The organism is Polaromonas sp. (genome assembly GCF_010365105.1).
Taxonomy (GTDB): domain Bacteria; phylum Pseudomonadota; class Gammaproteobacteria; order Burkholderiales; family Burkholderiaceae_C; genus Polaromonas.
The window spans coordinates 1-49,900 of record NZ_JAAFGZ010000021.1 but is presented as its reverse complement, the minus strand read 5'-3'; the positions used below and the strand labels follow the sequence as shown (position 1 = coordinate 49,900).

Sequence of the window (49,900 nt, the reverse complement as noted above, 5' to 3'; positions counted from 1 at the left end):
TCTTCAGTTCGATCGCATCCAGCTTGGCTTTTACGAAAAACCAGTCTTCTGAACCTATGACGCAGAATTGTGCAATTGGCTCAAATAAATAGCTGCTTGCGTAGAACAGTCGCGCGGAAAAGGCCTATTTGATGCATAAATCCGAGACCAAAACGCAACCGGCTGGTCAAAACGAATGTACTCCCGCATTCAATAGGTCTCAAGATGCAACCGCCCCTGGGACTTGAGCGCAGCGCCTACGGCTTCCCAATCCAGCCCCGCCTGCTGCGCCACATCGCGCAGCGCCAGCACCACGCCCTCCTCCATGCTTTTGAGCCCGCATACATAAAAGAAGGTCGAATCATCCTGCAGCAGCAGCGCCAGGTCGGTCGCGCGCTCGCGCATCACGTCCTGCACATAACGCTTGGGCTCACCCGGTGTGCGCGAAAACGCAAAATTGATGTCGATGAAATCCTTGGGCAGGCTTTGCAGCGGGCCAAAATAAGGCAGCTCCTGCTGGGTGCGCGCGCCGAAGAACAGCATCAGCTTGCCCCCTTCGAACTTGCCTGACTTGCGCAGCCGCCGACGCCATTCGGTCATGGCCCGCATCGGTGCACTGCCCGTGCCAGTGCAGATCATCACGATGTTCGAGCGCGGATGATTGGGCATCAGGAAACTGGCGCCAAATGGGCCCATCACCTGGACCCTGTCGCCGACCTGCAAATCGCACATGTAGTTCGAGCTGACGCCGCGCACCGGATTGCCCTGGTGGTCTTCCAGCACCCGCTTGATGGTCAGCGACAGGTTGTTGTAGCCCGGCCGCTCACCGTTGCGCGGGCTGGCAATCGAATACTGGCGTGCATGGTGAGCCCGGCCGTTGGCGTCAACCCCAGGCGCCACAATGCCGACAGACTGGCCTTCGCGCACCGGAAACGGCAGCTTGCCAAAGTCCAGCACGATGTGGTGCGTGTCGTAATCGTCGCTGCCAATCTCGGTCACCCGCACATTGCCTGTCACGGTGGCAGTGATGGATTTTTCAGCCGCTTTCGGGCCGTACAGGTTGGTGTAGGCATGCACGGCCGACCAGGGAGGCAAGATGGCACCGTACTGGGCGCTGTAGAAAGCCGCCTCGCCAGTGACCGCCGCCGGCAGCGAAGGCGCCACCGGTTCGATGTCGGGAATGGCACCGGCAGCAACGCCTTCGGCCGCCAGTTCTTCCGGGGTAAGTTCAACCGGCAACTCATCCCAACCCAGTTGGGCTTCCAGGCTGTACGCCATGACGCGCGGCAGCGTGCGCCAGTTGTCGATCGAGCCCGTCGGGCACGGCGAAATGCAGTCCATGCAGAAATTGCATTTGTCGGCATCCACCACATAGTTCATCGAATCATGCGTTATGGCCTGCACCGGGCAGGTCGCTTCGCAGGTGTTGCAGCGGATGCAGATTTCAGGGTCAATCAAATGCTGCTTGATCACGTGAATTTCGGTCATGTCCATAGCGGTTTCCGATAAGGGCTTGAGGGCAGCTATGCGTTAACGATGATGGCAAAGCGGAATGCGGAGTTCAAAGCCAGCACTTTCAGGGAGCGCGTGTTTTCTCTGCCACCAGCAGGGGCCGCGGAACTGGCTTTGCCAGGCCGCAGGCGCAGCGGCCCCCTCGGGGGGGCAGCGCAGTACGCGAAGTGACAAGCGTGGGGGTCAGTTAAATCGGACATAGTCATAGTCAACCGGCTGGCGGTTGATGCCCATGACCGGCGGCGCAATCCAGTTGGCAAACTTGCCGGGCTCGATGCAGCGACCCATCAGGCTGGCAACATAGGCGCGGTCTTCGCTGCTGGGCAGCCACTGGTTCACGCAGGCATTCCATTCAGCATCCGACACCACGCGGCCATCGGGCGACACCTTGACCTTCGACAACGAACCGATATTGCGGTGAAACGCCTTGTGCGGCACCTTGAGCTGCACGGCAATGCCAGCCTTGGTCAGCACCTTGTTCCAGCGCTCGACGCCGGCCACAGAGTCACGGATGTAGTCGTCGCGCAGCACTTCATTGAGCGCGTTGAGCATCGGCACTTCCTTTTCGGCCAGCTGGCCGTCCTTGACCTCGATGACCTTGTAGGTCTGACCCTTGAGCACGTGGTCATCGACGCGCTTGCCTTCTTCATAGCGGCCCTTCAGGCCGGAGCTGTAGAAGGTGGCGGCATTGCTCGACTCGTCAGCGCCGAACAGGTCGATGGTGACGCTGTAGTGGAAATTGATGTAGCGCTGGATGGTGGGCAGGTCAATCACGCCAGCGGCTCTCAGCTTGCCGACATCGTCTGTTTTCAGCTCGTTCATCTTCTGCGCGGTGCGCTGGATAACGCGCGAAATGCCGCTTTCACCGACGAACATATGGTGCGCTTCCTCGGTCAGCATGAACTTGGTCGTGCGGGCCAGCGGATCAAAAGCGCTTTCGGCAAGCGCGGCCAGCTGGAATTTGCCGTCGCGGTCGGTGAAGTAGGTGAACATGAAAAAGCTCAGCCAGTCCGGTGTCTTCTCGTTGAAGGCGCCCAGGATGCGCGGGTTGTTCTCGTCGCCGCTGCGGCGCTCCAGCAGGCCTTCGGCTTCGTCGCGGCCGTCGCGGCCGAAATGCTTATGCAACAGATACACCATCGCCCAGAGGTGGCGGCCTTCCTCGACATTGATCTGGTAGAGGTTGCGCAGGTCGTACATGCTGGGCGCGGTCAGGCCGAGATGGCGCTGCTGCTCGACCGATGCCGGCTCGGTGTCGCCTTGCGTGACGATGATGCGGCGCAGGTTGGCACGGTGTTCGCCGGGCACGTCGGTCCAGGCTTTTTCGCCCTTGTGGTCGCCAAAATGAATGTCACGGTCGGCGCTGCCCGGGTTCAGGAAAATGCCCCAGCGGTAGTCGCGCATCTTGACGTGGCCGAACTGCGCCCAGCCTTGTGGATCGACGCTGACGGCGGTGCGCAGGTAGACGTCGGAATGGGTCGAGCCTTCGGGGCCGATTTCATCCCACCAGTTGAGGAAGTTCGGCTGCCATTGCTCCAGCGCGCGCTTGAGCGTGCGGTCTTCGCCGAGGTTGACGTTGTTGGGAATCGTTTCGCTGTAATTAATACTGGACATGAGGGGCTCCAAAAATAACTGACGGATTCGGGGGATGAATTTCGGTTGCGGCGCGCCACCCGGACCGCGCCGCACAACGAGAAAATACAGGCGTTTTTAGACGCGGTTCCAGTCAAACTGTGATTTTTCACCTTTGCCATAAACCTTGAGTGCGCCTTTATCACCGACAGCGTTGGGCCGCTGGAAAATCCAGTTCTGCCAGGCCGTCAAGCGGCCAAAGATGCGGGTGAACATGTTTTCCGGGCCGTTGAAACGCAGGTTGGCTTCCATGCCTGTCAGGGCATCAGGCGACATCGACACGCGCTCTTCGATGGCGATGCGCACTTCGTCGGTCCAGTCGATGTCGTCGGGGTTGGCAGTGACCAAGCCGACCGCGAATGCAGCATCGGCATCCAGCGGCTGGCCGGCCTTGGCGCGTACCGCTTCCAGTGCCGGCTGCTCGTCATAGAAGCGGCGGCCCAGACGGCTCTGGCCGGTGATCATCGGGTACAGGCCAAAGTTGATTTCGGCCACGGTAATCTTGGGCGCCTTGTCCTCATCATCCGGCAGTGCCAAATGGTAGCTGCGGTCACAAGCCAGTGCCAATTCCAGATAAGTGCCGACAAAGCACGAGCCCGGTTCAATCAGCGCAAACAGGCTGCGTGACGACAAGTCAAGGCGGCTCAGCGTGCGGCGCAGCAGTCCGATGGTTTCGCGAACCAGCCAGTGGTTCTGGTTCGCCAGCAACACATAGTCCATGGCCAGCACGGCGGCCGCATCGCCTTCAGTCTTGATCAGCCAGACACCGATGTCGAGTTCATTGGTGCGCATCATCAAAATCGCGTCTTCGAGTTCGCGCGCCAGCACCAGCGGGAACCAGTCAGCGCCCAGCGCTTCAATGCCGGCAATGCTTGAGGGCTGCTCGCCCGTGGGGGCCTTGACCGTCCACGTGGCGGTGCGCTTGGCGCGGTCGATCTCGATGGTCACGTTCGAATAATGCAGCGCGTCGGCTTCGACAGTGCGATTCAACGGCTTGAAGACAACGCCTTTGCCGTCGGCAGGACGGTCGCTTTGCTCGGCCAGCGCCAGTGCGCGGGTTTGTACTTTCTGGGCAAAATCGACGGCCTTGGCAATGTCATCGACCAGACGCCAGTCCTTGGCCTTCTGTCCGCGCACGCCTTCAACACTGGTGCAAAACAGGTCGGCCAGGTCGTGCCGAACATGGCGTTTGTCGGTCACGCGGGTCAGCCCGCCGGTGCCGGGCAGCACGCCGAGCAAGGGAACTTCGGGCAGACTGACGGAACTGGAGCGGTCGTCAATCAGGATGATCTCGTCGCACGCCAGCGCCAGCTCGTAACCGCCACCGGCACAGGCGCCATTGACGGCCGCCAGGAATTTCAGGCCGCTGTAGCGGGAGGAATCTTCCAGCCCGTTGCGGGTTTCGTTGGTGAACTTGCAGAAGTTCACTTTCCAGTAGTGGCTGCTCACGCCCAGCATGAAGATGTTGGCGCCCGAGCAAAACACTTTTTCCTTGGCGCTGGTGACCACCACGGTGCGCACTTCCGGATGCTCGAAGCGAATGCGGCTGACGGCATCGTTTAGTTCAATATCGACACCGAGGTCATAGCTGTTGAGTTTGAGCTTGTAGCCCGGACGCAGACCGGCGTTTTCATCAATGTCGACCGCCAGCGTGGCGACCGGGCCATTGAAGCTGAGCTTCCAGTGTTTGTACTGCGAAGGATCGGTCTGGTATTCGACGCGCGAAGCAATGGTCATGTTGTGATGCCTCCAGTTTTATGCATGAAACCTGCATTAATTGAAATTCAATACAAGCATGATAATGCAACATCCGCCAATCAAGCAAGCAAGCACTTTTATGCATGTACTGTTATTCCGTCAGGCTGGCAACTGCAGTGCCCCCCGAACTTTCTGGCGCAATATTTGAAAAGACAACTCCAGACTTTGAGCGCTGGTATCGACCTTGTGCTGCGCCTTCGAATAGAAAGCTGCACGACCAGAAAGAATGCCCTTGAGATCTTCCATTGCCTGCTTGCTGGCGGCCATGGGCCGCAAATCACCCTGCGCCAACACCCGCTTCATATGGTCTTCAGGGTCGGCCTGAAGCCAGACCGTGGTGCAGTGCGACAGCAACTGGTTGAAGGTAGCCGGGTCCGACACCAGGCCGCCGGGGGTGGCAATAACGGCTTCAGGGTAAATCTGGATCGTTTCCTCCAGTGCCCGGCGTTCATAGCGCCGGTAGGCATTCATGCCATAGAGCGCCTGGATTTCGGATACGCTGCAGCCCGCGAACTTTTCAATTTCACGGCTCAACTCGACAAATGGAAATCCCAGGTCTTCAGCCAGCAGCGCCCCCAGTGTTGATTTTCCAGCGCCGCGCAGCCCTATCAATGCGACCTGCGAACTGATGGCAGTGTTGGCGCTTCCGGTACCCAGCATTTCGCCAATGGCAATCCGCACCCGCCGCAGAGCCACATCGTCGCGGCCCTCAAGCAACTCCCGAATCAGCAGCCACTCGGGCGACAAGGTCGTGACATCGCCAATCAGTTCAGCCAGTGAGCAATGCAGCGCGCGGGCGACCTGCAGCAACACCAATATGGAGGCGTTTCCTTCGCCGTACTCCAGATTTGCCAAATGCCTTTCGGACACATCGGCGGCAATGGACACGGCTTTTCGCGTCATGCCGCGCCGCGCCCGCAGGGCCTTGACCCGCTCACCCAGAGCAACCAGGAAAGGATTTTTCTCGTCGGCTTCGGCAGCATGAAGAGATGAAAGATGCGCTCCTGTAAAGGCAGGCGTCTGCTCAGGCGAAACAGGTGTTAACCCTGATACATGCAATATATTGCTTGACATGTTATTTTTCAAGAATTATGGTTCATACAAGCACAATAATTCATATTAAGTGAATTGACAAGTTCAACACACTATACGGAGACCATGCATGCCGCTTGCAGAATTTCGGGAACAAATTACGCAAATGACGACCCGGCTGGCCGGCCGGCCGCTGGATGCCGTCCTGGATGCCTGGCTCAACGCCGAACATGGCGTCGAAAGCCCCACCTACCACCAGCTCAAGCAGTCATGCATGACAGGCGTTGCCGAAGGCTGGCTGTGCGACCGGGAGGGCGGCGGCATTCGTTACGGCCGTATTTTCAAACCGGCAGACGATCTGCACGGCTTTTCCGTCGATGTGGTGGATATGAAGGACATTGCCGGTCCGCATCACGTGCACCCGAATGGCGAGATCGACCTGATCATGCCGCTGGATGACGGCGCTCAATTTGACGGCCGCCCCGCCGGCTGGCTGGTCTGTCCGCCCGGCAGCGCGCACCAGCCCACCGTTTCAAGCGGACGCGCGCTGGTGCTCTACCTGCTGCCCCGGGGCAGCATCGAATTCACCCGTTCCTGACTGTTACGAAAAGATTTTCATGACCGAACTGCTTTCAAATTACCTTGGCGGCCAGTGGCAGCAAGGCACAGGTGCCGGTACGCCGTTGTTTGACCCGGTGCGGGGCCTAGAGCTCGTGCGCTTTGATGCAACCTGGCTGGATCTGGCCGCCGGTTTTGAATTTGCCAGAGAACAAGGCGGCGCGGCCCTGCGCACCCTCACCTACCGCCTGCGCGCCCCATGCTGCTGCCGAACGAAGTGGCGGGCAGGCCGGCATTTGATCTGCTGGTCAAGGAAGTGGTGCGTGAAATGACGGCCCTGTCGGGTCAGAAATCCACGGAGATTCGCCGTGTCTTTGTGGCTGAAGCTCTGTATGACGCAGCAGCAGATGCGCTTTTGGCGCGGCTGGCCAAAGCCACCGTGGACAATCCGCGCAATGAAAAGGTACGCATGGGCGCGCTGGTCAACCGCACTCAACTGGCAGCGTTGAAACAAGGCCTGGCGCACCTGAGCGCACAAGCCGAAGTGCTGCATGACGGCAGAGACGCCCTGATCGATGCCGATGCGGTTATCGCCTGCTGCGTCAGTCCCACGCTGCTGGGTAAGCGCGACGCGGCGGGCAGCGACAGCGCCGACCGTGGCCACGACACCGGAGTGTTCGGCCCTGTTGCCACGCTCGTGCCTTACCGCGAAACCAAACACGCATTGGCGCTGGTGCGCCGGGGTGAGGGCTCGCTGGTCACCTCTTTGTACGGCAGCGACGCAGGCACACTGATCGCCACCGCGCTGGAGCCGGCTGACAGCCATGACCGCGTGCATGTGATTTCGCCCGACATGGCTGCGCTGCAAACCAGGTACGCCAATGTCATGCCGCAGTCGTTGCATGGGGGGCCGGACCGCGCGGGCGGCGGCGAAGTCCCCGGCGGCCTGCACGCCCTGAACTTCTACCACCGCCGCAGTGCCGTGCAGGCCGATACCGAGGTGCTTGCGCATTTGCACCCATCGGCTGCGCTCTGAATAAAAAAGACCAGGAGACACAGCCCATGAGCATCCCTGCAAGCCCAGCACTCCGACTTCAGCCTCCCGGCATGCCATTCAACTTTGCCCAGCACCTGATCGCCTGCAACGCCGGGCGCCCGGACAAGACGGCATTCATCGACGATGCAGGCAGCCTGAGTTACGGGGAACTGGCCGAGCGTATCTGCCGCCTGGCCGCCGGACTACTCGCCAGCGGTGTGCGCCGTGAAGAGCGCGTGCTGATGCTGATGCACGACTGCAACGACTGGCCGGTGAGCTTTCTGGGCGCGATGTATGCGGGCATCGTGCCGGTCGCTGTCAACACCCTGCTGACCATTGACGACTACGCCTTTATGCTCGAACACAGCCGAGCGCAAGCCGTATTGGTGTCCGCAGCGTTGCTGCCCCTGCTGCACGAAGCCATGCGCAAGGCCACGCATGAAGTCAAGACTGTCATCGTCTCGCATCCCAACGCCGCTTTGCCTGCTGACATCGTGGCACTCGATGAACTGATTGCCCAGCACTCGCCGCTGGCCCGGGCTGCCGCTACCAGCCCCGATGACCCGGGTTTCTGGTTGTATTCCTCCGGCTCCACGGGCAAGCCCAAAGGCACGCTGCACACGCACGCCAATCCTTACTGGACGGCAGAGCTCTACGGCAAACCCATCCTGGGCATCACCGAGCGCGATGTGTGTTTTTCTGCCGCCAAACTGTTCTTTGCCTACGGACTTGGCAACGGCCTGAGTTTTCCGCTCAGTGTCGGCGCCACGGTGGTGCTGATGGCCGAGCGCCCGACGCCAGCGGCCACCTTCAAGCGCTGGATTGACCACCAACCCACAGTGTTTTTTGGCGCGCCGACCGGCTTTGCCGGCATGCTGGCCGCGCCCGGCCTGCCGGCGAAAAGCCAGGTGTCGCTGCGCATGGCGTCTTCGGCTGGCGAGGCCTTGCCGGCCGACCTGGGCGAACGCTTCACCCGGCATTTCGGCATCGAGATCATCGACGGCATCGGTTCGACCGAAATGCTGCACATCTACTTGTCCAACCTGCCCGGAAAAGTGCGCTACGGCACCACGGGCTGGCCGGTTCCCGGCTACGAGATCGAATTGCGCGGCGATGACGGCCACCCGGTGCCAGATGGCGACACCGGCGACCTCTACGTCAAGGGACCGAGCGCGGCGCTGCTGTACTGGGGCAACCGCGAGAAGTCACGCGAAACCTTTCAAGGCGCCTGGACCAAAACCGGTGACAAGTACGTTCGCAACGTCGACGGCACCTACACCTATTCGGGCCGCAGCGACGACATGGTCAAGGTCAGCGGTATTTACGTTTCGCCCTTCGAGGTCGAGGCCACGCTGTCGCAACACCCGGCCATCCTGGAAGCTGCCGTCATTGGCGTGACGGATGCTGAAGGCCTGACCAAGACCAAGGCCTATGTTGTGCTGAAGGCTGGCCAGCAGGTCAGCGAAGACGAGCTGAAGTCTTTCGTCAAGGAGCGGCTCGCGCCCTACAAGTACCCGCGCACCATCGAATTCATAACCGAGTTGCCAAAGACCGCCACGGGCAAGATCCAGCGCTTCAAGCTGCGCGATCGGCAGGCAGAAGCCCCATGACAGGCAATGTGGCGTTTATCGACATCGACTGGGACGGAAGTCTGATCCGCATTGAACACCAGTGGATTCAGCCTGACCGCACAGCGGCGCCGCTGATCGTGTTCCTGCACGAAGGGCTGGGATCGGTGGCGATGTGGAGGGATTTCCCGCGTTACCTGTGCGAGGCGACCGGTTGCCGTGGCCTGGTGTATTCGCGCCCCGGTTATGGTCGCTCTTCGCCTCGCCCGACAGACGAAGCCTGGGGTCTTGACTTCATGCACCGGCAGGCGCAGCAGGTGCTGCCGGCCCTGCTGAATGCGCTGGGCATTGATGCACGTCATGACAAACCCTGGTTGCTCGGCCACAGTGACGGCGGCTCCATTGCATTGCTGTATGCCGCTCACTTCTCTGAATACCTTGCCGGCGCCGTAGTGTTGGCGCCCCACATTATGGTGGAAGGCGTGTCGGTCAGCAGCATTGAAAAGGCGCGTACGGCGTACCTTCAAACCAACTTGCGCCAGCGCCTTGCGCGACACCATGACAGCCCCGATTCGGCTTTCTGGGGCTGGAATGACATCTGGCTGCATCCTGACTTCAGGCACTGGTCCATTGCGCAGGAAATCGGTGCCATTCGCTGCCCGCTACTGGCGGTGCAGGGGCAGGACGACGAATATGGCACGCTGGCGCAGATTCACGGCATTGCCCGCAGCGTACCGCAGACTGAATTGCTCGAATTGGCCGAATGTGGCCATTCGCCGCATCGCGATCAGCCCGAAAGGCTGATCACAGCCATTACCGCATTCATTCAGCAGCCATTCTCTGAAAACAGGCCATCGAGCTCGGTCTGATGTCTGCACTTCATATCAGTTGGGTGAAGGGACGCTGCAAAAATCCAGTTCAATTGGGTGTGATCCCATATCCAGGTCAACCAGATATCTTATTGCTTTGGCTGTCACATCACGGCCTGCGGCTTCGTGCCTGATTCCGGATTGATTTGGAAGCGGAATAAATTGGTGCGAGAGACGGGACTTGAACCCGTACGACATCACTGTCCCGGGATTTTAAGTCCCGTGCGGCTACCGATTACGCCACTCTCGCTGGTGAAAACTGATCTGCCAAACAGCATTGTCAAACAAAAAAGCCCCTTAACCGGGGCTGATGACAAAAACTTGATGGAGGCGCGGCCCGGAGTCGAACCGGGCTAGCCGGATTTGCAATCCGGTACATAACCGCTTTGTTACCGCGCCCTCTTTTTTTTCTTGTTTTTCGTACTTTCCAACCAAAAAGGGCAGCATTTTGAAGTGCTGCCCTTTGAATTGGAGCGGGAAAAGAGGCTCGAACTCTCGACCTCAACCTTGGCAAGGTTGCGCTCTACCAACTGAGCTACTCCCGCGAGTCTAGCTATAAATTATAGCTTGGTTTTTAACGATTATTTAAATAAAGGTAAAGCTTGCCGCTTAATGCTTGACCGTACCAACAACTTGCGAGGGTGCGGCAGCGCTGGCGGCCGCAATTATTGCAACTTCTTCATCGGTCAATGGCACCGGCTGTCGCTCCAGGGCAACCTGCAATACCTGATCAATCCATTTGACCGGAATGATTTCAAGACCGGCTTTGACATTGTCTGGAATTTCCTGAAGATCCTTGGCATTTTCCTGCGGGATCAGCACGGTCTTGATGCCTCCGCGCAAGGCAGCCAGCAGCTTTTCTTTCAGACCACCAATGGCAGTAACTTCTCCCCTCAGGGTTATTTCACCGGTCATTGCCACATCGCCGCGAACAGGAATGCCTGTCAATGCAGAAACAAACGCCGTAGTCATGGCAGCTCCGGCGCTTGGGCCGTCCTTGGGCGTCGCGCCGTCTGGGACGTGGATATGAATGTCACGCTTTTCAAACATTTCATCCTTGATGCCCAACCCCCTGGACCGACTCCGGACCACAGTACGCGCCGCCTCGACTGATTCCTTCATGACATCGCCCAATGACCCTGTGCGGGTGATGACGCCCTTGCCAGGCATGACGGCCGCTTCGATCGTGAGCAGGTCACCGCCCACTTCAGTCCAGGCAAGACCAACGACCTGACCGACCTGATTGTTCTTTTCCGCACGGCCATAATCGTATTTCCGGACACCCAGGAATTCATTCAGGTTGTCGGGCGTGACGAGCACTTTGGGCGTCATTTTCTTGAGCTGTATACCCTTGACGACCTTGCGGCAAATCTTTGACAACTCGCGCTCGAGTGAGCGAACACCGGCTTCACGCGTGTAGTAACGCACGATGTCACGCACCGCCTGTTCCTGTACTTCAAGTTCGTCGTCCTTCACGCCATTGTTCTTGACCTGCTTGGGCAGAAGGTAACGCATGGCGATGCTGGTTTTTTCGTCCTCGGTATAGCCCGACAAGCGGATCACTTCCATACGGTCAAGCAGGGCCGGCGGAATATTCATCGAATTCGACGTTGCCACAAACATCACGTCACTCAGGTCAAAGTCGACCTCGACATAGTGATCTCCAAAGGTATGGTTCTGTTCCGGGTCCAGCACTTCAAGCAAAGCACTTGAGGGATCGCCACGGAAATCAGTGCCAAGCTTGTCAATCTCGTCAAGCAGGAACAGCGGATTGCGCGTACCGGCTTTGCTCAGGTTCTGCAACACCTTGCCAGGCAGAGCACCGATATAAGTACGGCGATGTCCCCGGATTTCTGCTTCGTCGCGCATGCCACCCAAGGCCATGCGAACATACTTTCGACCAGTGGCTTTGGCAATCGACTGACCGAGCGATGTCTTGCCGACACCCGGAGGGCCCACCAGGCACAAAATCGGCGCCTTCAGTTTGTCAACCCGCTGCTGCACTGCGAGGTACTCGACAATGCGGTCCTTGACTTTTTCAAGACCGTAATGATCCTCATTGAGCACGGCTTCGGCATTGACCAGATCATGCTTGATCTTGGTTTTCTTGCTCCAAGGCAGCCCAAGCAGCACATCGATGTAACTTCGCACCACTGTGGCTTCCGCCGACATGGGTGACATCAGTTTCAGTTTCTTGAGTTCGCTTTCTGCCTTTTTGCGGGCTTCCAGCGGCATCTTGGCGCTCTTGATCTTCTTTTCGATTTCTTCAAGATCAGCGCCTTCTTCGCCTTCGCCCAATTCTTTCTGGATGGCCTTGACCTGCTCGTTCAGGTAGAAGTCGCGCTGGTTCTTTTCCATCTGCCGCTTGACGCGCCCACGGATCTTCTTGTCCACATTGAGAATGTCAACCTCGCGCTCAAGCTGCTCGTACAGGTTCTCAAGACGCGCCTTGACATTGTCCAGGTCCAGGATAACCTGCTTGGCATCCAGCTTGAGCGGCAAGTGCGCAGCGATGGTGTCCGCCAGCCGACCGGGGTCGTCGATACTGGAGATCGATGTCAGTATTTCGGGTGGTATTTTTTTATTCAGTTTGACGTAATGGTCAAACTGCTGTGTCACCGCGCGGCGCAAGGCCTCGATCTCGCTGCCCTTGTCACCCGCGACAACAGCCACAGGCTCGACAGGCGACACATTGGCAGTGAAGTGCTGCTCGCCTTCCTCGATCTTGTTCACCCTGGCGCGCTGCTGCCCTTCAACCAGGACCTTGACCGTTCCGTCCGGCAACTTGAGGAGTTGCAAAATGGTGGCAATGCAGCCCACCTCGAACATGTCATCAACAGACGGTTCGTCCTTGGCAGCGGTTTTCTGGGCCACCAACATGATTCGGCGCTCGGACTCCATGGCCAGTTCAAGCGCCTTGATGCTCTTGGGCCGGCCCACAAACAAGGGAATCACCATGTGCGGAAAGACCACGACGTCCCTCAACGGCAACAGAGGCAGTTCGACGGGAGTTGCAGGAAGAAAAGTTTGTGCAGACATATAAAACCCTAAACCTTCATAACAAGGCTGAACGCAACGCTCCCTTTCAGGATCGGGCGAAATTGTAGTGACCGGAGACGAGGGTTGCCATTGGCAGGCACCTGCATCGTCCGTTCCGGGACTCAGGCTTTCTTGGCAGCTTCGCGATAGACCAGCAGCGGCGGCTTGTTTTCCTCGATCGTCGCTTCGTCAACGACCACCTTGTCAACATTGCTGGTGGTCGGCAAATCAAACATGGTGTCAATCAGGGATTGCTCCAGAATCGAACGCAGGCCGCGTGCGCCGGTTTTACGGGCAAGCGCCTTGCGGGCAATGGCCTTCAGGGCCGATGGCCTGATTTCCAGGTCAACGCCTTCCATGGCGAGCAATTTGCTGAACTGCTTGACCACGGCATTTTTTGGCTCCGTCAGGATACGAACCAGCGCATCTTCGCTGAGTTCGGCCAGGGTTGCAATGACCGGCATTCGTCCGACCAATTCGGGAATCAAGCCAAACTTGATCAAGTCTTCAGGTTCGACATCCTTGAACGCTTCCGTCAGGCTCCGGGCTTTTTTGCTTTTGACGGCAGCACCAAAACCAATTCCAGATGCTTCGGTACGGCCTTCTATGACTTTTTCAAGTCCGGAAAAAGCGCCACCGCAAATAAACAGAATATTGGTGGTGTCAACCTGCAGAAAATCCTGATTCGGATGCTTGCGCCCGCCTTGCGGCGGCACCGAAGCCATTGTGCCTTCCATGAGTTTGAGCAGCGCCTGCTGCACGCCTTCGCCCGACACATCTCGGGTGATGGACGGGTTGTCGGATTTGCGCGAAATCTTGTCAATCTCGTCGATGTAGACAATTCCCTGCTGCGCGCGATCAACCTCGTAGTTGCAGCTTTGCAGCAGCTTCTGGATGATGTTTTCCACGTCTTCGCCGACATAGCCGGCTTCGGTCAGGGTGGTGGCATCAGCCATGACAAAAGGCACGTTGAGGGTGCGTGCCAGCGTCTGTGCCAGCAGCGTCTTACCGGACCCAGTAGGCCCGATCAGCAAGATGTTGCTCTTGGTCAGTTCGACGTCATCCTTTTTGGCCGATTCCTTGTGACGCAGCCGCTTGTAATGGTTGTATACGGCGACGGCCAGTGTTCGCTTGGCCGGTTCCTGGCCGATGACATAACCGTCCAGCGTCGCCTTGATTTCTGCTGGCGTTGGCAGGTCGCTGCGCGTCTCTGTGACCTCGCTGCCTGCGGGCAATTCGTCGCGAATGATCTCGTTACACAGATCAATGCATTCGTCACAGACAAAAACGGATGGACCAGCAATGAGTTTCTTGACTTCATGCTGGCTTTTGCCGCAAAAAGAACAATACAACGTCTTTTCGCTGGAGGAGCCTTTTTTATCGGCCATTATGGGGGACACCTTTAACGTGACATGGTGAAACTATGCGCTTCGCCAATGATAACCAATAAAAAAACGGCGCTTCTGTAACAGAAAAACGCCGTTGTTGCAAAGCAGTTTTAAGCTCTACAGGACAAATCAGGGTCGTTTAGAAATCACCTGATCGACAACGCCATAGGTTTGGGCTTCGTCGGCAAACATGAAATAGTCGCGTTCGGTGTCACGCTCGATTTTCTCAACCGTCTGGCCGGTGTTGTGCGCCAAAATCCGGTTTAACTGGTCGCGTGTCTTCAGGATGTCACGGGCATGAATTTCGATGTCTGAGGCCTGACCCTGCGCACCGCCCGATGGCTGGTGGATCATGACACGCGAATTGGGCAGCGAAAAGCGCTTGCCCTTGGTGCCGGCTGACAGCAGGAATGCCCCCATGCTGGCCGCCATGCCAACGCAAAGCGTGGACACGTCGGGCTTGATGAACTGCATCGTGTCGTAAATGGCCATGCCGGCCGTAACCGAACCGCCGGGCGAGTTGATGTAAAAGGAAATGTCCTTGTCAGGATTTTCGCTTTCCAGGAACAGCAGTTGCGCGACCACCAGATTGGCGGTCTGGTCATTGACCGGGCCGACCAGGAAGATCACGCGCTCTTTCAGCAGGCGCGAATAAATGTCGTAAGAACGCTCGCCACGGCCGGATTGCTCAATGACCATGGGAACCATGCCCAGGCCCTGGATTTCCTGGCTGGCGGATTGGGCGCTGTTGTAGCCGCCGTAAGTAATGTTTCTGACCATTGATTTTTCTCCAGAGATGTGTGTACTGTACCGAAAATGAGTTGGGGCCTGTACCGCAAAGCACAAGCCCCAGCGTCAGGAGAAGTCAGCTGCTCAGTTCTGGCCCATCAACTCGTCGAACGTGATGGCTTTTTCGTTGACCTTGGCTTTGCCGAGGACAAAGTCAGTGACATTGTTTTCAATCACCACGGCCTCGACTTCGGCCATGCGGCTGTTGTCGCTCAGGTACCAGCGAACGACTTCCTGCGGTTTTTCATAACTTGCAGCAAGTTCTTCAATATGCGCCTTGAGTTGTTCGGGCTTGGCCTGCAGTTCATTGGCGCGCACCAGTTCGGCCACCACCAGCCCCAGGCGGACACGCTTTTCAGCCTGCGGACGGAAAATATCGTCGGGGATTGGCGCCTTGTCGGCGTCCTTGATGCCGCGCTTTTTCAGGTCGGCCCGTGCGCCTTCCACCAGGCGCTCGAGCTCTGCCTGAACGCTGGCATTGGGCAGGTCCAGTTCTGCGTTGGCAACCAGCGCATCCATGACCGCATTCTTGTTGCGGGCCAGCAGGCGGAACTTGACTTCGCGCTCCAGGTTCTTCTTGATGTCCGAACGCAGGCCTTCGACCGTGGCGTCGGCAATGCCGAGCGACTTGGCCAGCGCCTCGTTGACTTCGGGCAGGTTCGCGGCTTCGATTTTCTTGACCGTCACCAGGAAATCGGCCTGTTTGCCGGCCACGTCCTTGCCGTGGTAATCGGCAGGGAAGTCCAGGGGAAAGGTCTTGCTGTCGCCGCTCTTCATGCCGCGCACGGCATCTTCGAATTCTTTCAGCATCTGGCCGTCGCCGACGATGAACTGGAAGTCTTCCGCCTTGCCGCCGGCGAAGGTCTCGCCGTCCATCTTGCCTTCAAAATCGATGGTGACGCGGTCGCCGTCCTGCGCGGGCGCATCGGCTGCGCGCTGGGCAAAGGTACGGCGCTGCTTGCGCAGGATGTCGAGCGTCTTGTCGATGGCAGCGTCGCTGACTTCGGCGCTGACCTTTTCGACTTCGGCATTGGCCAGGTCGGCAATCTTGACTTCAGGGTAAACCTCGAAAATCGCATCAAAGGCGAGTTCGCCTTCAGGCGCGTCTTCCTTTTCGCTGATGCGGGGCTGGCCGGCCACGCGCAGCTTGGCTTCGTTGGCAGCGACCGCAAAGGCCTCGCCGACCTTGTCATTCATGACTTCGTAATGCACCGAATAGGCATAACGCTGGCTGACGACGCTCATCGGCACCTTGCCGGGACGAAAACCATCCATCTTGACGGTTCGGGCCAGCTTCTTCAGACGGGTGTTGACCTCCGACTGAATGGTATTGAGGGGCAGCGTGAGCGTCATTTTGCGCTCGAGCTTTTCAAGATTTTCAACAGTCACGGCCATGATGGTTTCCTAAAAATCAAAGATATTCAAAACCGGGCTTTCGCCTGGTCAGCTGCAGTCAAGCAGCTTCCGAGGACCAGCGGCACAACTGCCACGGCAAAGCCTCAGGGATGGTGCGCGGGGCGGGACTCGAACCCGCACAGTATTGCTACCGTCAGGACCTAAACCTGGTGCGTCTACCAATTTCGCCACCCGCGCTCCTGAAAAAACAGCGGGAATCCGGATCACGCTCCAGATTCCCGCCTGAAATCGGTCAACTTTCTATTTTAGCCTGTATCTGGAAGCCTCTTTTTCGAGAATACATCAGGCGCGGCGGATTCAGGCCGAAGCGGGCGGGGCGTCCTCTTCCCGCCGGACACGAAACCAGGCCGCGTACATCGCCGGCAAGGCCAGCAAGGTCAGCACCGTGGCCACGATCAGCCCGCCCATGATGGCAACCGCCATCGGCCCCCAGAACACGCTGCGCGACAGTGGAATCATCGCCAGCACGGCCGCTGCCGCCGTCAGCACGATGGGCCGCAGACGGCGTACGGCCGACTCGACAATCGCGTCCCAGGCGGGTATGCCATTGGCCCGGTCCTGCTCGATCTGGTCAATCAGGATGACCGAGTTGCGCTGGATCATGCCCATGAGCGCAATCACGCCCAGCAGGGCCACGAAGCCAAACGGCCGGCCCAGCAAGATCAAGGCCCCGGCAACGCCCGCAATGCCCAGGGGTCCGGTCAGGAACACCAGCATGGCACGGCTGAAGCTGTGCAGTTGAAGCATCAAGAGCGTGAAGGTCAGGAACAGCATGACGGGAATCCCGGCGGCGATGGAGGCCGAACCCTTGCTGCTTTCTTCGACTGCGCCAGCCACGTCAATGCGGTAGCCCGCCATGCCGCTGGCATGCCATTGGACTTCCAGCGCCTTGAGCGCGGGCAGCAGTTGCGACGTGACGGTGGCGCCTTGCAGGCCTTCGGCGATGTCGCCCTGGACGGTGATGGCGTAGTCGCGATTTTCGCGCCACATCACACCCGGCTCCCAGGCAAACACCGGCTTGGCAACCTGCGTCAGCAAAACAGACTGGCCCGACGACGTCGGCAAATAAGCATTACCGATATCGGTGATGGCATTGCGTTCATCCAGCGGCTGGCGCAGCACGATGTCGATCAGTTTGTCGCCTTCGCGGAACTGGCCCACTGTCGATCCGCTGAGCAGCGTGCGTGCGCCCTGCGCAATCGACTGGCTGGTCACGCCCAGCGCGCGCGCCTTGGACTGGTCCACTTCCAGGCGCATCACCTTCACCGATTCGTTCCAGTTGTCATTGACGCCGCGCATGCTGGCGTTGTCGCGCATCAGCGCCTTGACCTCGTCGGCGCGCTCGCGCAGCACCAGGGGGTCACTGCCGACGACGCGGAACTGCACCGGGTACGGCACCGGCGGCCCATTGGGCAGGAGCTTGACGCGGCCGCGTACCTCGGGGAATTCGGTCGCCAGCAGCGCCGGCAGCTTGATGCGCAGCGATTCGCGCACCTTCAGGTCCTTGGCCAGCACAATCATTTGCGATACGTTGGTCTGAGGGAACACCTGGTCCATTGGTAAATAAAAACGCGGCACGCCCGAACCCAGCCAGGTGCTGACGGTGGCAACGCCCTCTTCCTTCATCAGGCGCTGCTCGACGCGCTTGGCAGTCATTTCGTTGGCCGCGAACGAGGTGCCTTCGGGAAACCAGATATCGACAATGATTTCAGGCCGGCTGGAGTCCGGAAAGAACTGCTGCTGCACCCGGCCCATGCCCACAATGCCCAGGGCAAAGATCAGCACCGTAGCGCCTATCGTGAGCCAGCGGTGCTCCACGCACCAGTTCACGGTGCGGCGAAAGGTGTTGTAAAACGGGCTGTTGAACATTTCATGCGGGCCGTCATGGCCGGCTTGACCTTGGTTCACGTCCTGCACATGCGGCGGTGGCTTGAGCAGCAGCGTGCCCAGGTAAGGCACGAAGTACACCGACACGATCCAGCTCAGTACCAGTGCAATCACCGTGACGGCAAAAATTGCGTAGGTGTATTCGCCGGTCACCGACTTGGCCAGGCCAATCGGCAGGAAACCGGCGGCGGTGATCAAGGTGCCCGTCAGCATGGGCATGGCGGTGATTTCGTAGGCAAAGGTGGCAGCGCGCACCTTGTCGTAGCCTTCCTCCATCTTGCGCACCATCATCTCGACGGCAATGATGGCGTCATCGACCAGCAACCCGAGCGCAATGATCAGCGAGCCGAGCGAAATCTTGTGCAGGCCGATACCCAGGTACCACATCGCCAGAAAGGTCAGGCTCAGCACCAGTGGAATCGTGATGCCCACGACCAGCCCGGGCCGGATGTCGATGTAGTAGCGCTTCCACAGCGGCAGTTGCCCCGGCCCCGTGTGCGGCCGCTTGTGCAGGCCCAGGCTGATGAAACTCACCGCCAGCACGATCAGCACCGCCTCGATCAGCACGCCGACAAACTCGTTCACCGAACTGGCCACGGCTTTGGGCTGGTCCTGCATATGGACCAGCTTGACGCCTGCCGGCAGGCTGCGCTCAAAGCTGGCCGAGAGTTTTTCCAGCGACTTGCCCAGCCGGATGATGTCGCCGCCCTTGGTCATGGCCACGCCCAGCGCAATCACTTCCCGGCCCTGGTGGTGCACCTTGACCACCGGTGGATCGACATAGCCGCGCCGGATCTCGGCAATGTCGCCAAGCTGGAACTGCTGGCCCGAGCTGCCGCGAATCGGCATGGCGCGCAACTGCGCAATCGCCTCGAACTGGCCGGCGACGCGCACCTGCACCACATCCAGCGGCGTCTGCACACTGCCTGCCGACTCGACCGCGTTTTGCTGGCCGAGTTGCGCCAGCACCTGGTTCAGGTCCAGCCCCAGCGTGGCCAGGCGCTTTTGCGAGACCTCGATGAAGACCTTTTCGTCCTGCACACCAAACAGCTCGACCTTGCTGACATCGGGCACGCGCAGCAGTTGCTGGCGCACGTCATCGGCAAAGGTCTTGAGCTCGGCGTAGTTGAAGCCGTCGGACTCCAGCGCATAGATCACGCCATAGACATCGCCGAAATCGTCGTTGAAAAACGGCCCCTGCACGCCAGCGGGCAATGTGCCGCGCATGTCGCCGACCTTCTTGCGCACCGAATACCAGACATTGGGCACTTCGCTGGCCTTGGACGAATCCTTGATCTGGAAAATGATCTGCGACTCGCCCGGCTTGGAATAGCTGCGGATGCGGTCGGCATACGGCACCTCCTGCAAGGTGCGCTCCAGCTTGTCGGTGACCTGTTCGGCCACCTGTTGCGCCGTCGCGCCCGGCCAGTAAGTGCGCACCACCATGGCGCGGAAGGTGAACGGCGGGTCTTCGTCCTGCCCCAGCTGGAAATAGGCCGAAAAGCCAAGCACCATCAGCACCAGCAGCAAATAGCGCGTCAGCGCCGGATGCTCCAGCGCCCAGCGCGAGAGGTTGAAACGCTCTGAAGGCTGGGGGTGCGCGTCATTGGCGTGGTCGTGAGTCGGTTGCGTCATGCCGGCCTCACTTCGTGCCGGAAGCAGACGCCGCCGGCACAGCCAATGCCGGTTTTGCTATTGAATCAGGAGCTGTTCGCGCCCGTCCTGCTTGCGCAGAAGGCAGTTTTGATTCATAAATAGTGACTTTCTGGCCGGGCGACAGCACATGCACGCCGGCACTCACCACCAGCATGCCCGGCGCCAGGCCAGCGCCCACCACCACTTCGTTGCCATCAGCCGTCGCCACTTGAATCGCCTGCGACCTGACCGTCATGGCCGCCGGGTCCAGCACCCAGACAGCAGTGGTTTGCCCTTCCTGGCGCAAGGCGCTGGTCGGCAGCTTGATGACCGGCGTGCCGGTGGCGGCACTGCTGCCCAGGATGGCATAGACCGTCGCGCCCAGCGGCGGTGCCTTGCCCTGGATTGACACCTTGACCGGATAGGTGCGCGTCACCGGGTCGCTGCTGGCGGCCACCTCGCGCACCGCACCTAGCAACTCGGTGTCCTGCGCCCAGACGCGAATGCGCACCGGCGCGCCCGTCTTGATGCCAGCCACCCTGTCCTCCGGCACCGAAAACACCATGTCGCGCACGCCATCGGCGGCAATCCGCACCACAGTCGCGCCGGCGGCGACGACCTGGCCCGGCTCGGCTTCCACCGCCGTCACGAGGCCGGACACATCGGCTGTCAGCACCGCATAGCCGGTCTGGTTGCCCTGCACCGCCGACTGCGACTGGGCTTGTTCCAGCTGCGCCTGAGCGGCCTTTAGAGTGGCTTCACGGCGCTCCAGCTCGGCGCCGCTGATGAAGTTCTGGTCCTTCAGCGTCTGGTAGCGTTTGAAATCGGCAGCGGCCAGGTTGCGGTTGGTGGCGGCAGCGGCCACCTGCGCGCGGCCTGCCTCGGCCGCCAGCCGGTAATCCTGCGGGTCAAGCTGCGCCAGCACCTGCCCGGCTTTGACCTGCTGGCCGAGTTCAGCCTGCCGCTTGATCAGCTTGCCGCCAATCCTGAAACCCAGCCGGGACTCGACCTGCGCCCGGACTTCACCGGCATATTCGCGGCTTGGAGCGTAGTCGCTGGTGCCGACGGTGATGACTTTCACGGCGCGAACCGGTTCCTCGGGCGGCGCGGGCCGTGAGCAGGCGGCCAGCAGCAAGGCGGCACCTGCCAGGGAGACAAGGGTTTTGTTCATGATGGACTGGTGGGAAAAGGGTCCGGGCGAATCCGGGCGACCAGGTTTGAAACGGCATCGGCCAATGGTTACTGACTGATCGGTTAGTAATCTATGAGAAATGCAAAATCTTGTCAAGCGACAATCCAGCGCATGAATCCAGGCCTTTCCCCGCATCCCGCCAGCCTGCAAGGCGTCAGCCACTACGAGAATTTTCCGGTAGCCACGGTGCTGTGTCCGCCGCATTTGCGCCCGGCCATTGCCGCCATCTACTGGTTTGCCCGCACCGCCGACGACATCGCCGACGAAGGCGATGCACCGCCGCAAACCCGGCTCGACGACCTGACGGCCTACCGCGCCGACCTGATGGCCACCTCCGCCGGCTTGTCGCCTTCGCCCCGCTGGGCCGAAGTGTTCGGGCAACTCGGCCCGATGATCCGGCAGTTCGATTTGCCGGTGCATCTGCTGGCCGACCTGCTGAGTGCTTTCGAGCAGGACGTGGTCAAGCAGCGCTATGCGAGCCAGGCCGAACTGCTCGACTACTGCCGCCGTTCGGCCAATCCGGTCGGCCGGCTGCTGCTGCACCTGTACGGCGTGAACGATGCCGAATCGCTGGCGCAAAGCGACTGCATCTGCAGCGCGCTGCAGCTGATCAACTTCTGGCAGGACTTGGGGGAGGACATTCCCCGCGGACGGATTTACCTGCCCGCCGACAGTTGGGCTGAACATGGTGTCGATGAGTCGCAACTGCTCAGGCTGGAAAGCCACCCGAACACTATTAATTTGATAGCTTCTCAGGCACGTCAGGCGAACGCCATGATGCTAAAAGGCTCAAAACTGGTGAAAAAGGTCCCCGGGCGCGGCGGCTGGGAGCTGCGGCTGGTGGTCCAGGGCGGCCTGCGGATTCTGGACAAGATTGAGGCACAGGGCTTTGACACGCTGCGACGGCGTCCCAAGCTGGGCGCCTGGGATGTGGTCGTGATGGGCTGGCGGGCGCTGTGGATGTGAATGTGGCCCCCACGCTTGCCACTTCGTGTGCTGCGCTGCCCCCCCGAAGGGGCCGCTGCGCCTGCGGCCCGGCAAAGCCGGTTCCGCGGCCCTGGCGGGTGTGGAATGTCTGCGCTCATTTTGTAGTCCTGCGCTGCTTGCTTTACGTCCTTTGCTGCCCGGCACCGAAAGTTGTCTGGTTTGGAATGGCCAGTCGCATCGCCCATGGCCTTGTGCTTTTCACGCCATCGACCGACCTGCCCAGCTGAATTTGCATATCTGCCTGCGACAATCGCCGTATGACGCCCGAGAACTATGTCCAGGAAAAGGCTGCCGCATCCGGCAGCAGTTTTTATTACGCCTTTTTGTTTTTGCCGACGGAAAAACGCGCCGCCATCACGGCGTTTTATGCTTTTTGCCGCGAAATCGACGATGTCGTCGACGAAGTCACCGACCCCGGCGTCGCGCATACCAAGCTGGGCTGGTGGCAGGGCGAGGTGGCCAAGTCATTTGCCGGCAATCCGACGCATCCGGTGATGAAAGCCTTGATGCCGATGACCGCCACCTACGGCATCGAAGCGCGGCATCTGCAGGCGGTCATCGACGGCTGCATGATGGACCTGTCGCAAAACCGCTACCTGGATTTTCCGGCGCTGCAGCGCTATTGCCACCTGGTGGCGGGCATCGTCGGCGAAGTGGCGGCGCGCATCTTTGGCCAGACCGACGACGCCACCACGGCGTATGCCCACAAGCTGGGCCTGGCATTCCAGCTCACCAACATCATCCGCGACGTCGGCGAAGACGCAATGCGCGGGCGCATCTACCTGCCGGTCAACGAACTGCAGCAGTTTGACGTGAAGGCGCACGAAGTTTTGAAGCGCGAGTATTCAGACCGTTTCACCGCGCTGATGAAGTTCCAGACCGAACGCGCACTGGCTTTGTACGACGAAGCACTGGCGCTGCTGCCGGATGCTGACCGCCGAGCCCAGAAGCCCGGCCTGATGATGGCCAGCATCTACCGCACGCTGCTGCGCGAAATTGCCGCCGACAACTTCCAGGTGCTGCACCAGCGCGTCAGCCTGACGCCGCTGCGCAAGTTCTGGCTGGCGTGGAAAACCCAGGCTTTCGGTAAAGTGGTGTGAACGTGGCCCCCACGGTCGCCCACTTCGTGTGGCGTCCTGCCCCCCAAGAGGGCCGCTGCGCCTGCGGCCCGGCGAAGCCGGTTCCGCGGCCCCTGCTGGTGCGGAACGGGGCAAACCTGTGGCATGTGGCTACGAGTTCGATCCCGTGAAAGTCGCCATCATCGGCGCAGGCTGGGCTGGTTGCGCCGCCGCTGTCGAAGCGACCCGGCTTGGCCACCAAGCGACGATTTTCGAGGCTTCGCGCACGCCCGGCGGCCGTGCCCGGCGTGTCATGGCGACCGTGGCAGGCCGGCAAATCGCCCTGGACAACGGCCAGCACATCCTGATCGGCGCCTATGCCGAAACGCTGCGACTGATGAAGCAGGTCGGTGTCGATGTGGCCGCCTCTTTTCTGCGCCTGCCGCTGACGATGCAGTTTCCCGACGGCAGCGGATTGCTACTCCCCGACTGGCCGGCGCCGCTGGACGCCGTGGCCGGCATCCTGAACGCACGCGGCTGGCCTTTAGCCGACAAGCTGTCGCTGCTGCGAGTGGCATTTGGCTGGCGGCTGCGCGGCTTCACCTGCCCGCCCGGGCAATCGGTCAGCGAGCTGTGCCGCAGCTTGGCGCCCGGCCCGATGGCCGCGCTGATCGAGCCGCTGTGTGTCTCGGCGCTGAACACGCCGCCCGAACGCGCTTGCGGGCAGGTGTTCCTGCGGGTGATGCGCGATGCGCTGTTTGCGCAAAGCGGCGGCTCGAACCTGCTGCTGCCACGCGCCGACCTGAGCGCCCTGCTGCCCGATGCGGCGCTGGCCTGGCTGGCGGCACACGGCGGCGAGCAGCGGCTGGGCGTGCGGGTTCAGTCCCTGTCGCCGGCCGGCCCGGGGTGGGCGGTGGACGGCGAAACCTTTGACCACGTCGTGCTCGCCTGCCCGCCGGCTGAAGCAGCGCGCCTGGTGCAGGGCAGCGGTGTTACCGCCGATGCGTGGATGGCGCAGGCGCGCGGCCTGGCGCATGAAGCGCTGACCACGGTCTATGTGTCTGGCGCCAGCGCGCGCCTGGCGAAACCGATGCTGGCCCTGCATGCCAGTGCAGGTGAACCCGCACAGTTCGTCTTTGACCGCGCGCAGCTCGGCGGCCCGGCCGGCCTGCTGGCTTTTGTCGTCAGCGCCAGCACCGGCGACAGCGCCACGCTGACACAGCAGGTATTGGCGCAGGCCGCGCGACAGCTGGGATTGGTTGATTTGCAGCCGGTGCAAACGATTGTCGAAAAACGCGCCACCTTCGCCTGCACGCCCGGCCTGCAGCGCCCGGCGCAGCAGGTCGCCGACGGCCTGCTGGCCTGCGGCGACTACCTGGCCGGCCCGTATCCGGCAACGCTGGAAGGCGCGGTGCGCTCCGGGCTGGAGGCAGCCCGCAGCCTGCACTGAGCCACTGGCAGCACGGCCAGACGCTCATCAATTGATAGCTATAAAAGCTTACAGAATAAGCGGATCAGGCACTTTCTGCCATTAAACGGACCTGCTGGAAAGCCGGACGTGCCAGGCAGCCCTGCAGCCAGTCGCGCACTTGCGGGCATTGCGCCATCAGCTCGCTGGCGCCTTCTACCCAGGCGATGACCGACGCCACGCAGATGTCGGCCACGGTGAAGCGGTCGCCGGCGAGCCACGGGCGGCCCTGCAAATGCTGGTCCAGGATGCGCAGGGGACCGGCCAGGTGCCTGAGCGAGTCCTCGGCCAGTTGCGGCTTGCGGCGCTCCGGCGGCATGACCATGGCGTGCATCAAAAAAATCAGCGCGTCCTTCTCGCACTCGGTCACGACCCAGAAAGTCCAGCGCAGGATCTCGGCGCGCTCGGCATGGGTGCGCGCCGCCAGCGACAGGCCGTTGCCGTCCAGAAAGCGCTCGGCCAGGTAGACCGTGCAGGCCATTGACTCCCAGACCAGCACGCCGTCGTCGTCCACCACCGGGATGCGCCCGTTCGGGTTGACCTTCAAAAACTCGGGCGTGCGCGTGGCACCGCCCACGTAGGGCAAGGCGATGTGCTCGTAGGCCAGACCCAGTTCCTGCGCAACCCACAGGGGACGCGCAGCGCGGGAGGCCGCAGTGCCATAGATTCTCAAGGTCATGTCAGCTTTCAGAGGGGCTCAAGGGGAAACAGGTCGCACAGTTCGGTCAGTGTGGTCACGGTTTCATGCGGCTGGGCGGGATGCGTCCAGGGATGGTCGGTGCGGTTCACCCAGACCGTCTGCATGCCGCAGTCGAGCGCCGCCAGCACATCGAGCGCGGCGTCGTCGCCCACATGCAGCACCTCGTGCGCCTGCAGACCGACGGCACTGGCTGCCGCATGAAAAATGCGCGGATCGGGCTTGCCGACGCCGAACTGCTGGGCGCTCAGGCTGGCCGTGAAATACGCACCAATGCCGATGCGGTGAACGTCGGCATTGCCGTTGGACAGCGCCACCAGCGGCAACCGGCGCGACAAAAACTGCAGCGCCTGCAGCGCATCGTCAAACAGGGTGACCTGATGGCGCGCGGCAAAAAAAATCTCGAACGCCGCTTCGGCCAGACCCGGATCATCGCCGCTGCGGCTCAGCGCCAGCCGGATTGATCGGGTGCGCAAGGTGCTCAGGTCGTGCCGGAGTTCGGGATACAGGCCGTTGACATGCTCGCGAATTTCGTGGCGCACCGCCGGCTGGGCCAGCAGCACCGCCGTCTGCGGCGCATGCAGGGCGAGCCAGTCATGAAGCGCAAGTTCGGCTTTTTCGATGGTCGGCCAGATCGGCCAGAGCGTGTCGTCCAGGTCTAGGGTGATGGCTTTGATGGGGGTCAGGTCGAGCATGGCTTAGGCGAGAATACCGCATGTCATTTGCAACCGAGCCTTCGTATGCCCACGGCGCACCGCCCAAGGCGCTAGCCACCACCGCCATCCTGCTGTGCAACCTGGGTACGCCCGATGCGCCCACCGCGCCGGCGCTGCGCCGCTACCTGGGCGAATTTTTGAGCGATGCGCGGGTGGTCGAGATTCCCAAACCCATCTGGTGGCTGATCCTGCACGGCATCATCCTGCGCACCCGGCCCAAAAAATCGGCGGCCAAGTACGCCAGCGTCTGGTTGCCCGAAGGCTCGCCGCTGAAGGTCTGGACCGAAAAACAGGCGGTGATGCTGCGCGGCTACCTGGGTCAGCGCGGCCATCCGGTCGAGGTGCGCTATGCGATGCGCTACGGCAACCCGTCGATTGCCTCGCAGCTCGACCAGCTGAAAGCCGACGGCGTGACGCGCATCCTGATTTTGCCGGCCTATCCGCAGTACAGCGGCACGACAACGGCCAGCGTGTTCGACGCGGTCTACACCTGGGCCGCCAAGGTGCGGCGCATTCCCGAGTTCCGCTTCATCAACAACTACCATGACGATGCGGGCTACATCGACGCGCTCGCCGACCGCATCCGCCAGCACTGGAAGCTGAACGGCCAGGCCGAAAAACTGGTCATGAGCTTTCATGGCGTTCCCGAACGCACCCTGGCGCTGGGCGACACCTACCACTGCGAATGCCACAAGACCGCGCGCCTGCTGGCCGAAAACCTGGGTCTGTCCAAAGACCGCTACCAGCTCACCTTCCAGTCGCGCTTTGGCAAGGCCAAATGGCTGGAACCCTACACCGAGCCGACGTTGATCAAGCTGGCGCAGTCGGGCTTGAGAAGCGTTGACCTGGTTTGCCCGGGCTTCACCGGCGACTGCCTGGAAACGCTGGAAGAAATCTCGATGGAAGCGCGCCATGCCTTTCTGGAAGCGGGCGGCCAGGCGTTCCACTACATCGACTGCCTGAACGACAGCCCCCGGTGGCTGGCCGCCCTGAGCGACATTGCCATCCGGCACATGGGCGGCTGGGACACGGCGAACCCGCCAGACCCGAAGGCTTTGTCCGACTCGCGGGAACGGGCGCTGGCGCTCGGGGCCAGGCAATAGCACCTGCCAGACGCGGGCGCAGCCAGCCGGCCACCCCGCGCTGAGCCATCCGGCCTATTTCAGCAGCTTGCCGGTACTGCCCACCACGGTCACCTCGACAAAACGCGACCCGATCCGGTTCGACGGCGAATAGCCGACCGTGATGCCGCCCGTGTCGTAGCTGTTCATCGACTCGAGCGCCTTCACCACCTTGGCGCGTGTCGGGTTGGGACCGGCGCGGCGCAAGGCCTCGACCAGCACCTTGGCGCCGACAAACTCCTCAAAACTGGTGTAGTTGACGACTTCGGCGGGCGCGTACTTTTTCAGCAGTTCCTGGTACTGGCGTACCACCGGCAAGCTGGTGCCGAAAGGATAGGGAACCACCTGGCTGATGCCCAGGCCGTGAACATTCTTCAGCCCGGCCAGCTTGACCAGTTCAGCCGGATCGACCACCGAAATGTTGTAGAGCTGGGCGCCGCCGCCGCTTTCGCGGTACTGCTTCACAAAGGCGGCCGATGGCTTGTTGACGGAAATCATGATGACGGCCTGCGCGTCAGAGGCCTTGATCTGCCTGACCGCCTCTTCCACCTTGTCGGTATTGCGCTCGTAACCTGCCGCAGCGGCCATCTTCAGCCCGCGCTTGGTCAGTGCGTTCTCGACGCCCTGCAGGCCGGCCTTGCCAAAGCCGTCGTCCTGGTACATCACGGCAATCCGTTTCATGCCCAGGGTGGTGACCTGCTGCACCATGTGCTCGGCTTCGGCGGCATAGCCGACACGCACATGAAATATCCACGGATTGAACGGGTTGCGCAGCGACTCGCCGCCGGTATAGGGCGCCACCAGCGCCGCGCCGCCGACGTCCAGCACGCCGTCGGTCAGCAGCTGCGTCACGTTGGCCGTTCCGGCAAAGCCGAAGAGCGCCACCACCTCGGGACGGGCCAGCATCTCGCGCGTCAGCCGGACAGTGTCGGCCACCTTGTAGCCATCGTCCACCACATCCTGGCGGATCAGCGCGCCATGCACGCCGCCCTGCGCATTGATGTGGTCAAAATAAATTTTTCCGCCGACCACCATCTGCTTGCCGGTGCTGGCCAGAACGCCCGACAGCGGGGCTACCTGGCCGATCACCAGTTCGGCGGCGTTGGCCAGGCTGACCGTGCCGCAAAGCGCCATCGCGGCCAGGGCAAACCGGCCCCAGCAAATGAGTGTTTTTTTCATGACTACTTCCATTAAAAAGATTGGAGATGGGGCAGCTTTCGGCCACCCCGCTGCTGCGGCAGGGCGTGCCGATTGGCAAGGGTTCATTACCTGCAGATACAGGCACGAAATGGAGAAAAGGCGCGATAACGCCGGAAGCGGCAGACGCAACCCATCCGCTCAGGACGGGCGCACCCGAAGGCTCAGGGGCAGGTGCCGATCACGTAGTAATTGGTGCCTGTCAGCTTCAGTGTCCGGCTGGTGTAGATGTTCCACAAGCCCATGTTCTGGGCCGAGCCGTTGGCATAGGTGTAGCCGCCAAACACATAGGCGCGTCCTGCCATGGTGTGCGCGTAGTTGGACGCGGTGGTGCAGGTCGCCGCAGGCGGCGGCGTTCCGGTGGTGGTACCAGCGGCAGCGGTGGACGCCACGCTTTCCAGGTTGTTGCCATCCACGGCCCTGACGGTCCAGCTGTAAGCGGTGGCAGCGGCCAGGCCGGTGTCGCTGTAGCTGGTGCCTGTTACCGGCAGGGCGTTGACCTTGCCGGCATTGCGGTAGACGTTGTAGCTGGCAGCGCCGCTCACGGCATTCCAGTTGACGGTCATGCTGCTGGCAGCGGCATTCGAGGTGGACACGCCGGTTGGCGCGGGCAGCGCGGCCGGGGGCGGCGTGGTGGTGCCGCCTGCCGACACCTGATCGACCATGGCCTTGATGGCCACCATCTGCGGGCCTGACTTCCTGGCATAGCTGGCGCTGTCGTAACCCCACCAGTCCCAGCAGCTGTTGGTGGCCTGGGTGCTGGTCTGCGGGTAGATCATCACCAGGTTGTTGCTGTCGGCCCAGCGGTTGTAGCCGGTGTTGCGCACATATTGCTGCTGCACCAGCGTGACGTTTTGCTGGCAGCCGTGCAGCACCACATGCACTCGGCACTGCGCGCCCGCCGTGCAGGCCTGCGGAATGTAGGCCCAGCCCGTGGGTGCCATGCCGTGCCCGGTGATGAACTGGCTCTGGTTGAATTCGACAAAATTGCCTGCTGGCAGCGTGCCACTGTTGCGCGGGTTCAAGGTGCCGTAGAAATGCGCCAGCATGGCGCCGGCCAGGTCAAAGTTGCAGTCGTTGATATAAGGCGAGCCCTTGGTCGAGCAGGCGCTGCCATAGTCGTCGGTGACCATGGCGTGCTCGGCGGCGATGTCCTTTTTATAGACCACATTGGCGGCCGGCACAAAGCTGTTGTAGTAGGTTTTCAGCGCATCCATCACGCCGGTCTTGACCGTGCTGTCGATGGAGCCCGAGAACAAATAAACCTTCGAGCCTTGCAGATTCACCACCGGGTCGATGATTCCCTGGCTGGCCCAACTGTTGGTGGTGCTCACCAGGCTGCTGGTCGGTATGCCGGCCGGGCTGGCCATGCAGCGACCGGTGGCGTTCACGATCGAGCCCTCGGCGCAATAAAAAGGCCCGCCGGCGACGATGCCGGCGCCTTTCCTGAAGGTCGCGGAATACGCCACATGCAGCTGCGCCGCCATGAAGCCGCCCGACGACAGCCCGGACACGGTGGTCTGCGTGGTGTCGATGTTCAGTTGCGGAAGGTTGACGGCCGCGTATGCCGCACCGCCCAGAAGCGCCACGATGGCGGCGAAGGTGGAAAGAAGCCTGGATTTCATGTCTTTGTCTCCGGTCGTCTGTCATTTTCAGGATGAAAACTTGAGCATCCCCTGTGTTTCCAGAGGTATTGCCGCCCTGAATGCTGCATTGCATCGCCAGTTCCAGGGCAATGCCGAGCGTAGGTGTTTCAAGTGCCCCCTGCCAAGGGGGTTTTCCTGCGATTTGACAGACCCCGTAGTACTACGTAATCAAATGCAACTTAGGGTTACAACCCTTGCAGCAAGACGCTTCGAGGCGCTTGCCCAAGCCGCCGGATCAGGCCGGACGTGCGCGCTTGACGCTGTATCGCACCAGGCGTGGCAACACCAGCACGGACACCACCACCACCATCAGGATGAGCGAAACGGGGCGCTGGAAAAATACCATCGCACTGCCCTCGCCAATCGACATGGCATTTCGCAGTTGCGCTTCAGCCAGGGGGCCCAGGATCATGCCGACCACGACCGGCGCGGTCGGAAAATCGAAACGCCGCATGACCACACCGAGCACACCAATGCCGTACAGCAGGAACAGGTCGAACGCGCTTTGCCGCATGCCGTACACGCCGACGGTGGCAAAAATCAGGATGCCGGCGTAAAGGTAGGGCTTGGGAATCTTCAGCAGCTTGACCCACAGGCCAACCATGGGCAGGTTGAGCACCAGCAGCATCACATTGCCGATGTAGAGCGAGGCAATCAGCGCCCAGACCAGCGACGACGAGGTGGTGAACAGCTGCGGGCCGGGCTGGATGCCGTAGTTCTGGAAGGCGCCCAGAAGGATCGCGGTGGTGTTCGAGGTCGGAATGCCCAGCGTCAGCAGCGGAATCATGGCCATGGTGACGGTGGCATTGTTGGCGGCTTCCGGGCCGGCCACGCCCTCAATAGCGCCCTGGGTGCCGAACTCGGCCTTGTCTTCGCCCTTGGCCAGCTTCTTTTCGACCGCATAGCTCAGAAAAGTCGGGATCTCGGTGCCGCCGGCCGGAATGCAGCCAAAAGGCGCACCGATGGCGGTGGCGCGCAGCCAGGCGGGCCAGGAACGCCGCCAGTCGCGCCGGGTCATGTGGACCCGGCTCAGCTTGTTCTGGGTGTCAACAATGCGGCCTTCGTAGAGCACGGCGTACATGGCCTCGGCCACGGCAAACAGGCCGACGGCCACCAGCACGATCTCGATGCCGTCGAGCAGTTCGGGAACGCCGCCGGTGTAGCGCGCCTGGGCTGAAATCTGGTCCAGCCCGACCAGGCCGGCAGCCAGGCCGATGAACAGCGCCGTCATGCCGCGCACCGTGCTTTTGCCGAGCACCGCGCTCACGGTGGTGAAGGCCAGCAGCATCAGCATGAAGTATTCGGGCGGGCCGAGCTTGACCGCCAGGTCGGCCACGATGGGCGCAAACAGGGTCACGAGCACTGTGGCAATCGTTCCGGCCACGAAAGAACCAATCGCCGCAGTCGCCAGCGCAGCGCCGGCCCGGCCGCTTTTGGCCATCCTGTTGCCTTCCATCGCCGTCACCATGCTGGCGGTTTCACCCGGCGTGTTCAGCAGGATGGACGTGGTCGATCCGCCGTACATGGCGCCGTAGTAGATGCCTGCAAAAAAGATCATCGACGCCGTGGCCTCGACCTTGACCGTGATCGGCAGCAGCATTGCCACCGCCACGGCGGGGCCAATGCCCGGCAGCACGCCAATGGCCGTGCCCAGGGCACAGCCGACAAAGCACCAAAGCAGGTTGATGGGGGTGGCGGCCGTGGCAAAGCCCTGCAGCAGCTGGTTGAAAATATCCATTTAGAGCCATCCCGTCGAAGTCAGGCCTGGCAGGTTGATCGCCAGGAATTGGGTGAACATCCAGAACACCGGAGCGGCAATCGCCATGCCGATCAGCGTGTCCTTCAACAGGGCCGCAGGCCCGCGGTCGTTGCGGCCTTCGGCGCCTTTGAGCCCCTGGACCGCCAGCACGAAGCACAGCGTGCAGCTGAAGATGAAACCGATGGTGGTGATCAGCGCGGCATTGGCCAGCAGCCCGGCCGACATCCAGGCAAAGCCCGGCCAGTAAGGCTGGGGGCCGTCAGCGGATTCGTCCATCGCCCGAAAGCCGCCAGAACGCGACTCCCAGATGATGAAGCCGCTGCACACCAGCAGCGACAAGGCCACCAGCCAGGGCAGAAAGTTGGGGCCGACGCCGCCGTAGCCGGCTGCCGACGGGATGGTGAGTGCGCCTGCGGCCAGGCCCAGGCCTATCAGCAGCACGCCGACGCCGACCAGCGTCTGGAGCGGGTATGTATTGTTGGGAGGGGTCATCACTTGTTACCTACTGGGACATCTTCGGGGGCACGAAGAGACGGCGGGAATGGCGTTGCTGCACAGGCAACCGGTTTGCTGCGGCTGCATCCGCGCGGCACGGTGCCGAAGCCTGCGACAGGGTGGAGGAAATGGAGGAAAGGGAGCGCAGCGCAGCAAGGCTGCATTCCCTTTTTTTCCTGAGAAAGCTACAGAAGCAAGCAGCCAGCGGCCTCAGATCATCCCGGACTTGACCATGGTCGCGCGCAGGGATGCAAAGTCGTCATCGACGAACTTGTCGAAAGCCGGACCGCTCAGCACGGCAGGCGTCCAGTTGTTTTTCTGGGAAGCTTCGATCCAGCTCTTGGACTTGACGGCCTTCAGGACCATGTCGGTCAATGTCTGGCGCTGGGCGGGCGTGATGCCGGGCGCGCCGTACACGCCGCGCCAGTTGCCGATCACCACATTGATGCCCTGCTCCTTGAGCGTCGGAATGTTCACGCCTGGCAGGCGCGTTTCGGACGTCACCGCCAGCGCACGCATCTTGCCGGTGTTGATGTACTCGGCAAATTCGCTGTAGCCGCTGCCGCCTATGGTCACGTTGCCGCCCAGGATGGCCGCCGTGGCTTCGCCGCCGCCCCGGAAGGCGACGTAGTTGATCTTGGCCGGATCGGCGCCCACTTCACGGGCAATCATGGCGGCGGCAATGTGCTCGGTGGCGCCGCGCGAACCGCCGCCCCACTTCACGCTGCCCGGGTCTTTCTTGAGCTGCTCGACCACTTCCTTGATGGACTTGAAGGGCGAGTCGGCCGGCACCACGAACACGTTGTATTCGCTGGACAGGCGCGCAATCGGCGTGGCCTGGTTCAGGCTGACCGGCGGCTTGCCGGTGATCTGTCCGCCCAGCATGACCGCGCCCATGACCATCAACGCGTTCGGGTCGCCCTTGCTGCCGTTGACAAACTGCGCCAGGCCCAGCGCTCCGGCTGCGCCGCCCTTGTTGTCATAGCTCACGGTAGAGGCCGCGCCCGAATCGACCAGCGCCTTGCCCAGCGCGCGGCCGGTGGTGTCCCAGCCGCCGCCGGGGTTGGCCGGCACCATCATCTTGACATTGGCAGCGGCAAAAGCCGACAGCGGAAAAGCACCCGCAGCCGCCAGGGCCGCCATGGATTTCAAAAAGGTGTCGCGACGCATCAGTGTCTCCTTGTAGTGTGGGTAACGCCTTGATGATGCCGCGTCTGGCTGTCAAGTGGCTGTCCGGATACCTAGGGGAAAGTGCTAATGTCCGGCCATGAGTTCCCTGCTGAAACTGTTGCTGATCGAAGACGACGACGCCATGCAGACCGCCTTGCAGCGCGCCCTGAGCCGGCGCGGCATGAACGTGTGCGCCTGCACCGACGGCCGGCTGGCGCTGGCGCAGTGGACGGCCGCCCAGCCCGACGTGGTGGTGCTCGACCTCAGCCTGCCCGGACTGGACGGCCTGGAGGTGCTGGCGCAGGCACGCCGCCAGGGGCTGCTCACGCCGGTTCTGATCCTGACGGCGCGCGGCACGGTGGGTGACCGCATCATCGGGCTGAACACAGGCGCAGACGACTACCTGCCCAAGCCGTTCGACCTGGACGAACTGGAGGCGCGGCTGCGCGCCCTGATCCGCCGCCGCCCGGCATCCAACACTGAATCAGGCTCCACCGCTTACCTGGCGGGCACACTTCGCTATGAAAAAGAGAGTGGCGCCATCTATAACCAAGGCTTGGTACTGGAACTCACGCCGCGCGAGCTGGCGCTGCTGCAGGCGCTCATCGTCAAGCCCGGCCATGCGGTGTTGAAGGAAAAGCTCTTCGAGCTGGTTTTTCCGGGGGAAGCCGAAGTGCAGTACGAAGCCGTCGAAGTGGTGGTTTACCGGCTGCGCAAAAAGCTGGCGGGCACCGGCGTCACGCTGGTCACGCTGCGCGGCCTGGGCTACTTGCTGAAGGTCGATGCGTGAGCCATGGAATGAACCACGCCAGAGCCGTCTTCAGAGCCGTCTCTCTTCGCAGATATCTGTTGCTTGGCATTTTGCTGCCCGTCGGCCTGCTGGTCATCGTGAACGCCGTGGGGCTGTACAGCCAGGCATTCAGCGCCATCAACACGGCTTATGACCGCACACTGCTGGCTTCAGCCAAGTCGATTGGCGAGCAGCTTGAGGTGACCGGCTACGACGAGCTGTCCGTGCTGCGCGTCGCCGTGCCCTATGCCGCGCTTGAAGCCTTCGAGGCCGACAACCAGAGCCGCCTGTTTTACCGGGTGTCGAGCCTGGACGGCGAGATGGTGTCGGGTTTTGCTGCGCTGCCTTTCTGGCGCGGCCGCATTCCGGCCAGGCCTCCGTATTCGGCACTGGTAGATTTTTACGACGATGTGTTTGGTGAAGATGCGGTGCGCGTCGCCGTGCTGCTGCAGCCGGTCGCCAGTTCCAAAGGCCGCGGCATGGCCGTCATCCAGGTGGCAGAAACGCTCGAACTGCGCACCACCCTGGCGCGCAAGATCCTGGTGGACACGCTGTGGCGCCAGGCGCTGCTGCTGGCGGTGATTGCGCTGGTGGTCGTGGTCGTGGTGCAACGCGCCACGCGGCCGGTGCGCCGTCTCAGCGCCGAGCTGCAGGCCCGGCCCGAAGGCGACCTGAGCGTCATTGACGCGCACGGTGCGCCGCGTGAACTGCTGCCGCTGGTCGATGCCACCAACCAGGTGATGGGCCGGCTGCAGCACCTGCTGGAAAACCAGAAGCGCTTCGTGCGCGACACTGCCCACCAGCTGCGCACGCCGCTGGCGGTGCTCAAGGTGCAGGTGCAGTCGGCGCTGCGCGGCGACCAGGACGCCACCGAGGCGTTAGCCGACATCAGCCAGACGGTAGACCGCGCCACGCAGCTGGCCAACCAGATGCTGGCGCTGGCCAAGGTCGAGCAACTGCGCCAGCAGCCCGACCCGCAGGCCATTGACCTGGCCCGGGTGGCGCGGCAGGTGGCGCTGGACCTGTCGCCGCTGATTGCCGAAAAAGACATCGACTTTGGCATTGAAACGCAGCCCGGCCGGGTGCAGGCGCATGAATGGATGCTGGGCGAACTGACGCGCAACCTGCTGCACAACGCCATCAAGCACACGCCGGCGGGCGGCACGCTGACGGTTCGCACCACTTGCGAGGAACACCACGTGATGTTGAGCGTCAGCGACAGCGGCACCGGTATTCCGGACGAACTGGCGGTGCGGCTCTACCAGCCCTTTTCCGCAGGCGACGTTCCCCACGGCTCCGGCCTGGGACTGGCCATCTGCCTGGAAATTGTGCAGGCGCTGGGCGGCGGCATTGCCCTGGAAAATCGGCTTGCGCATGGCAGGGTGATGGGCCTGGACGCCACGGTGCGACTGCCGCTGGTCCAGAATATGAATTCAGGAGGAAGATGAATGGAAAAATTGCGTATCGACAAATGGCTCTGGGCGGCCCGGTTCTACAAGACGCGCTCGCTGGCCGTCGAGGAAATCGACAAGGGACGCGTGCGCGTCAATGACCTGGAAGCCAAGCCTTCGCGCGAGGTCAAGGCGGGCGACACGGTGGCGCTGCGGCAGGGAACGCTCATCCGCACGCTGGTGGTGCGCGGCATCAGCAGCCAGCGCGGCCCGGCGCCGGTGGCCCAGCAGCTTTATGAAGAAACCGAAGAAAGCCTGGCGCTCAAGGCCCGGGCCACCGAACAGCGGCACCTGACCAGCGACCCGGCCAGCAGCCTGGAGCACGGCCGGCCCACCAAGCGCGACCGCCGCAGCCTGGACAAGGCGCAAGGCAAGGACTGGGACAACCGCTGGAGCGCTTCGGCGGACCGCTGACCGACCGCTGGCCGAGCGCAGGCCGACCGCCAGCAAATTGCTACGTTTTTAATAGCTGCTTGCGCCCATGGCTGTTGCGGAAGAAGGTTTTTTGTTTCGCAATCACAACGCAGGCGCGTCGCTCATGGCCTTCAGGTTGGCCTTGAGCTGCTCGCTCATCGGCAGGTTCAGGTTCACACCCTTGGGCGGAATTGGCGACATGAACCACTTGGTGTAAAGCTTCTCGAATTCGCCCGACTTCATCAGGCGGTTGATGGTGCCATCGACCAGCTTCTTGAATTCCGGGTCGTCCTTGCGCAGCATGCAGGCATAGGGCTCGACCTGTAGCGAGTCGCCCACTACTTCCAGCGCCGCCGGATTCTTGGAGTTGGCCATCAGGCCGAACAGCAAAATGTCGTCCATGGCAAACGCCAGGGCGCGGTCGTTTTCCACCAGCAGCAACGAGTCGTCATGGTCCTTGCCCAGGATCAACTGCATGTCAAGGTTCTTGTCGGCGCTGTACTTGCGAATCACCTGCGCATTGGTGGTGCCGGTGGTGCTGGCTACCGTCTTTTTGGCCAGGTCGGCATAGTTCTTGATGCCCGAACTTTTCTTGGTCAGCAAGCGCGTGCCGGTGTAGAAATGGTTGGTGGCAAAGGCAACGTCCTTGGCCCGGGTACTGTTGTTGGTGGTCGATCCGCATTCGAGATCGTAGGTGCCGTTGACCAGCAGCGGAATGCGGTTTTGCGACGTGACCGGCATGGTGGCGACTTGAAGGTTCGGCTTCTTGAGCTTTTTGCGCACGTCGTCCACGATGGCGTCGGTCAGTTCAACCGCAAAGCCGACCGACTTGGACGAGCCGATCAGGTAGCTGAAAGGCACCGACGCCTCGCGGTAGGACACGGTGATCTTGTTGCTGTCATTGATTTTTTGCAGGGTCTGCGCGCTGGCTGCGGTGGCCAGACCGGAGGTCAGCAAAACGGCGGTCATCAGAATCGAGAATTTCATGCTTTTTTCTTTCAAAAAAGTAAAGGCGCTTGCCTGTCAGGAAAAAATTTTCCACTGCAAACAACCCCGGTGCGTGAGGCTGATTTTCACCATAAACCGGGTATGCAAGCCTATGGTTTACCCAAGCCTTGAACGGGCCAGAAACCGGGCGCAGTTCCGCACAGGCCGGGGACTGCCATGCAATTTCTCTGCCAGCCCGATGTGTTCATGACCGCTTGGAGGCCGGGCCTTGCAACGCCAGGCAGCGCCTGGGGGCAGCGCTGGCTTATAGTGCCAATTCTTCTCCGTTCACCCTGCGCGCAAGCCCCCAACCCATTTTTATCCATGAAAACCAAAGCCGCCGTCGCCTGGAAATCAGGCCAGCCCCTGACCATTGAAACCGTTGACCTTGAAGGCCCGAAGTTCGGCGAGGTGCTGGTCGAGATCAAGGCCACCGGTATCTGCCACACCGACTACTACACGCTCTCGGGCGCCGACCCGGAAGGCATCTTCCCGGCCATCCTCGGCCACGAAGGCGCGGGCATCGTCGTCGATGTCGGCCCCGGCGTCACGTCGCTCAAAAAGGGCGACCATGTCATTCCGCTCTACACGCCCGAATGCCGACAGTGCAAGTTCTGCCTGTCGCGCAAGACCAATTTGTGCCAGCTGATTCGCGGCACCCAGGGCAAGGGCCTGATGCCCGATGCGACCAGCCGCTTCAGCCTGGACGGCCAGCCGATCTTTCACTACATGGGCACGTCAACCTTCAGCAACTACACGGTGGCGCCTGAAATCTCGCTGGCCAAGATCCGCAAGGACGCGCCCTTCGACAAGGTCTGCTACATCGGCTGCGGCGTCACCACCGGCATTGGCGCGGTGCTGTTCACCGCCAAGGTCGAGGCCGGCGCCAATGTGGTCGTGTTTGGCCTGGGCGGCATCGGCCTGAACGTGATCCAGGGCGCCAAAATGGTCGGCGCCGACAAGATCATCGGCGTCGATTTGAACCCGGCGCGCGAAGCCATGGCGCGCAAGTTTGGCATGACGCATTTTCTGAACACCAGGGACATCGAAGCGGCTGGCGGCAACATCGTCGACGCCATTGTCCAGCTCACCGACGGCGGCGCGGATTACAGTTTTGAGTGCATCGGCAACACCAAGGTGATGCGCCAGGCGCTCGAATGCACGCACAAGGGCTGGGGCCGCAGCATCATCATCGGCGTGGCCGAGGCCGGCGCGGAAATCTCGACCCGCCCGTTCCAGCTCGTCACCGGCCGCCACTGGGAAGGTTCGGCCTTCGGTGGCGCGCGCGGGCGCACCGACGTGCCGAAAATCGTTGACTGGTACATGGAAGGCAAGATCAACATCGACGACCTCATCACCCACACCATGCCGCTCGAAGACATCAACAAGGGCTTCGACTTGATGAAAAGCGGCGAATCGATTCGCGGCGTCGTTATTTATTAACCAAATAGGCCTTTTGCGCATACTGGACGTGCGCAGGCAGCTATCAAATCAGGAGTATCGATGAATTCCAGCCCCTTGGCACTGCTCAGCGAACATGCCTGCTTCAACGGCAGGCAGCGCTTTTACCAGCACGGGTCCAGCGAAATCGGCCTGCCGATGAAGTTCTCGGTTTTCCTGCCATCGCAGGCTTCAACAGGCCCGGTCCCCGCGCTGCTTTACCTGGCGGGCCTGACCTGCAACGAGGAAACCTTCATGGCCAAGGCAGGCGCCCAGCGCCTGGCCGCCGAGCTGGGCCTGGCCTTGATTGCGCCCGACACCAGCCCGCGCGGCGCCAAAGTGCCGGGCGAGTCTGAAAGCTGGGATTTCGGCGTGGGCGCCGGGTTTTACCTCGACGCTACGCAGGCGCCATGGGCGCAGCATTACCGCATGGAAAGCTGGATCACCGCCGAACTGCTGCCGCTGCTGACAGGCGCGCTGCCGATTGACGCCGAACGCATCGGCATCTTCGGCCATTCGATGGGCGGCCATGGCGCCCTGACGCTGGCGCTGCGGCATCCGGACTTGTTCAAGTCCGTGTCGGCCTTTGCGCCGATTTGCGCACCCAGCCAGTGCCCGTGGGGCCGCAAAGCCTTCACCGGCTACCTCGGCGCTGACGAATCGGACTGGCTGGCCCACGATGCCAGCGCGCTGATGCAGCAAAGCGCCAGCGCGCCCTACCCCGCCGGCATCCTGATCGACCAGGGCCTGGCCGACAAATTTTTGCCTGACCAGTTGCATCCGGACCTGTTCGAAGCCGCCTGCGCCGCAGTCGGCCAGCCCTTGAGCCTGCGCCAGCATGCCGGCTACGACCACGGCTACTACTTCATCGCCACCTTCATGGCCGACCACCTGAGGCACCACGTTAGGCAGTTGACACAAGCAGGAACATAAATCCAGTTGGAGCCGCAGTCTTGGTGGACGATTCGGGTGGAATGGGTTTGCAGCACAAAGTGCATCGACAACAATGGGTTGACCTTAGAATTAATGCATCTACAGTAAATGGATGGGAATCAAACTGATCTGGGACGAGGCCAAGCGCCGGTCAAACCTGGTCAAGCATGGGCTGGATTTTGGCGATGCGGGCGAAGTGCTCGAATCGCGCTTTCGCCTGGACATGGCAGTGGTGCGCGGCGGCGAGTCGCGGATGCAGTCGATTTCCTACGCACTGGGCTTTCTGGCGGTGTTGACGGTGGTTCACACCGAGCGCGAAGGTGCAACGCGCGTCATCAGCTTTCGCCCGGCAAGCCACAAGGAACGTGAGGTTTACGATGCCTGGCTTGAAAACGAATGCATTGAGCCGTAAGGAAGTGCTGGCCGCCGTGCGCGCGGTGCCGGCTGCCAAAAACTTCGTCTGGGATGGCGCGGATGAGGACGAACGCCCGGCCAGTGATGAGGAATTAAGCGCTGGCGTGACCGCCTATCGCAAGCGCGGGCGCCCGGCTGGCGGCGCCACCAAGGAGCAGGTGGCGATTCGCCTTGACCGCGAGGTGCTGGCCGCCTTCCGCGCCGCCGGGCCTGGGTGGCAAACGCGCATGAATGATGCGCTGAAGGACTGGCTGCACACACACTCACCCGGTTGAATGATGGAAAAAAGCCAAGCATGGCAAGGCTGGACTGACAATTTTTTGCTCAACCAGCAGCATCCAGAGCGATTTGAAGCCGTTTGGGCCCCGTCCAGCCCTTGAACCTGCGCCGCCATGCCGGCTACGACCACGGTTACTACTTCATCGCCACCTTCATGGCCGACCACCTGAGGCACCACGCCAGGCAGTTGCAGACTCAAGTTTTAAGGCGAGGCTAAGCTTGCGATCCTACAATGCCGCGCTATGCCGTTGCACTCGCCTACTCCTGCCCCACACGCTGCCCAGCCTGCCCTTGCGGCCTCAAGTTTGAAGGCCGGGCCACGCCTTGCCGGCATGCGGCCGCTCTGGGTGGTCGTGCTCGCCAGTTTCTGGATCGCCACCATTTGCAACGTGGCGCTGTGGCGCGCGCTGGCCCGGCTGCCCGACCTGACCAGCGGCCAGGCGGTCACGGTCAGTGTGGCGCTGGGGCTGGTGATCGGGCTGGCCACGGCCGGATTGCTCAGCCTGCTGGCCTGGCGCTGGACGCTCAAGCCGGTCATCATGCTGTTTTGCGTGTCGGCGGCTTTCGGCGCCTATTTCATGATGGCTTATGGCGTCGTCATCGACAAGGCCATGATGATCAACACGCTGCAGACCGATATGCGCGAAACGCGCGACCTGCTGAACTGGCGCCTGCTGGCCACCGTGCTGGTGCTGGCGGTACTGCCCTGCGTGCTGCTGTGGCGCCAGCATATCCGTCTGCAAAACCCGACACGCCAGGCGGTCTCCAACCTCGCCGCCCTGCTGGCGAGTTGCGCCCTGCTGGTCGTGGTGCTGGTGCTTTTCTTTCAAAGCATTGCCTCGGTGATGCGCAACTACCCCCAGGTGCGCTACCTGATCAACCCGCTCAATTCCTTTTATGCGCTGGGCTCGGTGGCGGCCAGGCCTTTTCAGCGCGACGAGTCGGCCATTCTGCCGCTGGGCGAAGACGCCACGCTGGGCGCCAGCTACACGGCGCAAACCAAGCCGCCCCTGTTGCTGCTGGTGCTGGGCGAAACCGGCCGCAGTGTCAATTTCGGGGTCAACGGCTACGACCGCCCGACCACGCCCGAACTGTCAAAGGAAAACATCGCCAGCCAGCGCAACGCCTGGTCGTGCGGCACCAGCACGGCGGCTTCGGTGCCGTGCATGTTTTCCCACTTCGGGCGGGCAAACTACGAATCGCGCCCGGCCAATTACGAGGGCCTGATGGACGTGCTGCAGCATGCCGGCCTGGCCGTGCTCTGGCTCGACAACCAGTCGGGCTGCAAGGGCGTTTGCGACCGCGTTCCCCATGTCGATACCAGCGCGCTGAAAGTGCCCGGCCTGTGCGACGGCGGTGAATGCTTCGACGAAGTCATGCTGCAAGGCCTGGATGCGCGCATTGCCGCCCTGCCCGCCGAGCGCCGGGCCAAAGGCGTGGTGGTGGTGATGCACCAGATGGGCAGCCACGGGCCGGCGTATTTCAAGCGGTCACCGGCAGCGTTCAAGAAATTCCTGCCCGAATGCACCGACAACGCCCTGCAAAGCTGCACGCAGCAGGGGCTGGTCAATGCCTACGACAACAGCATCGTTTATACCGACCATGTCTTGGGTTCTGCCATCCAGTGGCTCAAGGCGCAGGAGCCGCTTGCCTCGCCCGCCCTGCTCTACCTGGCCGACCACGGCGAGTCACTGGGCGAAAACAACCTCTACCTGCATGGCATGCCCTACAGCGTGGCGCCCGACGTGCAAAAGCATGTGCCGTGGATCACCTGGCTGTCGCCAGGATTCGAGCAGCGCAGCCAGATCACCACCGCTTGCCTTCAACAGCAGCTTGAAGCGCCGATCAGCCACGACAACTATTTTCATTCGGTGCTGGGCCTGATGAACGTGCAGACCCGCGTTTACCAGCCGGGGCTGGACATCTACGCCCACTGCAAGCCCGGCACGGCCGCGGGTCGCCCGGCCTCGCCGTAGCCAGCGGCCGGGCTCAGCACCCCGCCAGGGCGCAATAGGCCTTGCGGGTCTCGGGCGCCACGGCGTTCACGACTTGCTCATAGGATGTTTTTTGCCGGCCCAGCATGCGGGCGGACGCCACCGTTTTGGACTTGCAGAACCAGTGACAGGTGTGCTGCAGCAGGAACAGCTCGGCCGACACAGTAAACGCCTTGGCCTTGGGACTGCGGTTGCCGCCATTTCTTGCCGCCTGGGCAATGCCCTGCGCATGAATCGCCAGGGCCTTGCGCAAATCAAACGTGGCGGTGGGAAACAGCTTGTCGGCATAGGGAATAGCTAGCGGCAGCTTGCTGACCCGGGTCTCGGCTTCATCCACTTTTGAAAACTCGGCGCTGAAGCGATTGAGCTGGTCGCACAGCGAAGCCTCGGTACTGCCAAGCAGGTTGAAAATCTGTTCGCGGCGCTGAACATCGGATTCACCCAGCGCCCGCATGTAGCCTTCGCTCAGCGTTTCCATGAGTTTTTCAATCTGGTATTTCCCAAGGTGGCTGCCCAGCAAGGCAATGCGCCCGCGCTGGTATTTTGACTTGAGCATGTGCGCGGCGATGGCGACAAGCATCGCCAGCATAAAAATATCCATGGGTACGGTTTTTTCGGAAAGATTGGAAAACGAAAAAGCGGAAAAGTACAAAGGCGAAGCCCGAAGTGTAGTCACCCGGCATTTTCGGCCGTGAACAGCAGGACAACGAGGCTTACCAGGCTAGATGACCATGGTTTGCAGTCTGCCTGTGTGAATAAGGCCCGTAGAAAAAGGCATGATGCCTGCATGAACAGCCTTAGCAACCCATCTTCCGCCTCAGAACCCCTGTTCTACCGCAAAGTCAAAAGGATCCTTATCTCTGAAATCGCTTCAGGTGTTTTGACACCCGGCGTGAAGTTTCCCAATGAAAAAGCACTGGCCTTGCGATTCGGCGTATCCATTGGCACCTTGCGCCGCGCCGTTGAGGAACTGGTGGCCGAAAACATCCTGGTGCGTTACCAGGGACGCGGCACCTTTGTTCGCAACCTGGACCAGGAACGTTTCCTGTTCCAGTTTTTCAAGCTGGCTGATCGCAGCGGAAAATTTGAATACCCGTCGGTCACGCTCGTTTCCTTTGAATGCGCCGCCGCCACCAACGAGGAAGCCAAAGCGCTCGGCCTGTCGGGTGACGCCAAGGTTTTCCGGATAGAAAACGTACTGTCTCTCAACGGCCAGGCCACGGTTCACGACCGCATTACCATCGACGCCCAGCTTTTTGACGGCCTGACCCGCGAGCAACTGGAGATGCGCAGCGGAACGATTTATGAGCTATACCAGCGCGACTTCGGCATTACCGTGGCCGGCGCCAACGAACGCTTGCGCGCAGAAAATGCAGACAGCCGAAGCGCCGATCTGCTCGGCCTTGAAGCGGGCACTTCCGTGATGCGTATTGAACGCGTCGCCTACACGGTTGAAAACCTGCCCTGCGAATGGCGTATTTCCATGGTGGACACGCGTCAAGTGGAATACGTGTCGCGCTCGTCCAGGGAATGAGCGCCTGAACACCTGACGGCCGGGCTGGGCTGAGCGCCAAAAAAAAGCATTTGGACACTAATCCAGGGAAAACCCTGCATGGAAAAGTCATATAGATGATCTATATTTATCTGGCAAACAGAAGTTGTTGTGCTTTTTCAGGGTTACGGAACCCGTCCCACTTTCCTCATCCATCTCACGGAGAATTTCAATGATCCATTGCGTATTGCACGAAGAAAAAGACAGCGTGGCTGTCGTCGTTGTTGAAGGCATTCAGGCAGGCCAGGACATGACCGCCCTGATCCTGGATGACGACCGCACCATCACCATCAAGGCCAACGCAGCCATCCCGATTGGCCACAAGGTGGCGGTCAAGACGATGGCTGAAGGCGACACCGTGATCAAGTACGGCACCGACATCGGCAAGGTCGTGGCGCCGATTGCCATTGGCGACCATGCACACGTCCACAACATCAAGACCAAGCGCTGGTAAGCCGCGCCACTGCCCCACTGCCGCCAGTCCATCCACTTCAATCCAAGGTTTTTTCATCATGTCCATCATCGACAACAACACGACTTTCTGGGGCTATCGCCGCGAAAACGGCCGCGTCGGCGTGCGCAACCACGTCATCATCCTGCCGCTGGACGACTTGTCCAACGCCGCTGCTGAAGCGGTCGCCCATGCGGTCAAGGGCACGATGGCCATTCCTCATCCTTATGGCCGCCTGCAATTCGGCGCCGACCTGGAACTGCATTTCCGCACGCTGATCGGCGCGGGTTCCAACCCCAACGTCGCCGCCGTGGTGGTCATCGGCATTGAAGACAGCTGGACCAAAAACGTGGTCGATGGCATTGCCGCCACCGGCAAGCCGGTCATCGGCTTCGGCATTGAAGGCCATGGCGACCATGAAACCATCATGCGTGCGTCGCAGGCTGCGAAGAAAATGATCCAGCATGCCACTGCCATCCATCGCGTCGAATGCCCGATTTCCGACCTGTGGGTGTCCACCAAGTGCGGCGAATCCGACACCACCTCCGGCTGCGGCGCCAACCCGACGGTCGGCAATGCCTTCGACAAAATGTATGACCTGGGCACCACACTGGTGTTCGGTGAAACCTCCGAACTGACGGGCGGCGAACACCTGGTTGCAGCGCGCTGCCGCACTGAAAAGGTACGCACCGACTTCATGAAGATGTTCGACGACTACCAGGACATGATCAAGCGCCACGCCACCACCGACCTGTCCGATTCGCAGCCCACCAAGGGCAACATTGCCGGTGGCCTGACGACCATCGAGGAAAAGGCCCTTGGCAACATCCAGAAGATTGGCAAGAAGTGCATGGTCGATGGCGTGCTCGACAAGGCCGTGACCCCTGACAAGCCCGGCCTGTGGTTCATGGACTCGTCGTCTGCCGCTGCCGAAATGGTCACGCTGTGCGCGGCTTCCGGTTTCGTGGTCCACCTGTTCCCTACCGGCCAGGGCAACGTGATCGGCAATGCGATTGTGCCGGTCATCAAGATCTGCGCCAACCCGCGCACCGTGCGCCTGATGAGCGAGCACATCGACGTGGACTGCTCCGGCCTGCTGCAGCGCGAACAGACGATGGATGCCGCAGGCGACGCGCTGCTCGACATGATGATGCAAACCGTCAACGGCCGCTTCACCTCGGCCGAAGCACTGGGCCACCGCGAATTCGTCATGACCCGCCTGTTCGAAAGCGCCTGACCGCAAGTAGCCAGCGTTAACGGAAAAGATTACACAGCGCGCCTGAGTGTGCGCGTGTGCCCGGCCTTCCTGCTGCGGCACACGCTGCAGCCGTTCCCAACCCACCCACGGAGTTTTGAATGATCACACGGCGCTTTGCCCTTCACGCGATTGCATCGGCTGCGGCCGTGTCGCTTGTGCCCTCTCTTTCGTTTGCCCAGGATGTGAGCAGTTACCCGTCCAAGCCGATTCGCTACATCGTGCCCTTCCCGCCGGGCGGACTGACCGATGTGATGGCACGTCTGATTGCGTTGAACGCAGGCATGGCGCTCAAGCAATCCATTCTGGTGGACAACCGTGCCGGTGCCAGCGCCAACCTGGGCGCCGATCTGGCCGCCAAATCCCCGCCTGACGGCTATACCTGGCTGGCCATCACGCTGGCCCATGCAGTCAACCAGTCGCTGTTCACCAACCTGCCCTACAGCCTTGAAAAAAACCTGGCGCCTGTGGCCCATCTGGCTACCAGCCCGCTGGTGCTGGTCGTGAACGAAAGCAACCCGGCCAAAACGCTGGCCGAATTTCTGGTCCAGGCACGCGCCAAGCGTCTGAATGCCGGCTCCAGTGGCAACGGCACCCCGCCGCATCTGGGTCTGGAGTTGCTGGCGCTGAACGCCAAAATCGAGGTTTCGCATATTCCCTACAAGGGCGGCGCTCCTTCACTGAACGACCTGCTGGGCTCGCAACTCGATTTCATCGTGTCGAACCTGCCGGAATGCTCGACCTATGTCAAAGCCGGCAAGCTGCGCGCGCTGGCCGTGACCTCCGCCAAGCGACACCCGTTGCTGCCCGACGTACCGACATTTGCCGAATCCGGACTGCCCGGTGTCGAGCTTGAAAACTGGACAGGCCTGATGATGCCCGCCGGCACACCCAAGGCGATCATCGACAAGGTGGCAAGCGAAGCGATCAAGTCGGTCAAGTCCAGGGAAATATCGGATCGCGTTGCTGCCATGGGCTTTACACCCACCGGCCTTGGCCCTGCCGAATTCGGCGAAGTGATCAAAAAGGACGTCATCCGTTGGCGCGAAATCGTCAAGGTCCGCAACATTCAGGCGGGCTAAACAGCTATGAATATGAAAAAAATTGTCATCACCGAGTTCATGGACGAATCGGCAGTCGCTTCATTGCGCGCATCGTTCAATGTCGTGTATGACCCGAAGCTGGTCGACGATGCAGCCCGGCTGATGGGCGAAGTCGCCGATGCGGATGCCGTGATCGTGCGAAACCGCACCCAGGTTCGCGGCGAACTGCTGGCGGCCTGCGCAAAAGCCACGGTGATTGGCCGTCTCGGCGTGGGCCTGGACAACATTGATGTGCCCGCCTGCGAAGCACGCGGCATGAAGGTGATTCCCGCCACCGGCGCCAACGCGCTGGCCGTTGCCGAATATGTGATTGGCACAGCCATGGTGTTGCTGCGCGGGGTTTACCTGTCCACCGACCTGGTTGCCAGCGGCCAATGGCCCCGGGCAGCCCTGTCGAACGGACGCGAGATTTCCGGCACCTGCCTCGGGCTCATCGGCTTTGGCGGTATTGGCCGGCTGACGGCGCGCTTGGCCCAAGGTCTGGGCATGACCGTCATCGCCCATGATCCGATGCTGGCCAGTGACAGCCCGGTGTGGTCCGAAACCGGGGTGCGTTGCGCGGCGCTTGATCAACTCATCGCGTCAGCCGATGTGATCAGCCTGCATGTGCCGCTCACGCCGGGCACGGCCAATATGCTGTCGGCCGAACGCATCGGGCAAATGAAGCCAGGGGCGGTGGTCATCAACACCTCACGCGGCGGCATTGCCGACGAAGCGGCCGTGGCGGCTGCCCTGCGCGAAGGCCGTCTTGGCGGCGCCGCCTTCGACGTCTTCGAGCCCGAGCCGCTGGCCGCCGGCAACCCGTGGGAGGGTTGCAAAAATGCCATCCTCACGCCGCATGTGGCGGGCGTTACTGCCGAGTCCAATGTGCGCGTGTCCACCCTGATTGCGGCCGAAGTGGCCCGCATCCTGAAAGCCTGACCCATGCCGCATCCCTACGAAGAACTCAAATCCCTGGTTGAAGCCGCGCTGCAAAAAGCCGGTGCGTCGCCCGTGCAGGCCAGTACCACGGCGCTTGCGCTGCTGGCAGCAGAAGCCAGTGGCCTGCCCTCGCATGGACTGTCGCGGGTGCCGATGTATGTCGGACACCTGAAAGCTGGTCGCGTCGTTGGCGATGCCGTGCCGGTCATCAAGAACCAGCGCGCCAGTGCGGTGCTGATCGATGCCTGCAACGGTTTTGCCTTTCCTGCCTGCCGACTGGCCATTGATGAAGCCATTGCGCGCGCGGCGCAAACCGGCATTGCCATTGCCGCCGTCACCAACAGCCACCATTTCGGCATGGCGTCGTACCACCTGGACGCCGTAGCCAGCGCCGGCATGGTTGGCATTGCCTGCGGCAACTCGCCAGCCGCCATGCCGGCAGCAGGCGGCAAACGGCCGATTTTCGGCACCAACCCGATTGCGGCGATCTTTCCGCGCGAAGGCAAAAACCCCGTCAGCATCGACCTGTCGCTGTCTGAAGTGGCACGCGGCAAACTGATGGTGGCGGCCAAAAAAGGCGAATCCATTCCACTGGGTTGGGCGCTCGACAGCGATGGCAACCCGACCACCGACCCGAAACAAGGCCTGGAAGGCTCAATGCTGCCCATGGGCGGCGTCAAGGGCGCCATGCTGGCACTGATTGTCGAACTGCTGGTGACCACGCTGACCGGTGCACATTTTGGTGCCGAAGCCGACACATTCTTTGAGGACGAAGGCAACCAGCCCCGACTGGGCCAGGCCTTTATCGTGATTGACCCGACCGCGCTGGGCGGAACGGCGGTGTACGGCGAACGCATCGAAGCCCTGCTGGCGGCCATGCTGGTGGACGAAGGCGTGCGGCTTCCGGGCCAGCGGCGTTTTGACCTGATGGCCAAAGCAGGTGCTGACGGCGGCATCGACGTCACGGCGGCAACGCTAGACGCCATCCGCGCCCTGAGCTGAGTTCCCCTGTTAACGCAACCTTCAAGCACCTGATGCAATTGAGCGGCAGCAACTTCAAGGGAATCATTCCGGGCGTGCTGATCTGCGCCGTGATTGCCCTGTCAGCAACCTTCTTGTCGGAACACTACGGTGGCCCGCAACTGCTGTATGCCCTGCTGATCGGGCTGTCGATGCATTTTTTGTCGCTGCAGGAAAGCACCCGCAGCGGCATCACCTTTTGCGCCAAGACCGTGCTCCGGATCGGTGTGGCACTGCTGGGCATCCGTATCACGCTGGGTCAGGTGTCGCACCTCGGCATGAGCGTGGGCATCGTGCTGGTGCTGGCCGTGGCCCTGACGATTGGCACGGGTTTACTGCTGGCACGCTGGCTTGGGCGGCCGATGGAGGAAGGCATTTTGTCGGGCGGGTCGGTCGGCATCTGCGGCGCTTCAGCAGCCATGGCGATTTCATCCGTACTGCCGCAAACCAAAGAAAACGAGCGTTTCACCCTTCTGGCGGTGGTCGGCGTGACGGTGCTGTCCACCACCGCCATGGTGCTTTATCCGTTCTTCATGCAACTGCTGGCGCTGTCGCCAGTGCAGTCGGGTATTTTTCTGGGCGGCACGATCCACGATGTGGCGCAGGTGGTGGCCGCCGGCATGATGATGGGCCAGGAGGCTGGCGACGCTGCCACCGTGGTCAAGCTTTTTCGCGTCGTGCTGCTGATGCCGGTGGTGCTGTTGATTGCTTTTTTCTACCGCAAGCATGCAGCGGCTGCCACGGCCGGGGGCGGCAAAAAGGAAAAAGTGCCGCTGGTGCCCACTTTCCTGATCGGCTTCATGGTGCTGGTGCTGGTGGCCAGCACCGGCATGGTGCCGGCAGTAGTAGTTGCCGGTGCCAGTGACGTGTCGCGCGCATGCCTGGTGATCGCGATTTCCGCAGCCGGCGTCAAGACCAGTTTTGAAGATTTGAAAAAGCTGGGCTGGCAGCCCGTGGTGATGCTGGTGACCGAAACCCTCATGATTGCGGTTTTTGTGCTGGTGGCGATCTTGCTGCTGAAGCTGGGTCAGCCTTGAGCCGGATACGGACGCGGTTGCATCGTTTGACAACGCGCTTGAAACGCAGACGCCCTGCGCCAAAGGCTCCGTCAGCCTGAAAAACCAAAGCATGTTTTATTGCCATGCCAATCCATAAAGTCGGGACTAAGCCGCATTAAAACCCAAGCTGTTCAAATGTCAATTGCTATTGAATAGAGCCAATTGCACAATTCTGCGTCATAGGTTCAGAAGACTGGTTTTTCGTAAAAGCCAAGCTGGATGCGATCGAACTGAAGA

At 61.3% G+C, this 49,900-nt stretch carries 41 protein-coding genes, 4 tRNA genes and 2 pseudogenes; 24 read left to right on the top strand and 23 right to left on the bottom strand.

What is annotated here, in order from left to right; translation table 11 throughout:
* Positions 1–189: 189 nt before the first annotated feature.
* The 4 genes from boxA to GZ092_RS14455 form a co-directional block, all read right to left on the bottom strand.
* The gene (gene boxA, locus GZ092_RS14470) at positions 190–1,473 is read right to left on the bottom strand and encodes a benzoyl-CoA 2,3-epoxidase subunit BoxA (protein WP_293637403.1); all 1,284 of its coding nucleotides are present in this window, start codon (positions 1,471–1,473) and stop codon (positions 190–192) included.
* A 201-nt stretch (positions 1,474–1,674) separates the two neighbouring features.
* Complete coding sequence (boxB, locus tag GZ092_RS14465) at positions 1,675–3,102, bottom strand: benzoyl-CoA 2,3-epoxidase subunit BoxB (RefSeq protein ID WP_293637401.1); 1,428 nt, start codon at positions 3,100–3,102, stop codon at positions 1,675–1,677.
* 96 nt (positions 3,103–3,198) lie between these two features.
* Positions 3,199–4,857: a 2,3-epoxybenzoyl-CoA dihydrolase gene (gene boxC, locus GZ092_RS14460; RefSeq protein ID WP_293637399.1), complete on the bottom strand. Its 1,659-nt coding sequence runs from the start codon at positions 4,855–4,857 to the stop codon at positions 3,199–3,201.
* 120 nt (positions 4,858–4,977) lie between these two features.
* Positions 4,978–5,952, bottom strand: a complete 975-nt coding sequence (locus tag GZ092_RS14455; RefSeq protein ID WP_293637398.1) for a helix-turn-helix transcriptional regulator — start codon at positions 5,950–5,952, stop codon at positions 4,978–4,980.
* Positions 5,953–6,040: 88 nt separating this feature from the next.
* On the opposite strand from GZ092_RS14455, the gene GZ092_RS14450 reads away from it, so the two are divergent.
* From GZ092_RS14450 to GZ092_RS14435, 4 genes and pseudogenes are all read left to right on the top strand, one after another.
* Positions 6,041–6,508, top strand: coding sequence for a DUF4863 family protein (locus GZ092_RS14450; protein ID WP_293637396.1), 468 nt, complete (start codon positions 6,041–6,043; stop codon positions 6,506–6,508).
* 19 nt (positions 6,509–6,527) lie between these two features.
* Positions 6,528–7,504, top strand: a pseudogene (locus GZ092_RS14445) (aldehyde dehydrogenase family protein).
* Positions 7,505–7,530: 26 nt separating this feature from the next.
* Positions 7,531–9,114: a benzoate-CoA ligase family protein gene (locus tag GZ092_RS14440; RefSeq protein WP_293637394.1), complete on the top strand. Its 1,584-nt coding sequence runs from the start codon at positions 7,531–7,533 to the stop codon at positions 9,112–9,114.
* Positions 9,111–9,941, top strand: a complete 831-nt coding sequence (locus GZ092_RS14435; RefSeq protein ID WP_293637392.1) for an alpha/beta hydrolase — start codon at positions 9,111–9,113, stop codon at positions 9,939–9,941. The genes GZ092_RS14440 and GZ092_RS14435 overlap by 4 nt, the downstream gene beginning before the upstream one ends.
* A 163-nt stretch (positions 9,942–10,104) precedes the next feature.
* Here GZ092_RS14435 and GZ092_RS14430 read toward each other — a convergent pair.
* The 10 genes from GZ092_RS14430 to GZ092_RS14385 form a co-directional block, all read right to left on the bottom strand.
* Positions 10,105–10,191 (bottom strand) — tRNA-Leu (locus tag GZ092_RS14430).
* Between the two features lie 75 nt (positions 10,192–10,266).
* Positions 10,267–10,340: transfer RNA gene (locus tag GZ092_RS14425), tRNA-Cys, on the bottom strand.
* Between the two features lie 70 nt (positions 10,341–10,410).
* A tRNA-Gly gene (locus tag GZ092_RS14420) sits at positions 10,411–10,486 on the bottom strand.
* 64 nt (positions 10,487–10,550) lie between these two features.
* Complete coding sequence (gene lon, locus GZ092_RS14415) at positions 10,551–12,980, bottom strand: endopeptidase La (RefSeq protein ID WP_293637390.1); 2,430 nt, start codon at positions 12,978–12,980, stop codon at positions 10,551–10,553.
* A gap of 122 nt (positions 12,981–13,102) precedes the next feature.
* Positions 13,103–14,368, bottom strand: a complete 1,266-nt coding sequence (gene clpX, locus GZ092_RS14410) for an ATP-dependent Clp protease ATP-binding subunit ClpX (RefSeq protein WP_029524025.1) — start codon at positions 14,366–14,368, stop codon at positions 13,103–13,105.
* Between the two features lie 129 nt (positions 14,369–14,497).
* On the bottom strand, positions 14,498–15,076 hold the full coding sequence (gene clpP, locus GZ092_RS14405; RefSeq protein ID WP_293637406.1) for an ATP-dependent Clp endopeptidase proteolytic subunit ClpP: 579 nt from the start codon (positions 15,074–15,076) through the stop codon (positions 14,498–14,500).
* A 165-nt stretch (positions 15,077–15,241) separates the two neighbouring features.
* Positions 15,242–16,552 carry a trigger factor gene (gene tig / locus GZ092_RS14400; protein WP_293637388.1) on the bottom strand — a complete coding sequence of 437 codons (1,311 nt, stop codon included), beginning with the start codon at positions 16,550–16,552 and terminating at the stop codon, positions 15,242–15,244.
* A gap of 111 nt (positions 16,553–16,663) precedes the next feature.
* Positions 16,664–16,750 (bottom strand) — tRNA-Leu (locus GZ092_RS14395).
* Positions 16,751–16,870: 120 nt separating this feature from the next.
* Positions 16,871–20,095: an efflux RND transporter permease subunit gene (locus GZ092_RS14390; RefSeq protein ID WP_293637387.1), complete on the bottom strand. Its 3,225-nt coding sequence runs from the start codon at positions 20,093–20,095 to the stop codon at positions 16,871–16,873.
* Between the two features lie 7 nt (positions 20,096–20,102).
* Positions 20,103–21,266, bottom strand: coding sequence for an efflux RND transporter periplasmic adaptor subunit (locus GZ092_RS14385; protein WP_293637385.1), 1,164 nt, complete (start codon positions 21,264–21,266; stop codon positions 20,103–20,105).
* 132 nt (positions 21,267–21,398) lie between these two features.
* Between GZ092_RS14385 and hpnC the strand changes: the two genes are divergently transcribed.
* The 3 genes from hpnC (at position 21,399) to hpnE (ending at position 24,782) form a co-directional block, all read left to right on the top strand.
* Positions 21,399–22,253: a squalene synthase HpnC gene (gene hpnC, locus GZ092_RS14380; RefSeq protein WP_293637383.1), complete on the top strand. Its 855-nt coding sequence runs from the start codon at positions 21,399–21,401 to the stop codon at positions 22,251–22,253.
* A gap of 278 nt (positions 22,254–22,531) precedes the next feature.
* Positions 22,532–23,374, top strand: a complete 843-nt coding sequence (gene hpnD / locus GZ092_RS14375; protein ID WP_293637382.1) for a presqualene diphosphate synthase HpnD — start codon at positions 22,532–22,534, stop codon at positions 23,372–23,374.
* Between the two features lie 145 nt (positions 23,375–23,519).
* On the top strand, positions 23,520–24,782 hold the full coding sequence (gene hpnE, locus GZ092_RS14370; protein ID WP_293637381.1) for a hydroxysqualene dehydroxylase HpnE: 1,263 nt from the start codon (positions 23,520–23,522) through the stop codon (positions 24,780–24,782).
* A gap of 64 nt (positions 24,783–24,846) precedes the next feature.
* Here the strand turns inward: hpnE and GZ092_RS14365 are convergent, their stop codons facing one another.
* Both GZ092_RS14365 and GZ092_RS14360 read right to left on the bottom strand, forming a co-directional pair.
* Complete coding sequence (locus GZ092_RS14365; RefSeq protein WP_293637379.1) at positions 24,847–25,479, bottom strand: glutathione S-transferase family protein; 633 nt, start codon at positions 25,477–25,479, stop codon at positions 24,847–24,849.
* 8 nt (positions 25,480–25,487) lie between these two features.
* Entirely contained in the window at positions 25,488–26,192 is a 705-nt protein-coding gene (locus tag GZ092_RS14360; protein WP_293637377.1) for an HAD family hydrolase, read from the bottom strand.
* 20 nt (positions 26,193–26,212) lie between these two features.
* Here GZ092_RS14360 and hemH point away from each other — a divergent pair, with 20 nt between their 5' ends.
* A complete protein-coding gene (gene hemH, locus GZ092_RS14355; RefSeq protein WP_293637375.1) occupies positions 26,213–27,316 on the top strand; it encodes a ferrochelatase in 1,104 nt (367 codons plus the stop codon).
* A 54-nt stretch (positions 27,317–27,370) separates the two neighbouring features.
* Here hemH and GZ092_RS14350 read toward each other — a convergent pair whose 3' ends face one another.
* From GZ092_RS14350 to GZ092_RS14330, 5 genes are all read right to left on the bottom strand, one after another.
* On the bottom strand, positions 27,371–28,468 hold the full coding sequence (locus GZ092_RS14350; protein WP_293637405.1) for an ABC transporter substrate-binding protein: 1,098 nt from the start codon (positions 28,466–28,468) through the stop codon (positions 27,371–27,373).
* A 227-nt stretch (positions 28,469–28,695) separates the two neighbouring features.
* On the bottom strand, positions 28,696–30,156 hold the full coding sequence (locus tag GZ092_RS14345; RefSeq protein ID WP_293637374.1) for a PHB depolymerase family esterase: 1,461 nt from the start codon (positions 30,154–30,156) through the stop codon (positions 28,696–28,698).
* Positions 30,157–30,412: 256 nt separating this feature from the next.
* Complete coding sequence (locus GZ092_RS14340) at positions 30,413–31,915, bottom strand: tripartite tricarboxylate transporter permease (protein ID WP_293637373.1); 1,503 nt, start codon at positions 31,913–31,915, stop codon at positions 30,413–30,415.
* The gene (locus tag GZ092_RS14335; protein ID WP_293637372.1) at positions 31,916–32,428 is read right to left on the bottom strand and encodes a tripartite tricarboxylate transporter TctB family protein; all 513 of its coding nucleotides are present in this window, start codon (positions 32,426–32,428) and stop codon (positions 31,916–31,918) included.
* Positions 32,429–32,641: 213 nt separating this feature from the next.
* Positions 32,642–33,601 (bottom strand): tripartite tricarboxylate transporter substrate-binding protein, encoded by a 960-nt coding sequence (locus GZ092_RS14330; RefSeq protein ID WP_293637371.1) that lies wholly within the window; start codon positions 33,599–33,601, stop codon positions 32,642–32,644.
* Positions 33,602–33,698: 97 nt separating this feature from the next.
* Between GZ092_RS14330 and GZ092_RS14325 the strand changes: the two genes are divergently transcribed.
* From GZ092_RS14325 to GZ092_RS14315, 3 genes are read left to right on the top strand one after another with little or no spacing between them, the layout of a single operon-like run.
* Entirely contained in the window at positions 33,699–34,391 is a 693-nt protein-coding gene (locus tag GZ092_RS14325; protein WP_293637370.1) for a response regulator transcription factor, read from the top strand.
* A gap of 8 nt (positions 34,392–34,399) precedes the next feature.
* Positions 34,400–35,839: a sensor histidine kinase gene (locus tag GZ092_RS14320; RefSeq protein ID WP_293637368.1), complete on the top strand. Its 1,440-nt coding sequence runs from the start codon at positions 34,400–34,402 to the stop codon at positions 35,837–35,839.
* A complete protein-coding gene (locus GZ092_RS14315; RefSeq protein ID WP_293637366.1) occupies positions 35,840–36,256 on the top strand; it encodes an RNA-binding S4 domain-containing protein in 417 nt (138 codons plus the stop codon).
* A gap of 102 nt (positions 36,257–36,358) precedes the next feature.
* On the opposite strand, the gene GZ092_RS14310 is transcribed toward GZ092_RS14315, so the two are convergent.
* Complete coding sequence (locus GZ092_RS14310; protein ID WP_293637364.1) at positions 36,359–37,243, bottom strand: transporter substrate-binding domain-containing protein; 885 nt, start codon at positions 37,241–37,243, stop codon at positions 36,359–36,361.
* Between the two features lie 324 nt (positions 37,244–37,567).
* Between GZ092_RS14310 and GZ092_RS14305 the strand changes: the two genes are divergently transcribed.
* The 6 genes and pseudogenes from GZ092_RS14305 (at position 37,568) to GZ092_RS14280 (ending at position 42,285) form a co-directional block, all read left to right on the top strand.
* Positions 37,568–38,686 carry an S-(hydroxymethyl)glutathione dehydrogenase/class III alcohol dehydrogenase gene (locus GZ092_RS14305; protein WP_293637362.1) on the top strand — a complete coding sequence of 373 codons (1,119 nt, stop codon included), beginning with the start codon at positions 37,568–37,570 and terminating at the stop codon, positions 38,684–38,686.
* A 60-nt stretch (positions 38,687–38,746) separates the two neighbouring features.
* Entirely contained in the window at positions 38,747–39,616 is an 870-nt protein-coding gene (gene fghA / locus GZ092_RS14300) for an S-formylglutathione hydrolase (RefSeq protein ID WP_293637360.1), read from the top strand.
* Positions 39,617–39,728: 112 nt separating this feature from the next.
* The gene (locus tag GZ092_RS14295) at positions 39,729–40,028 is read left to right on the top strand and encodes a BrnT family toxin (protein WP_293637358.1); all 300 of its coding nucleotides are present in this window, start codon (positions 39,729–39,731) and stop codon (positions 40,026–40,028) included.
* A complete protein-coding gene (locus tag GZ092_RS14290) occupies positions 40,018–40,305 on the top strand; it encodes a BrnA antitoxin family protein (protein WP_293637356.1) in 288 nt (95 codons plus the stop codon). The genes GZ092_RS14295 and GZ092_RS14290 overlap by 11 nt, the downstream gene beginning before the upstream one ends.
* 24 nt (positions 40,306–40,329) lie before the next feature.
* Positions 40,330–40,526: pseudogene (locus GZ092_RS14285) on the top strand (hypothetical protein); the annotation flags it as partial.
* Positions 40,527–40,641: 115 nt separating this feature from the next.
* A complete protein-coding gene (locus GZ092_RS14280; RefSeq protein ID WP_293637355.1) occupies positions 40,642–42,285 on the top strand; it encodes a phosphoethanolamine--lipid A transferase in 1,644 nt (547 codons plus the stop codon).
* Positions 42,286–42,298: 13 nt separating this feature from the next.
* On the opposite strand, the gene GZ092_RS14275 is transcribed toward GZ092_RS14280, so the two are convergent.
* Positions 42,299–42,904, bottom strand: coding sequence for a hypothetical protein (locus GZ092_RS14275; RefSeq protein WP_293637354.1), 606 nt, complete (start codon positions 42,902–42,904; stop codon positions 42,299–42,301).
* Positions 42,905–43,090: 186 nt separating this feature from the next.
* Between GZ092_RS14275 and GZ092_RS14270 the strand changes: the two genes are divergently transcribed.
* From GZ092_RS14270 to GZ092_RS14240, 7 genes are all read left to right on the top strand, one after another.
* A complete protein-coding gene (locus GZ092_RS14270) occupies positions 43,091–43,837 on the top strand; it encodes a GntR family transcriptional regulator (protein ID WP_293637404.1) in 747 nt (248 codons plus the stop codon).
* A 190-nt stretch (positions 43,838–44,027) separates the two neighbouring features.
* Complete coding sequence (locus GZ092_RS14265; RefSeq protein WP_293637353.1) at positions 44,028–44,309, top strand: UxaA family hydrolase; 282 nt, start codon at positions 44,028–44,030, stop codon at positions 44,307–44,309.
* 58 nt (positions 44,310–44,367) lie between these two features.
* The gene (locus tag GZ092_RS14260; protein ID WP_293637352.1) at positions 44,368–45,543 is read left to right on the top strand and encodes a UxaA family hydrolase; all 1,176 of its coding nucleotides are present in this window, start codon (positions 44,368–44,370) and stop codon (positions 45,541–45,543) included.
* A 119-nt stretch (positions 45,544–45,662) separates the two neighbouring features.
* The gene (locus GZ092_RS14255) at positions 45,663–46,643 is read left to right on the top strand and encodes a tripartite tricarboxylate transporter substrate binding protein (RefSeq protein ID WP_293637351.1); all 981 of its coding nucleotides are present in this window, start codon (positions 45,663–45,665) and stop codon (positions 46,641–46,643) included.
* A 12-nt stretch (positions 46,644–46,655) separates the two neighbouring features.
* Positions 46,656–47,585 (top strand): NAD(P)-dependent oxidoreductase, encoded by a 930-nt coding sequence (locus GZ092_RS14250; RefSeq protein ID WP_293637350.1) that lies wholly within the window; start codon positions 46,656–46,658, stop codon positions 47,583–47,585.
* A 3-nt stretch (positions 47,586–47,588) separates the two neighbouring features.
* A complete protein-coding gene (locus tag GZ092_RS14245; RefSeq protein ID WP_293637349.1) occupies positions 47,589–48,587 on the top strand; it encodes an Ldh family oxidoreductase in 999 nt (332 codons plus the stop codon).
* A 32-nt stretch (positions 48,588–48,619) separates the two neighbouring features.
* A complete protein-coding gene (locus GZ092_RS14240) occupies positions 48,620–49,642 on the top strand; it encodes a putative sulfate exporter family transporter (protein ID WP_293637347.1) in 1,023 nt (340 codons plus the stop codon).
* Positions 49,643–49,900: the final 258 nt, after the last annotated feature.

Bases quoted from the DNA above. Each gene is read 5' to 3' on its own strand.
- GZ092_RS14435 (WP_293637392.1), top strand. From the start codon at position 9,111: ATGACAGGCAATGTGGCGTTTATCGACATCGACTGGGACGGAAGTCTG.
- GZ092_RS14255 (WP_293637351.1), top strand. From the start codon at position 45,663: ATGATCACACGGCGCTTTGCCCTTCACGCGATTGCATCGGCTGCGGCC.
- fghA (WP_293637360.1), top strand. From the start codon at position 38,747: ATGAATTCCAGCCCCTTGGCACTGCTCAGCGAACATGCCTGCTTCAAC.
- hpnC (WP_293637383.1), top strand. From the start codon at position 21,399: ATGAATCCAGGCCTTTCCCCGCATCCCGCCAGCCTGCAAGGCGTCAGC.
- GZ092_RS14325 (WP_293637370.1), top strand. From the start codon at position 33,699: ATGAGTTCCCTGCTGAAACTGTTGCTGATCGAAGACGACGACGCCATG.
- GZ092_RS14320 (WP_293637368.1), top strand. From the start codon at position 34,400: ATGAACCACGCCAGAGCCGTCTTCAGAGCCGTCTCTCTTCGCAGATAT.
- GZ092_RS14390 (WP_293637387.1), bottom strand. From the start codon at position 20,095: ATGACGCAACCGACTCACGACCACGCCAATGACGCGCACCCCCAGCCT.
- GZ092_RS14385 (WP_293637385.1), bottom strand. From the start codon at position 21,266: ATGAACAAAACCCTTGTCTCCCTGGCAGGTGCCGCCTTGCTGCTGGCC.
- hpnD (WP_293637382.1), top strand. From the start codon at position 22,532: ATGACGCCCGAGAACTATGTCCAGGAAAAGGCTGCCGCATCCGGCAGC.
- GZ092_RS14310 (WP_293637364.1), bottom strand. From the start codon at position 37,243: ATGAAATTCTCGATTCTGATGACCGCCGTTTTGCTGACCTCCGGTCTG.
- GZ092_RS14240 (WP_293637347.1), top strand. From the start codon at position 48,620: ATGCAATTGAGCGGCAGCAACTTCAAGGGAATCATTCCGGGCGTGCTG.
- GZ092_RS14305 (WP_293637362.1), top strand. From the start codon at position 37,568: ATGAAAACCAAAGCCGCCGTCGCCTGGAAATCAGGCCAGCCCCTGACC.
- GZ092_RS14250 (WP_293637350.1), top strand. From the start codon at position 46,656: ATGAAAAAAATTGTCATCACCGAGTTCATGGACGAATCGGCAGTCGCT.
- GZ092_RS14450 (WP_293637396.1), top strand. From the start codon at position 6,041: ATGCCGCTTGCAGAATTTCGGGAACAAATTACGCAAATGACGACCCGG.
- GZ092_RS14330 (WP_293637371.1), bottom strand. From the start codon at position 33,601: ATGCGTCGCGACACCTTTTTGAAATCCATGGCGGCCCTGGCGGCTGCG.
- GZ092_RS14350 (WP_293637405.1), bottom strand. From the start codon at position 28,468: ATGGCGCTTTGCGGCACGGTCAGCCTGGCCAACGCCGCCGAACTGGTG.
- GZ092_RS14275 (WP_293637354.1), bottom strand. From the start codon at position 42,904: ATGGATATTTTTATGCTGGCGATGCTTGTCGCCATCGCCGCGCACATG.
- GZ092_RS14245 (WP_293637349.1), top strand. From the start codon at position 47,589: ATGCCGCATCCCTACGAAGAACTCAAATCCCTGGTTGAAGCCGCGCTG.
- hemH (WP_293637375.1), top strand. From the start codon at position 26,213: ATGTCATTTGCAACCGAGCCTTCGTATGCCCACGGCGCACCGCCCAAG.
- boxC (WP_293637399.1), bottom strand. From the start codon at position 4,857: ATGACCATTGCTTCGCGCGTCGAATACCAGACCGATCCTTCGCAGTAC.
- clpX (WP_029524025.1), bottom strand. From the start codon at position 14,368: ATGGCCGATAAAAAAGGCTCCTCCAGCGAAAAGACGTTGTATTGTTCT.
- tig (WP_293637388.1), bottom strand. From the start codon at position 16,552: ATGGCCGTGACTGTTGAAAATCTTGAAAAGCTCGAGCGCAAAATGACG.
- GZ092_RS14280 (WP_293637355.1), top strand. From the start codon at position 40,642: ATGCGGCCGCTCTGGGTGGTCGTGCTCGCCAGTTTCTGGATCGCCACC.
- GZ092_RS14270 (WP_293637404.1), top strand. From the start codon at position 43,091: ATGAACAGCCTTAGCAACCCATCTTCCGCCTCAGAACCCCTGTTCTAC.
- GZ092_RS14265 (WP_293637353.1), top strand. From the start codon at position 44,028: ATGATCCATTGCGTATTGCACGAAGAAAAAGACAGCGTGGCTGTCGTC.
- boxB (WP_293637401.1), bottom strand. From the start codon at position 3,102: ATGTCCAGTATTAATTACAGCGAAACGATTCCCAACAACGTCAACCTC.
- GZ092_RS14365 (WP_293637379.1), bottom strand. From the start codon at position 25,479: ATGACCTTGAGAATCTATGGCACTGCGGCCTCCCGCGCTGCGCGTCCC.
- GZ092_RS14440 (WP_293637394.1), top strand. From the start codon at position 7,531: ATGAGCATCCCTGCAAGCCCAGCACTCCGACTTCAGCCTCCCGGCATG.
- GZ092_RS14340 (WP_293637373.1), bottom strand. From the start codon at position 31,915: ATGGATATTTTCAACCAGCTGCTGCAGGGCTTTGCCACGGCCGCCACC.
- GZ092_RS14295 (WP_293637358.1), top strand. From the start codon at position 39,729: ATGGGAATCAAACTGATCTGGGACGAGGCCAAGCGCCGGTCAAACCTG.
- GZ092_RS14260 (WP_293637352.1), top strand. From the start codon at position 44,368: ATGTCCATCATCGACAACAACACGACTTTCTGGGGCTATCGCCGCGAA.
- GZ092_RS14335 (WP_293637372.1), bottom strand. From the start codon at position 32,428: ATGACCCCTCCCAACAATACATACCCGCTCCAGACGCTGGTCGGCGTC.
- lon (WP_293637390.1), bottom strand. From the start codon at position 12,980: ATGTCTGCACAAACTTTTCTTCCTGCAACTCCCGTCGAACTGCCTCTG.
- GZ092_RS14455 (WP_293637398.1), bottom strand. From the start codon at position 5,952: ATGTCAAGCAATATATTGCATGTATCAGGGTTAACACCTGTTTCGCCT.
- GZ092_RS14315 (WP_293637366.1), top strand. From the start codon at position 35,840: ATGGAAAAATTGCGTATCGACAAATGGCTCTGGGCGGCCCGGTTCTAC.
- GZ092_RS14360 (WP_293637377.1), bottom strand. From the start codon at position 26,192: ATGCTCGACCTGACCCCCATCAAAGCCATCACCCTAGACCTGGACGAC.
- clpP (WP_293637406.1), bottom strand. From the start codon at position 15,076: ATGGTTCCCATGGTCATTGAGCAATCCGGCCGTGGCGAGCGTTCTTAC.
- boxA (WP_293637403.1), bottom strand. From the start codon at position 1,473: ATGGACATGACCGAAATTCACGTGATCAAGCAGCATTTGATTGACCCT.
- GZ092_RS14345 (WP_293637374.1), bottom strand. From the start codon at position 30,156: ATGAAATCCAGGCTTCTTTCCACCTTCGCCGCCATCGTGGCGCTTCTG.